24 protein-coding genes (3 of these 24 running past the window's edge) are annotated in these 57,671 nt (G+C 52.5%); 13 read left to right on the forward strand and 11 right to left on the reverse strand.

The features are described 5' to 3' along the window. Positions 1 to 6, forward strand: the 3' portion of a protein-coding gene (locus ACAW87_RS20790; protein WP_370725568.1) for a DUF2326 domain-containing protein. 1,755 nt of this gene lie to the left of the window's left edge; only the last 6 of its 1,761 coding nucleotides appear in the window; the start codon falls outside the window, past its left edge; its stop codon occupies positions 4 to 6. On the opposite strand, the gene ACAW87_RS20795 is transcribed toward ACAW87_RS20790, so the two are convergent. The 4 genes from ACAW87_RS20795 to ACAW87_RS20810 all read right to left on the reverse strand — a co-directional run. After that, positions 1 to 2,394 carry the 5' portion of a hypothetical protein gene (locus ACAW87_RS20795; protein WP_370725569.1) on the reverse strand. It extends 15 nt beyond the left edge of the window, so only the first 2,394 of its 2,409 coding nucleotides appear in the window; the start codon lies at positions 2,392 to 2,394; its stop codon lies off the left edge, out of view. The two genes, ACAW87_RS20790 and ACAW87_RS20795, sit on opposite strands and share 21 nt — an antisense overlap. Beyond that, positions 2,387 to 3,583 (reverse strand): hypothetical protein, encoded by a 1,197-nt coding sequence (locus ACAW87_RS20800; RefSeq protein WP_370725570.1) that lies wholly within the window; start codon positions 3,581 to 3,583, stop codon positions 2,387 to 2,389. The genes ACAW87_RS20795 and ACAW87_RS20800 overlap by 8 nt, the downstream gene beginning before the upstream one ends. 451 nt (positions 3,584 to 4,034) lie before the next feature. Continuing rightward, positions 4,035 to 8,012 (reverse strand): cellulose binding domain-containing protein, encoded by a 3,978-nt coding sequence (locus tag ACAW87_RS20805; RefSeq protein WP_370725571.1) that lies wholly within the window; start codon positions 8,010 to 8,012, stop codon positions 4,035 to 4,037. 597 nt (positions 8,013 to 8,609) lie between these two features. Next, entirely contained in the window at positions 8,610 to 9,779 is a 1,170-nt protein-coding gene (locus tag ACAW87_RS20810; RefSeq protein ID WP_370725572.1) for a glycoside hydrolase family 43 protein, read from the reverse strand. A 158-nt stretch (positions 9,780 to 9,937) separates the two neighbouring features. Here ACAW87_RS20810 and ACAW87_RS20815 point away from each other — a divergent pair, with 158 nt between their 5' ends. Beyond that, complete coding sequence (locus ACAW87_RS20815; RefSeq protein WP_370725573.1) at positions 9,938 to 10,924, forward strand: FAD:protein FMN transferase; 987 nt, start codon at positions 9,938 to 9,940, stop codon at positions 10,922 to 10,924. A 240-nt stretch (positions 10,925 to 11,164) separates the two neighbouring features. Beyond that, positions 11,165 to 14,008 carry a M14 family metallopeptidase gene (locus tag ACAW87_RS20820; RefSeq protein ID WP_370725574.1) on the forward strand — a complete coding sequence of 948 codons (2,844 nt, stop codon included), beginning with the start codon at positions 11,165 to 11,167 and terminating at the stop codon, positions 14,006 to 14,008. A gap of 100 nt (positions 14,009 to 14,108) precedes the next feature. Here ACAW87_RS20820 and ACAW87_RS20825 read toward each other — a convergent pair whose 3' ends face one another. Then, entirely contained in the window at positions 14,109 to 14,642 is a 534-nt protein-coding gene (locus tag ACAW87_RS20825; RefSeq protein WP_370725575.1) for a DinB family protein, read from the reverse strand. 43 nt (positions 14,643 to 14,685) lie between these two features. On the opposite strand from ACAW87_RS20825, the gene ACAW87_RS20830 reads away from it, so the two are divergent. Next, a complete protein-coding gene (locus ACAW87_RS20830; protein ID WP_370725576.1) occupies positions 14,686 to 15,894 on the forward strand; it encodes an FAD-dependent monooxygenase in 1,209 nt (402 codons plus the stop codon). Between the two features lie 81 nt (positions 15,895 to 15,975). On the opposite strand, the gene rpiB is transcribed toward ACAW87_RS20830, so the two are convergent. From rpiB to ACAW87_RS20845, 3 genes are all read right to left on the reverse strand, one after another. After that, on the reverse strand, positions 15,976 to 16,404 hold the full coding sequence (gene rpiB, locus ACAW87_RS20835; RefSeq protein WP_370725577.1) for a ribose 5-phosphate isomerase B: 429 nt from the start codon (positions 16,402 to 16,404) through the stop codon (positions 15,976 to 15,978). A gap of 145 nt (positions 16,405 to 16,549) precedes the next feature. After that, complete coding sequence (locus ACAW87_RS20840) at positions 16,550 to 17,860, reverse strand: RagB/SusD family nutrient uptake outer membrane protein (RefSeq protein ID WP_370725578.1); 1,311 nt, start codon at positions 17,858 to 17,860, stop codon at positions 16,550 to 16,552. A gap of 135 nt (positions 17,861 to 17,995) precedes the next feature. After that, on the reverse strand, positions 17,996 to 21,190 hold the full coding sequence (locus ACAW87_RS20845; protein ID WP_370725579.1) for a SusC/RagA family TonB-linked outer membrane protein: 3,195 nt from the start codon (positions 21,188 to 21,190) through the stop codon (positions 17,996 to 17,998). Between the two features lie 444 nt (positions 21,191 to 21,634). Between ACAW87_RS20845 and ACAW87_RS20850 the strand changes: the two genes are divergently transcribed. Continuing rightward, positions 21,635 to 33,181: a hypothetical protein gene (locus tag ACAW87_RS20850; RefSeq protein ID WP_370725580.1), complete on the forward strand. Its 11,547-nt coding sequence runs from the start codon at positions 21,635 to 21,637 to the stop codon at positions 33,179 to 33,181. Between the two features lie 50 nt (positions 33,182 to 33,231). Continuing rightward, positions 33,232 to 33,708, forward strand: a complete 477-nt coding sequence (locus tag ACAW87_RS20855) for a Uma2 family endonuclease (RefSeq protein ID WP_370725581.1) — start codon at positions 33,232 to 33,234, stop codon at positions 33,706 to 33,708. 28 nt (positions 33,709 to 33,736) lie between these two features. Here the strand turns inward: ACAW87_RS20855 and ACAW87_RS20860 are convergent, their stop codons facing one another. Beyond that, positions 33,737 to 36,574 carry a M16 family metallopeptidase gene (locus tag ACAW87_RS20860; RefSeq protein ID WP_370725582.1) on the reverse strand — a complete coding sequence of 946 codons (2,838 nt, stop codon included), beginning with the start codon at positions 36,572 to 36,574 and terminating at the stop codon, positions 33,737 to 33,739. 253 nt (positions 36,575 to 36,827) lie between these two features. Between ACAW87_RS20860 and ACAW87_RS20865 the strand changes: the two genes are divergently transcribed. Beyond that, positions 36,828 to 38,018: a mechanosensitive ion channel gene (locus tag ACAW87_RS20865; RefSeq protein WP_370725583.1), complete on the forward strand. Its 1,191-nt coding sequence runs from the start codon at positions 36,828 to 36,830 to the stop codon at positions 38,016 to 38,018. A 102-nt stretch (positions 38,019 to 38,120) separates the two neighbouring features. Here ACAW87_RS20865 and ACAW87_RS20870 read toward each other — a convergent pair whose 3' ends face one another. Continuing rightward, the gene (locus ACAW87_RS20870) at positions 38,121 to 44,948 is read right to left on the reverse strand and encodes an amino acid adenylation domain-containing protein (RefSeq protein ID WP_370725584.1); all 6,828 of its coding nucleotides are present in this window, start codon (positions 44,946 to 44,948) and stop codon (positions 38,121 to 38,123) included. Positions 44,949 to 45,793: 845 nt separating this feature from the next. On the opposite strand from ACAW87_RS20870, the gene ACAW87_RS20875 reads away from it, so the two are divergent. From ACAW87_RS20875 to ACAW87_RS20895, 5 genes are all read left to right on the forward strand, one after another. Next, positions 45,794 to 46,264 (forward strand): response regulator, encoded by a 471-nt coding sequence (locus ACAW87_RS20875; protein WP_370725585.1) that lies wholly within the window; start codon positions 45,794 to 45,796, stop codon positions 46,262 to 46,264. A gap of 116 nt (positions 46,265 to 46,380) precedes the next feature. After that, positions 46,381 to 47,580 carry a sugar transferase gene (locus ACAW87_RS20880; RefSeq protein WP_370725586.1) on the forward strand — a complete coding sequence of 400 codons (1,200 nt, stop codon included), beginning with the start codon at positions 46,381 to 46,383 and terminating at the stop codon, positions 47,578 to 47,580. A 4-nt stretch (positions 47,581 to 47,584) separates the two neighbouring features. Continuing rightward, a complete protein-coding gene (locus ACAW87_RS20885) occupies positions 47,585 to 48,844 on the forward strand; it encodes a glycosyltransferase family 2 protein (RefSeq protein WP_370725587.1) in 1,260 nt (419 codons plus the stop codon). Positions 48,845 to 49,106: 262 nt separating this feature from the next. Continuing rightward, positions 49,107 to 49,868, forward strand: a complete 762-nt coding sequence (locus ACAW87_RS20890) for a TolC family protein (RefSeq protein ID WP_370725588.1) — start codon at positions 49,107 to 49,109, stop codon at positions 49,866 to 49,868. A 12-nt stretch (positions 49,869 to 49,880) separates the two neighbouring features. Beyond that, entirely contained in the window at positions 49,881 to 52,070 is a 2,190-nt protein-coding gene (locus tag ACAW87_RS20895) for a GumC family protein (RefSeq protein ID WP_370725589.1), read from the forward strand. A 5-nt stretch (positions 52,071 to 52,075) separates the two neighbouring features. On the opposite strand, the gene ACAW87_RS20900 is transcribed toward ACAW87_RS20895, so the two are convergent. Further along, a complete protein-coding gene (locus ACAW87_RS20900; RefSeq protein ID WP_370725590.1) occupies positions 52,076 to 53,110 on the reverse strand; it encodes a glycosyltransferase family 61 protein in 1,035 nt (344 codons plus the stop codon). Between the two features lie 424 nt (positions 53,111 to 53,534). On the opposite strand from ACAW87_RS20900, the gene ACAW87_RS20905 reads away from it, so the two are divergent. After that, positions 53,535 to 57,671, forward strand: the 5' portion of a protein-coding gene (locus tag ACAW87_RS20905; protein WP_370725591.1) for a non-ribosomal peptide synthetase. 27 nt of this gene lie beyond the right edge of the window; the window shows 4,137 of its 4,164 coding nt (coding positions 1-4,137); it begins with the start codon at positions 53,535 to 53,537; the stop codon falls past the right edge of the window.

Here is a 57,671-nt window from a genome sequence, read left to right on the forward strand (position 1 = left end):
TTTTAATGAATTTAATTCATTTCTTAAAGCCAAATTTTCACCTTTCAATGTGTCTATTTGCTCTAATAAGGTGGGGGTAGTATTGATAATATTTGTACGGATATATAAAGTGAAAATCTTGACATATATATTTTCTAAAAGGTCTAGTTTTGACAATAATTCAAGCAGATGATCTCTTCGTAATGTAAGTTTATTTGTTGCAAGAGCAAACAGAAACTCTATTAACCCTTCTCCTTGTGGCGAGTCATGTTCATCAATTATCTTTTCAAGTATTGACTTCATTTCCATACTCATATCATGATCAATATGATATGACAGCTCACTTGGGTTAGCTGCTCTTAAAATACAAGCTTGAATAATTCCATCATTGAATCTATTAAAATTTCCGGGTTCAATCACATTTCTAACATATTCAGATTGAGTAAGGCATTGCCTGAGTTCTTTACTTTCCCTTAAATTATTGACTACCGCTGAAATTGTGAAGTAAACATCTGCTTGGCTTACATCTTGATGATATCCTAAAAAATCGAAAAAAGCGAATCCTTTTCTCAGCGATAGTTCATTTCCATTTGTATCAGGGTAAAACAAGTGGTTAGACAAACCCTTCTCCTGAACACTCATGCTATTATCAATAACCTCTATACGAGCATTTATAGCAGCGATCTCTTGTCTTAAGTCTCCTTGTTCCAGGTTTTCAATTAACTGCTTGCAGAAATCTTTTTCTTGGAGCCAAGAAGTGTTTTTAGAATCTTTTGTACAGAAGAAGTTTTCAACTTCAACGAATGAATTTGAATCTCGACCGTAGGTGCCATATTTAAGGTTGCTTTTTAAAAATTTTAGATAATCCTCATTATTGGTTCGAGAAAGCCCGATAAAATATACTAACCTCATCTTGTCGAATTTTCTAAACGTTCTACTTAAGAATAGAAGGTTTTTCCCATTCGAAATGCATGAGCCAACTATTACGATAGCCCCCTCTTCATGTTCGTTTATAATTTCTGACGTAACATCATCAAACTTAATGGTCTTAGGTAAGTGATTAGTCTTATAGCTTGACCTAATACGCTCTACAATAATTTGGGCTAACTTCTCAGATCCTGTATCAGGAAGTGTAATCAAATATTTCGTATTACTAGGTACATACTGATTAATATATGCAAAAAGCTTATCTCTGAATTTGGGATATAGGTTTTGTGAACCCTCTATATTAGATAAGACATGATGCATATCGAAATAAACTTCATATTTCTGAGATGTAGATACATTTTCTTTATAATTTACTTTTAACACATTATTTATATTATGATTCTTGGCCTTGAATTGCTCAATAAAAGATGAGAGTTTTTTGGGAGCATCAGGAACACCAATTGATACCCTATTTATCTTAGGTTTATCAAGGAGAAATACGTCACCTTTGACCTCAACTGCATAAGACCCTTTTTTGCAAAATACACAGTTTATATCAGTAAAAGTTTCATAATTATCGAAGCCATCATTATGCTCTGTTTTAGACAGATTGCATATTATACTTGCTTCATTTTTTAAATAATCTGTCTGAGTACCAAGAAAAAATAGAATTATAATGTTATTTGTTGAAATAGCATCATGTCGTTTCTTTATTCTATCAATAATATTCCCAGAAGTTGACGAAGAAATTAGAATTAAAGAATTTCTAAATACACCAACTGACTTAGAATATAAACCTTCGTATGAAGAAAAACTTTCTATTGGTATATACCCAAGACTTCCTTGATCAGGAAATTTTCTTTTTAATTCTAACAGTGCAAACGCAAGTGTATTTATTGAAGAAGTATCACAAATAATTTTCTTATGTTCACTTTCTTTAAAAAATTTCAATAAATTAAATGCTATAAAGAAAATTTCTGAACTGTAAAGAAGAATATTTCCAGTCCTTAAAAATTTATTACAATGTTTTCCTGATGGGAATACATAGTGATGAGCATTCCCTTTAGTTTCTATTAAACCGCCTCTCTTTCTAAATATGTTGATTAAGCCATTCTGAATCAGAACATTAACTGTTTCCTTTGTGATTTCTGTACTTCGATGGCATCGGAGAACACCATCACTATTGAAAGTGTAAATATAGATATTCTTCAGAAGGTGTTCAATTTGAAGTTTAGGTACTGTTTTAAATGTTTCTGCAATTTTTGCTATAAATAAATCATTAAGTTGATCGGAATTATAAGAACCACCAATTACAAAAATCTCATCGGTTTGGTAATTTTTTTGATAGAAGTCTTTTATCTCCGTTTGTAAATTGGCCTCATCAATATGATCACTATCGCAAAAGATAACTGTTGCTGTAACCGAAGCCTTTTCTCTTGATCGAGTGACTTTCTCGTATTGTGTTGTATAGATATAAAAGCTATGCATTTCGTGTAGTAGAAATAGGATAAACAATCGTAATCACACTCCCCTTTACAGCTGTTAGGGTACTAAAATTGGTAGTTGAATTAGTAAACCAATCGTACAGTTGAGTATTTTCAACTTTTTGATCTTGCATAAGATTATTCTTTTGTAAATTTCTAAATAGAGAAACACTTGCTGTCCTAATCCATAAAAACCCTTTTTTATTAAGAATATTCATTATTCTATCTAAACCTTTACCTTTAAAAGTTTTTGGAATACCAGTTGCAGAAGTACTATTTAAAAGCATACATTTTTTTATTATTTCAACCTGCTCATTCACAGGAGTAGATTCGCTACTTTCTGAATTAAACCTTTGAACAAACCCTATCCCTGAATCATAAACTGAAATCTCTAAGAAATATAATTCGTTTATTGTATTTTCCACGAAATTATCACCTGTAAAGTAATCGTATAAACCTAAATGCTGCCTGTATGCGCTTGCGAAATTATCTGTTTTGCCTCGATGAAATTTAAGATACAGACCTCGCGTACTTGGATTCAATGGCTTATTGTAGGAATCTGTTGTAGCCCAATCGTGAGTATTTTTAATTAACTCGTATATTATTTCGACAATATCGCCATAAATCGGGCCAATGTTTGCTACTGAAAGCTGTCTATTAAACTGAAGGACACCTTTTAACGCTTTTTGAATTGCATACTCAAAAAGCATTTCATTTTCAATAAATTCATTATCCGTATAAAAAGAATTAATCAATCCTTTACTTGTGGATAAGTGGTCAAAACAAGACAATAATATTTTGAATCCTTTATTGTCTTGATTTTTCATTTTTGTGTTTTGCTCATTATTATATTTTCTTAAAACACTTTTTAAATCGCTTCCACCTTTATTTTTTATTTGCCTTGACCAGCAATGAACAATTATTGGAAAAACATAATCTAATTCATACAATTTCTCAATTTCTGACTCATCATTAATATCAATCGTTATGATTCCTTCTGTAGATTGTTTATTCCAAAATATCGCCAGTTGAATAATTGCAGGTACAGTCCCAAATATATTTGTGTTAGTCCTTATCGATATGTGTAAATCTACATTCGATCTACTTTGTAATTTTTCATATTCACCTTCTATAGTTGACAGTTCTAAGCTGTTATCTATCCTTATAACGTTAGGATTATATTGTGTCGACATTGCTTATATAGTTTACGTACAACAACTCTCTTATAAACAGTTGAAGCTCTTTTCTCATTCAATATACCTGATTCAAGTGTATTGAATGAGTCTAATCTACTATATAATTAAGAAATTATCTATGGTTTATACTTCTAAGTATAAGTTACTTAAGTGTCAATTGTGTTTATAAGGGTACTCATAGTGTCCATAATCCTATTCAGAGCACACAAGGCACTCAGTCTTTATGATAGTGCAAATCATAACGCTATAAAAAGAATGACACTTGCAGGCTTTTTTATGGCTTTTGTAAAACGATTAGGTACGTTAGCAGTGTGGCAACAGCTAGGCCGAGCGTGCCATGTGTTGCTAACTGACCGTTTAGTTGTGTCTCTCAAAAACACGAACGCCTGCTAACGATGTGTCAGCAGGCGTTCGTGTTAACTGGGTTAAGTAAGGCCACAAACCAGGCTTACTCGGCTTTCAACACCTTAATCGTCTGGCGTTCGGTAGGTGTGCTTACCTGTAACAGCAGCATACCGGCGGGCTGGCCTTGTACGGAGAACTGATGGCGCTCTGTGGGTTGCGGGTTTGGTACCTGCTTCTGTGACAATATAGTCCCCTGAGCCGTGATCAGCTGTAGTTGAAGGGGTTGCCCTCCGGCACCTGTGATCTCTACCGACACGGCATCATCCCGCACCGGGTTGCCCAGCACCGTTACCTGTAGCCCTGTATTGGGCTCGGCTACCGCCATACGGAACGCAGCGCCCGGCTCACGACCCCATACCCGATCGGCACCCACATAGACGACCACCCGGCTGTTTGAGCTCGACTCGGCGGGTTGCTCCTGATACGAGTAATCGTTGGTCTGGTCGAAGCGGCCACCGCTGGGCTTGCTGATGCGGTAACGTACCCGGCCCGTGCTGGCTCCCGGAGCTAGTTGCCCACTCTGGTTGAAGCGGATCTCCAGGTAATAATTAGCCCCGCCTACAGCCGGATTCAGCGCCACCAACTGGGTTTGCACGTTGCCTTCATCTACTTCCACCTGTAGCCGCTCGTTGCCGTCAGATGTGAAGTAGTAGCGCGCTGTCAGATCGCTGTAATTCACCGGTACGTTGCCCTCGTTGCGAATATCCAGGTACGTATGGATCTGGGTGGCTGAGGGGCCATTCTTGCTCTCCGTCAAGGCGCGCAACGCCCGAATCTGGGTGGTCGTGCCCGGCTCTACACCCGCAATAAGCACTCCATTGTAGTAGGCGGTGATGCGCAGATTACCCACCAACTGATTCCGTACGATCGCGTATGAATAATCATCCCGCTCATTCAAGCCCGAGTAATCACCTTTGGCAAAGTAGGCCTGAATAGGCCCTGAACTGCCCCCCGGAGCCAGGCTGCCTGCCCCGGCCGTAAAGCTGTATTCTATATAACCCGCTGCTCCCTGTAGGACGGGCGTAAGCGGCACGTAACGTAGCTGCACATTCTGATTACCCAATTGAGCGTAGTTAATCGAGAGGTTGCTCAGTGCCGAAGCACCTTCTACCGTCAGGTAGTAGCGCAGGGTCACGTTCGCCAGTGGCAACGTACCCAGGCCCTGGTTCTGCAAGACAAGTAAAGGCTGAATGGCATTGTTATCGGCGTAATTGTCTACGTCGCGGTGCAGCACCGTCAGGCGACCACCCACCGTTACAACGGCCGTGGCCGGCAGGCTGGCACAACCGTCTACCAGACAGCTTGTCTGATACGTGAACGCGCCTGGCTGATCGGTAGCCACCGTAATGGTAGAAACTGTCCCAGAGCTATTGTTAGGTCCACTCCAGTTAATGGTGCCCGCACAGCCGCCCACCAGCAGAGTGACATTACCTGAATTGACATCCACCGTCACGGCAGACTGGCTGGCCGGATAGGCCCCTCCGCTTTGTGTGAGTAGGGTAGGCGTAGGCGGCGTGGCTTTCACCCGTACGATCTGGGTTGCCGTGTTGGCGCATCCGTTGCTATCGGTATATCGATAATCGACGGTCCGGTTGCCCACGGCCAGCGTAGCCGGATTAAACTGAGTAGCTGAATTACCATCGATGGTAAAGCTACCGCCCTCCGGCGTAGCCGTTAGCGTAACAGTACCTGCATCCTGACAGTAGGCGTTGGCCAGTCCGGTAATAGACAGGAAAGGCAATGGGTTCACCGTCACGTTCTGTGTAGTAGCGTTTGTACAACCGTTGTTGTCGGTGTATACATAGCGCACCGTATGGGCGCCAAGGGCGATGGTCCCCGGTGCGAACTGGGTAGCCGATGTGCCATCCACCGTGAAGCTACCACCCGCCGGTGTGCCCGTCAGCGTAACGGTGGCCGCGTCCCGGCAGTAAGCGCTGGCCAGGCCCGTGATGGACACCACCGGCAGTGGATTAACCGTTACCGATTGAGTCGTAGTATTGGTGCATCCGTTGCTATTCGTGTAGCTATAAAGCACCGAATGAGCACCCGCTGTCAGGTTTGCCGGGTTAAATTGTGTCGCGGAGTTTCCATCAACAGTAAAGCTACCGCCAGTGGGTGAGCCCGTCAGCGTAACGGCTGCGGCGTCTTTACAATACGCACTGGACAGGCCTGTGATAGAAACCGCAGGCAGCGGATTCACCGTTACGTTCTGGGTCGCTGTATTGACGCATCCACTGCCGTTGGTATAGCGATAAACGACTGTATGGCTACCTGTTGCGAGTGCGGCCGGATTAAAACTAGTAGCCGAATTACCATCGACGGTGAAGTTGCCGCCTGTTGGCGATCCCGTCAGCGTAACGGCCACTGCATCTTTACAGTATGCGCTGGCCAAACCTGTGATTGATGGAGTTGGCAGGGCGTTCACCGTCAATAAGGCCCCGGTTGAATTGGTTGAGCCTGTGCTATTGGTGGCTACCGCCCGGAAATATTGACCGTTTGCCGAGGTGTTGGTGGCAATACTCAACGTGCTGGTGGTACCAGAAGTTGACACTGTGTAGATGCCCCCGGTAGTGACCGTAGCGGGTGAGCTAAACGCCGAGTTGTCGTCCTGCTGCCATTGGAAACTGGTTGCGCCGGTAGCCGTAGCGGTAAACGTGGCCGTGTTGCCCGTACAAACGGCCGTTGACGTTGGCGCTTGCGTGAAGCTTGGCGCGGGCGTTGTCGGCGCCTGTACCGTAGCGGTGGCGTACCACAGCTTACGTGTATTTTGAGCACTGCAATCACCATTGCCCGTGGTCAAATTATCAAACAGAATAATGACCCGACCGCTGGGAGCCAGAATGGCAGATGGATAGTTGAATGCCCTGGCCTCGGCTGGCGGTGTATAGGCCAACGCCGTTGTCCAGGCACCTGCACCTGCGGGTTGATAGGCAAACCGTAAACCGTTGGATCTATAGCCAAAGGATTTGTCTCCGTTGCTGTTTATGTGGAAAGAGCCCTCAACCAGACTACCCGATAAATTACCGTTGATCTGTTGGGGTGCCGAGAAGCTACCCGAAGTATTGGTGATGTAATTAATACGGTCTGGATATCCCGAGTAAACAATGTGCACTTTATTAGCCGCGTCGGTGTCAATGCCCAGCGTGTTACCCTGAGTTTGATCCTGCGCTCCTTCTGCCAATACGGTAGGCGTTACCCAACTGCCAGAACTGTTGGTGGTGTAAACCAGCCCCCCATTGCGCCCCATATTGTTCGTCTCCCGCTGAATAGCCATGTGCGCTTTACCTGCCCCATCAATGGCCATATCAAAGTTGTTGACCTCGTTGGCCGGGACGCCACCTGTTATGCTAATGGCTGTCTCACCAACCCAAGCCGTACCCGTGAAGCGATAGTAACGGATTCCGTATGTTCGAGGACTATTTACGTCAGAAACACGAAAGCCAATATGAGGCTGATTGGCAGCATCTATCTCGATAACTGGATCGTCAGTGCCTTTAAAACCACTGGGATCGGAGAAGGTCTGAATCTCGGTAAAAGCCCAGCTTGTGCCGTTTGTGCTCAAACCATACCAAACACCCCGAACGCTGTCGAACCCTCCGCCACGTGAACCTCTGAAGGTGACGTGAAACCTGCCCAGCGCATCAATAGCGATATCGACGTCATCCGTGGCCGAGTCAAAGTTGGGTATGTTGATCGGCGAACCGCTATTGCCCGTTGGGGCAAACGTGCTCACGGTTGTCCAGCTACTGCCATCAAACCGGATCAGTTTGTAGATGGCCTCTAGTCCAGACCCTTTGCGCCAGAATCCATACACCTTTCCGTCGACGGGATTAACGGCTAACGAACTGAAAGGCCAGTCGCAGCCTGTGCCCGTCTCGATCTGAGCCGCAGTAAAGGCCGATATCTGCGCCTTTGCGGGCGAAAGAGGCAGTAGTAAGACCATCACGGCCAATAAGAGGCCGGTGACCAGTGTGTTGTGTACGCATCGGTGCCTTCTTGCAGCACACAGGGTACGGTACATGAAAAGAGAAGTAGAAAGAGTCATGCGCGAGCGTGATTTGATAAATGAAAATTGAGAGAACAGGGCATGCTAAGCCTGAGCAAAAGGCGTAGCCACATTTTAAATAATACATAAATCATTATATGATGATATATTATTTTGTTGATCGAAAGTACTCTGATCCATTAAACTATTGCTATAAATAATTATATGTTTACTAGACGGTAGGCGACATATAGTGTGTATTCTTTGCGCTTACCCTCAACGCACTACGGTCTGACTGTACCTTACGCTGCGCTGAGCTACATGCTATGGCCCGGTCTGGCTGACCATTGCAGCATTAGGTACGTTGGCATGACTATGAAGTAGATACAGTAAGATAGCCTCGCAAGTCAGACTGCTTGCCTAATTCATTTTGTTAGGCTTCTATAAACCAAGAAGCACTTTTAGCATACCTTCTGAGCGCACCAGCGGACTGAACGTATGCCAAAAGCGCTGCAGGGCACTTTGTAGCAAGTAATGTGGAAAAAATTATCAGCATAAGCCTGTCTGATGGTTAGGCTCGCACGTGATGCCTACAGCCTACGAACTATAGGCGTCATTGTCGATGGGGAAGAACTACCTGTTGCCAACTTCCGCACGTGTCGCGCTCGATGGGCGTTTTTGGGGTGTTGTGGTAGGGCCGTTGATGGTTATCTGACCATTTTTTACCTGCATGCGATCGATGAAAACAACCCGTTCATCGCCGGTTTTGGCGGTTCGTCCGTGATAGACACAGAACATCTCTTTGCCGTCGGGCGAGTACGTGACACTGTTATGACCTGTTCCTGTTACGGTGCCGCCCCGCTCCGTGTTACGCTGTAGCACCGGATTGTTGGCGGCTTTTTTGAAGGGCCCCAACGGCGAACTGGACGTAGCATAACCAACAGCGTAGAACTGCCCGCCGAAATGGTTCGCCGAATACATGATGTAGTACGTATCGTCTTTTTTAAACATGACAGAACCCTCGGTCCAGCGGCGGTTTACTTCGCGGGCCGTGACCGATTGACTTTCCCAGGCCGCCTGCTTGTCGCTGAGGCTGACGGGTGGCCGTAGTACCAAGACGGGTTCGCCAACGACGCCGGAAAAGTCGGGTTTGAGTTCTACACCGTACACCCAACTTTCTTCGATCTCGTTGAACCACCCTTTTTGCTTCGCCAGATCGGCCACTTCGCTCTTAACCGGGTGTTTGTAACAGCAGCGCGAATAATACAGATACAGTTTGCCGTTGGTGTCGGTAAACACATTGGCATCGATGATCGGATAGCCCGGATCGAAAATGGGCTTGTTGGCGAGGTCAATGAATGGGCCGGTGGGTTTATCGGCCACGGCTACGCCAATCCGGAAGTTCTCGGCTTCATTCGTCGGGTTTACCTTCCACTGGGCGCTGTAGAACAGGTAAAATTTCCCTTTCACTTCATACACTTCCGGTGCCCAGTAAGCGCCACCCCAATTGGCTTTCGGGTCGCTCCAGCCGTTTTTGTTGTCGTGGAAATAAACCTGCCCTTCCGCTTTCCAGTTGACCATATCGGTTGACGAATAGGCCGAAAACCCTTTGTCGGCCCCGCCGCCGGTACCATACATGTAGTACATACCCTGGGTACGTAGTATGTACGGATCACCAAATTGTACAGGCAACGGGTTCGAAAACGTGGCTTTGGGCGTAGCAACGCGTTGCGTCACTTGCGCCATCGATTCAGGAAAAACCTGCGTAACGAGAAGAAGGAAAAAGAAGAGTGATTTAGCCATAACTGGGGTTTTGCCGGACATTGAACGTTAGACATTGGACTTTAGACTATCCTTTTTATCCAACGTCCAGAATCCGGTATTCAGCATCTGTTAAACGTACAATTGATCATGTTTTACTAATTGTATTGCTCCATCTGGCTGAAGCTTATTTTTGCGATATGAAACAGCTTGTTGTTTTGGTGCTCCTTTTGGCCGGATTGCGTGCCAATGCTCAGGTGCTGCGGCACAGAACCGTGAAGCTGATGGGTAGCCGGTTCGATATCACGATCGTAGCAAAGGATTCCCTACAAGCCGAGCAGAACATTGATCTGGTGATTGCCGAAGTAGATCGAATCGAGAATTTGATCTCTGACTGGCGACCAAACACACAAATTTCGCAAGTAAATAAAAACGCGGGCATTGCTCCCGTTCGCGTTGATCCTGAAGTATTTGCATTGACGGAACGGGCGTTGCAACTCTCTACGCTCACCAACGGAGCGTTCGACATCAGCTTTGCTGCCATGGACCGAATCTGGAAATTCGACGGCTCGATGACGGAAATGCCCACGCCCGAAGCCATTAAGAAATCGGTGGAAAAGGTTGGTTACCAGCACATCGTGCTCGACAAGAAACGGTCGACAATCTTCCTGAAACGGAAAGGCATGAAGATCGGCTTCGGGGCACTAGGCGAAGGCTATGCCACCGACCGCTGCCGCGCCATGATGATGGCCAAAGGCATTAACGCCGGCATTGTCAACGGGTCGGGCGATATGAGCGCGTGGGGCAAACAACCCGACGGAGGCGACTGGACAATCGGTATCACAAACCCATTGCACAACGACACAATTTTTGCCATTCTACCACTGCGTCAACCCGCCGTGGTGACGTCGGGCAGCTACGAAAAATTCGTGATGTTCAATGGCAAGCGGTACGCGCATATCATTAACCCTAAAACGGGCTATCCCGCCACCGGCGTTAGCAGTGTAACGGTATTCGGCCCCAGTACCGAACGGGCCAATGGATTCAGTACGTCGATCATGGTATTGGGCAAAGAGGCCGGGCTGAAACTGATCCGGCGATTTCCAGCGTACCACTATATTCTGATTACCGACAAGGGGGAAATTACAGCTTCGCCGAGGTTGAAGCTAAAGCAGCGCAGGTTGTAAAGGGCGGCAATTAGATGCAGGTTGCTTGGCACTGTCGAAGGGACTCGCGTCAGCAATCTACAGTGCCAAGCAATTTCCCAGTTTGAAAAGGCAAGTAACGTACCCAGCCAAACGGCGTGAATACGGTGGCTATACCACCGGCAAAGCCAAATTTTCTATTACGCTTCTTCATATAAGCCGTAGAAAATGGCGTACTTGGCCGTTTATTCATCAACGGCCCCGACGGCCCTGACTCACTCTATGTTCCGTACAACTTTACTTGCATTAAGTACAGCCCTGCTGCTATTTACATCGGTGCAGGCGCAAACCGTACCGACGCCGAAAGACCATTTCGGCTTCAACATCGGCGACGATTATCAGCTCGCTACCTTCACCCAAACGGAGGCGTATTTTAAGAAACTGGCCGCTTCGCCACGGACTAAGCTGACTACTATTGGCAAGACGGAAGAAGGCCGCGATCAGTTTATGATGATCGTCACCTCGCCCGAAAACCACAAAAAACTGGCCCGTTTTCAGGAGATTTCGACCAAAATGGCGCGGGCTGAAGGGTTGACCGAACAGCAGGCGCAGGCTATGGCCCAGGAAGGTAAAGCCGTGGTCTGGATCGATGGTGGCCTACACGCGACCGAAACCGTGGGTACGCACCAACTGATCGAAACGGCCTACCAGCTGGTGAGCCGCAATGACCCCGAAACGATGCGGATTCTGGATAACGTGGTTATTCTCTTGACCCACGCCAACCCCGACGGACAGGAACTGGTCTCGAACTGGTACATGCGGAACCCGGCTCCCGAAAAGCGGTCGCTCGATAACCTACCCCGCCTGTATGAAAAATACGCCGGTCACGACAACAACCGCGATTTCTACATCATGAATCTGAAAGAGTCGCAGAACATCGGCCGTCAACTGTTCGTCGACTGGATTCCGCAGATCATGTACAATCACCATCAGCGTGGTCCGGCTGGGTCGGTGCTGGCGGGCCCACCCTACCGCGATCCGTTCAACTATGTGTTCGACCCGCTGATGGTAACGGGCATCGACGCGGTTGGAGCAGCCATGATTAACCGCCTGAATACGGAGAACAAGCCCGGCTTTACCCGGTTGGGTGGCTCGGTTTTCTCGACCTGGTACAACGGTGGTCTGCGCACAACCACGCACTTCCACAACATGATTGGTCTGCTGACGGAAATTATCGGAGGACCAACACCCGAGAACGTACCCCTGATTCCGTCGCGGCTGATCCCGAACGGCAACACGCCAAACCCGGTTACGCCGCAACGGTGGCGGTTTCGCCAGTCGATCGATTATTCGGTGTCGCTCAACTATGCCGTGCTCGATTACGCCGCCCGCCACTACGACCAACTGCTGTACAACATTTACCGGATGGGCAAAAACTCGATCGAGCGCGGCAGCGACAGTTATTGGACACTCTCGCCAAAGCGGGTCGATGCCATTAACGAACTGTATCAGGCCGATCTGAAAAAGACGCCGCCAGCTAGTGCTGCGACCGCCCGCGCCGCTGCTCCCGGTAGCGGCACAGCCGCCGCCCCTGCCAGCGTCACGGCGCCGGGCAGTGCAACGGCTGTATCTGATCAGGCTCCGGCTCCGCGTGGTGAGGGTGTGCCCGTGAAGTACTTCACCACCGTGTTGAAAGACTCGCTTCTTCGCGACCCGCGCGGGTACATTATCCCATCGAGCCAGGCCGACTGGCCAACGGCGGTGAAATTTGTGAACGCGCTCATCAAAACGGGCATTCAGGTGCAGCAGGCTACGGCCGAGTTCAGCGTGGCGGGTAAGACGTACCCGGCGGGTTCTTACGTCGTGAAACTCGATCAGGCGTTCCGGCCGCATATTCTGGATATGTTCGAGCCGCAGGATCACCCCAACGATTTTCAGTACCCCGGTGGACCGCCTGTTCGCCCCTACGATGCCGCCGGCTGGACACTTGCTTACCAAATGAACGTGCAATTTGACCGTCTACTCACGGGCTTCGACGGTGCGTTCAAGAAATTGCCTTACGGAGAACTGCAATCGCCAACCGCTAAAGTTGTTGGGTCGGGTGCCGGGTACGTCCTGAACAGTCAGATCACCAACGCTTTTATGGCCGTCAATGATCTGATTAAAGCGGGCGTAGAGGTTTATCGGATACCTACGGGCACGAGCACCGTTCCAGCCGGGTCTTTCTACGTACCTGCGTCGGCCAAGTCCAAATCGATCATCGACGCTGCGGGTATGACGGTAACGAGCATGGCCAAGCGGCCAACGAACGTGAAAAAAGTAACGCCCCTGCGCATTGGCCTGTGGGATACCTACGGCGGATCGATGCCCTCGGGCTGGGTACGTTGGCTGATGGAACAATACCACTACCCGATGCAGCTCGTTTACGCGCAGGACATCGACGCGGGCAATCTGAAGAATAAATATGACGTGATCGTCTTCGTGACCCGCGCTATTCCGGCCGTAAGCAGTGGTACACCGGCACGCGGCGAAGGTGAATATGGCGGTGGACGGGAGCCTAAAGTAGAGGAAATACCCGAAGAATACCGTCCGTCGATGGGTCGCATTACGGCGGCAAAGTCGATTCCACAGTTGAAAGCGTTTATGGAAGCAGGCGGGCAGGTCGTTACTATTGGCAGCAGCACCAATTTGGCCTATCACCTTGGCTTGCCCGTGCGTAATGCGCTGGTAGAACTGGGACCAACCGGACAGGAACGGCCATTGAGTAACGAGAAATACTTTATTCCCGGCAGCATTTTGCGCGCCTCCCTCGACTCAACGCAGCAGGCCACCTGGGGAATGCCCGCGCAGGCCGACGTCTATTTCGATTCAAGTCCGGTTTTCAAACTGGCACCAGAAGCCATTGCCAACGGGACCGTGAAACCGCTGATGTGGTTTCCGAACGACAAGCCGCTCCGCAGTGGCTGGGCCTGGGGACAAGCCTACCTCCGCGATGGCGTAACGGCCTTCATGGCACCTGTCGGAGCAGGAAAACTTTACGCCTTCGGCCCCGAAATCACGTTCCGCGCCCAGGCACAGGGTACGTTCAAGCTACTCTTCAACCAGTTGTATGGATTGGGTGATTAGGCAATAGATTGCCGAGCAAAAAAAGGCTGACGCTGGACCTGTCGAAGGGCCATGCGTCAGCCTTTTTTATTAAAGGTTAATTCAATATTTAACCACCCAATTAAAACAACTTCTCCTGCGGTGGTTTGGCCCCGGCCAGGCGGATGTAGACGGTGGTTTGGCCGCGGTGGTGCGTCTGGTGCTCGAAAGCTTTGGCCAGTGCCGTGGCCCGGCTCATATCGAAGCGGCCGAACAGTTTTACCTGCTCGCTCATCTGAGCGGGCGTTAGCTTTTTCACTCCGGCAATCACGAAATCATAGCTTGCCAATACGAGTTTAGTGATGTTGGCTTTCGATTTGTCCGTTGTCGACTTCTCCAGATCTGCTACGCCGTCTGGCTTTTTCTCACCTGTGGCCGCTGAGCCAAAGCCGTAACCGGCGTCGGTCAAGTGAAGCATTTGCTCGGCAAACGAACGCATTTCCGGCGTGGGTTTCAACGCGTAGCCCGACTCTGGCATCGCATCCAGATATTCCTTCGTATAGGCTTTAGCCCGTTCCCATTCCTTCACCGTTTCGTCGATAGAGGCTTGCGCCCGTACAACCTGGCTGATGCCCAATACAAGGCACAGCGTTACTAGTAGATTATATAGTTTCATATGGTAAAAGTAGCCTCTTTCTGTTGATAACAGTTTACTGAGTATGACAACATCTGCGTCGAAAAAAGTACTTATATCCGGTGCCAGTATTGCGGGCCCCACGCTGGCTTTCTGGCTGACCAGATACGGCTACGAGGTCACCCTTATTGAACGCTCAGCCTCACTGCGTCTTGGTGGCCAGAATGTTGACATCAATGGCCCGGCCGAGGAAATTGTCCGTAAAATGGGCATTGAACCCGCCATACGGGTTGCCAATACGAGCGAGGTTGGTCTGCAATTCATTGATCAGGATGGCCAGGTAGTGGCCGCCTTTCCGAAAGACGGTGCAGTCAGTGGTACCCGCGAACTGGAGATTTTGTGGGGCGACCTGGTCAGTATTCTGTATAACTGTACGAAGCAGGATGTAGACTACCGGTTTGGCGATTCGATTGTGGGTCTGGATCAACAGCCCGATGGCGTAACCGTGGCCTTTTCGAGTGGCAAAACAGAAATCTTCCAGCTGGTTATCGCTGCTGATGGTGTTCGATCAAGCACCCGCCGACTGGTGTTTGGCGACGAGCCCAAATTCAAATACCTGGGGCTATACACGGCGTACCTGACTATTCCCCGGCAGGAGACAGACAACAACTGGTGGCGCTGGTACACTGCCGTTAACCAGCGTGTGGTTATGCTGCGCCCTGACAATCAGGGCACCATACGGGCATCTGTCGCCTTCATGGAACCTGATAAGGCCTACGAAAAGTTGTCGCCTGCGGCCCAAAAAGACGTATTGAAAGCCAAGCTGGCTGGTGCCGGTTGGGAAGCAGACCGGATCATCGACGCGATCGATAAAACGCAGGATGTGTACTTCGACAAAATAGGCCAGATAAAAGCCCCCAGATGGTCGGATGGGCGGGTGGTGATGATTGGCGATGCCGCCTATTGCCCCACGCCGTTGACCGGTAAGGGAGTCACCCTGGCTATGGTTGGTGCCTACGTGCTGGCTGGTGAGTTAGCTACGCATGAACGCCATCAGGATGCGTTCGCCGCTTACGAAAAACGCATGCGTCCCTATGTAGATGAGGTCCAGAAATTGCCTCCTGGTGTGCCCTGGCTCGTGTATCCGAAAACGAAGTGGGGGGTATCGACACTAAACAGGCTTGCGGGCCTATTCGCCAGCAAGCCTGTTCAAAAGCTAGTGAGCCTGTTCAGCTCATCCAACGCTGAAAAAAAGACCGAAAAGGAGGGCATCGAACTGCCTGACTACATGTAAAAAAAGTGTGTCGTTTACAGTTGCGCTGCTACATCGTATTACTTCATGAGTGGCAGCGAAACTGTAAACGACACACTTTTTTTACAAATCCAGCTTCTCGATCCTTGCCTGATGGCGGCCACCTTCGAATGGCGTTTCGATGAAGATGTCGACGATGCGGAGGGCTAGTTCTTCTGAAATCTGGCGCGCACCCATCGAGAGCACGTTAGCGTCGTTGTGTTCGCGGGTGAGGCGGGCGGTGTCTTCGCTCCAGCACAGACCGCAGCGAATACCTTTCAGGCGGTTGGCAGTCATGGCCTCGCCGTTGCCCGAGCCACCGAACACGATAGCACGCTCAGCCTCACCGTCGAGAACGGCCTGAGCAGCAGGGCGAATAAAATCAGGGTAATCGACGGGATCAGGCGAATAAGTGCCTTTGTCGATAACGGTGTGGCCGGCCTGTGTCAGGTGGGCTTTTACCAATTCTTTGTAGGTGAAACCGGCGTGGTCGGTGCCGAGCGCAATGATCATAACAAACTGCTTTTTACGACCCGAAAGGTACGAGGAAAACAGTTTGTAGTTTGTCGTTTGAGGTTTGTGGTTGCGCTGTTACATCACAATACTTGATGAGAAGCAGCGCAACCACAAACCTCAAACGACAGACTACAAACTGTTTTTACAACCCCGGATCGGCGGGCGTGTTGGTGTTGTTATCGCGTTCGGTGCGGGGGTAGGGGAAGAAGTTTCGGTTGCGTTCGGCACCCGTTGTACCCGCCGCAGGACGTCCAAAGCGGCGGCTGTCTTCGAGCCGAAAACCCTGGAAGGCTAATTCGATGAGGCGGTTTTTGTAGATATCCAGCAGAATATCAGTAGCCGTATTGGCACCCGCGTAGGCTGGCAACCCTGCACCTAACCCGAAGACATCAGCCGTAGCGGCTTTAGTACGTACCCGGTTCAACTGCGTCACGGCGTTGGTCAGGTCGTTTTTACGGGCGTAAGCTTCGGCCTGAATCAGCGGTATTTCACCGGGGAGATACACCGGAACGGCCGCGTTGTTGGCTGTGTAATAGGCTGAGGCTACTACGGGCGTAACGGCGGTGTTGCTGCTCACTTTGGTCAGAAACGCCAGTCGCTTGTCGGTCGGGTCAGGGGCCAACGTACCTATCAGGCCGAGATTGGCGTTGGTAGGCTGGTAGTTGTTCAGGTTACCAAACGTGGCCTCGAACAGTGGATTCCGGGTGTTATCGTCGAAATTGAACGCCGACCGCTTGGTCAGATCAACTTTGGCGGCGGCGGCAATGGCTTTATCGTTATCACCCACAAAGAGCGCATACCGAGCAATCAACGCCTGAATTGTGTTCGGAATATCGATGCCCGGAACCACTTTGCTGGTAAAATTGGCCGAAACGGGGGCAGCAGCGACCTGCGTAGCGGCGGCTTCCAGCGTCCTGATCGCTTCCTGCAACACCTGAGTCCGCGACACAAACGGTGCGTTGGTGGCCGTGGTGATTGGTGCCTGCTCGAAGAACTGCGCTAACGTACCCAACGCCAGCGCCCGAAAAATAGATGCATAGCCCACGATGCCGCTTTTTGTGCCGGGATCATTGTCGACCACGGCCGTGTTGGCCAGAATTAGCTCGGCGTTGGCCCGCACCAGTTGCGATTGCGTCCAGAGGTTACGTACTACCCCGTTGCCGTTATTGACGTTGCCACCGCCCGTAGCCAGATTGGCTTCTTCGATGTTACCGACGTTCAGCACACTCAGTTCGCGGGTGGTCAGACCGGCTCCGGCTGTGGCGTTATAAAGCACACTCAACGCGCCGCCTGTTGTGTACCGGAATTGCAACCCGTTGCAGAGCGTCATCAACCCATCGGGCGAGCTTACCGCCTGGGATTGACTGATCGAACTGGGGTTCAAGTATTCGGGCGTCTGGCAACCTGCCAGCGTCACCGCGAGTATGGCCGAAAGAATGATGAATTTTTTCATTTTGAAAGAGTTTCTCCTCACCCCAGCCCCTCTCCCAGAGTGAGAGAGGGGAGCCGCTTTGGCGGAGCTACGCCAAAGAATGGGCCGAGCACCCCCCTCTCCTTGTGAAGGAGAGGGGCCGGGGGTGAGGTGTTTTTAGAATGATGCCGTTAGTTTGAGTTGGTAGGTACGTGGAATAGGTACGTTGCCGAAGTCGACGCCGCGGATCAGGTCGTTGTTACCGCCCGCATTGGTTTCGGGGTCGAAGCCGGTGTAGTTGTCCCACGAATACAGGTTCCGGCCAATCAGGGCCACGTTCAGGCCACGAATGGCCTTGGTAAAGGTGGGTAGCGCGTAGCTAAGCGACAGTTCGCGAAGCTTGGTGTACGAACCGGGATCGACGCGAAACTCCTGGGTGTTGTAGATACCGAAGATGTAGCCGCGTGGTAACGTACCCCGCAGTTCCTGCTCGGCAAAGTCGCCCAGACCTACGCCCTGCCGGGTACGTTTGTCGGCGTTGAATACATTGGCACCCTGCACGGCGTCGAGTAACACATGCAGATTGAGCTTTTTGTAGGTGAAATTGGTGCTGAACGAGCCGGTCCATTTCGGGTTTGGGTTACCAATAATCACGTTGGCCAGGGGCTTGCTCACGTCTACGTTGCCGTCTGACAGGCGAGCAGGCGTAAAGTCGGTCGTGCCTGTATTGGCCACCAGTGCCCGTTCAGACTGTGGGAAGCCCGATGATGTCAGGATCAGTGAACCGTCGGGACGGCGGGCGTAGCCGGTGCCGAAGAACACACCAACGGGTTGATTCAGCAGCAGCCGTACGGGCGCACCCGATACGCCTTCCGCGCCAACATCGACCACCGTTAGCCCACCCAGGTCGGTGACTTTGTTGCGGTTCTGATTGTAGATCACCATGAAATCCCAGCTAAAATCTTTGGTTTTTATGGGTTGAACGTCCAGCGAGATCTCGAAGCCTGTGTTCTGCATGGCTCCCACGTTGTTCAGAATAGTGGTACCACCCGTTGATGGGGCGAGCGTGCGGTTCACAATCAGGTTGCTGATTTTTTGCTGGTAAGCGGTGAAGCCCAGATTGACTTTTCCGTTGAGCAAGCCCACATCAACACCTCCTTCCAGTTCGGCCATGCGTTCAGGTTGTACATCCGGGTTGGCCAGTTGCGTACCGGGTACAATCGTGTTCCGACCCAGGAAACCAACCGGGTTGAACTGGTAGAAACGGGCATATGACCCAATTCCCGACAGGTTACCGGCCTCACCGTAGCTGGCCCGTAGTTTCACGCCATTGATGGTTTGGCCAATTCCCGCGCTCTTCCAGAAATCCAGATCAGACAGAATAAACGAACCGCTCACTTTGGGGTAATACTGGTTGGTCTGCGAGGGCGAGAACTTGCTTGACTGGTCGCGGCGGACGGCTCCGGTCAGGAACGCCAGGTTTTTGTAGCCAACCGTTGCCTGCGCAAACAGGCCGTTCAGCGCGTAGCGGTCAAGTCCATAACCCAGGCCGTAGGTTGTATTGCTAGTGCCGCTTACCGTTTCAATAAAGGGCGAGAGGTTCTGTCCGCTCAGCGTGGTATAGTCAGACTGGAAGTACTGGTAGCTGTAGCCAGCAATGGCGTTCAGCTTAATATTTTCACCGAACATGGTCTGGTAGGATACGTTCAGGTCATTGTTGAACTGCATAACCATATTGGTGGCGTTGGCTGCGTAGCCCTGCGGGTAGCGGGCGGCAGGCAAACCAGCCACCGCCTGATAGGGGTAAGGCCGAATGTAGTTCTTGCCCAGTTGTGAATATGAATCGACACCGGCAATGTAGTCAACCGCGAAGCCTTTAAACGGCGTCAGATTCAGTTGCACACTACCAATGGTGCGGCTAACCTGCTGCGAAAACTCCATGTCTTCAATCGTAGATAGCGGGTTTACGCGAGTGGGTTCAACGGCGAGCAGATTACCGGCAGCATCGCGACGGGTGATGTCGTAGATGTTGTTGGTGATATTGACCGCGTTAATGGGGCTGTAAAACACGTTTCCGTTGGCTTTCTCGTTCGAGAGGCTGTTGGCGTAGCTCAGGCCAACGGTCATTTTGGCCCAGTTTGTCAAGCGCTGATCTACGCGGGCGCGGAGGCTGTAGCGCGTGAAGTCGGTGCCCTTGATAATGCCCTGGTTCTGCAAATAACCCAGCGACACGTAGTACTGCGTGTTGTCGTTCCCGCCGCCTACCGAGAGATTATTGTCGGAACCTGTACCCGTGCGGAAAATCTGATCGAAGTAATTGTAGCGTGTTACATCAACGAGGTTAGTAGCCAGTTGAGTGGTTGTTCCGTCGCGAAAAACCCCCGCAGTAGTAGTGCCGGGGTTGGCTGCAATTTGCGCCGCCGAAATGCCACCAATCGGATATAGCCGTAGGGCCGTAAAACCAAATTGTTTTCCATATGTATTCACAGGCACCATCTTGCGTAATTCGTTGACGTTGAACGAGGTGGAGAACGATACCTGTGGCTTGCCGGTCTTACCTCGTTTGGTGGTGATGATCACTACACCGTTGGCCGCACGCGATCCGTATTGAGCCGCTGCTGCCGCCCCGTTGATCACGTTTAAGGTGGCAATATCGTCGGGGTTGATGTCGGAAAGGCGATTTTGGCCCACATTCGAGTTACCCACGTCATTGGCCAGGGCCAGTTGCGATACGTTGGTGCTGGCGTTGCTGACAATGACTCCATCCACGATATAGAGCGGATCAGATGAACCGGCCAGCGACTTGATGCCCCGCAACCGAATGGTGATACCACCCGCCGGGTCGCCGGAGTTTTGGGTAATCTGTGCGCCGGGTACTTTACCCTGTAGTGAATTGATCAGATTTCCCGAGCCAGATTGCACCAGGTCCTGCGCTTTAACCGTACTGATGGCATTGCCTAGCTCACGCTTGGGGGCCGATAATGTTGAACCGGTTACGACCACTTCGTCGAGGTTGGTCGAGGATGCTTTGACAGTGACATTCAGCGTAATCTGCTCGGTTGTTCCGAAAGTGATCGGCTGCTGATTTGTTTCGTAGCCAATGGCCGAAATCACCAGCGTGGCCGGTCCGGGTTTCACGGTCGCTGCCAGCGTGAAATTGCCGTCAGCATCAGATGAGGTGCCGATCGTGGTGCCGGCAATAAGCAGGGTAGCACCCGGCAGTGGCTGACCATTGTCTTCGGTGATGCGACCTTTAATGGTGTAGCGGGTAGTAGACTGAGCTACCACGCTCAGGCTGGCTAAAGAGAGGCACAGCAGCCAGACCAGACGCTGGTGAAGCAGCGACCTGGAAATTCGATAAAGTGTATCCATTGCTAAAGTGAAATAGGTAAGTACTGATACTAAAATACAGCTAAATGAGTAATTGAAGGCCGAAATTGGTCAAAAATGGGTTGAAAGGCATTTATGGCTTACGTATAGATACTTAAATGCTCCTAACGAGCACTTGTTAGTGCTTCATGTATTTATACGCTTACAAAATTGTGTATGGCATAAAAGTTGGTGCCTTTGTCGACACTACATGTGTGTCGATGTACTATGGGTACTAAAATTTACCAAATTTATTCCATTCGTATAGTTATTTTATTGATAGCCAGTTGTTTACTGGTAATGTGGCCGTATGTTTCATTGGCACAGGCTACCGAGATATGTAACAATGGCATAGATGATGATGGCGATAAACTCATTGATTGTCAAGACCCTGACTGTCCGGAGTGTGATCGGTTCCAGAGTTGCGTTCAGCCCAATACCTGCTATATGCCGCCCATTTGGGGGGTGCCCAACGGCGGCGGGGCCAGTGTGTACGGTTCGCAGGATCTGGTACTGTCAACATCGGCTCCGTATACTACCGTTACCATCCGCAGTGCCGACGGCTCTTTTACCAAAACGGTAGCCGTAACGTCCACAGGATCAACCATTGTATCGCTCCCGACATCGGTGGTGATGTCTGACAAGCCGAACACGAAAGAGCGAGATAAAGGCCTGATCATTACCTCCGGTGAGCCCGTTCAGGTAACGTACCGACTCACGCCAACGCTCAATCAGGATATTGTTCCCCTGAAATGCCGCGCCGCGCTGGGCTATGCGTTTTATGCCGGTAGTCAAACGCGGTTGGGAGGGAATAACAATGCGTTTGAACGGCATTTTGTGTCGGTCATGGCCACGATGGATGGCACAACCGTTACGTTTTGCAGCCCGATCGATCTGGAAGGTCACCCCGCTAATGTACCGTTTACGGTTACGCTGGATGCAGGACAGACGTATATGGTCAGTTCAAAAGTGATCAACAACGGCGTCAATACCGAAAATAAATCGGTGGCCGGTACGCTCGTCACCTCCGACCCCGACCATCCGATTGTGGTCAATTCGGGGTCGCAACATACGGTACAGCCCTATAGCGGTAACCGCGACGCCGGTATCGATCAGCTCGTGCCTGCCCGCACGGCCGGTACTGACTATGTGGCTGTACACAGTCTGAATACGGCCGCTAATTCCGATTACGTGTTTATAGTGGCTATTGAAAATAATACCACAGTTACCATCAGCGGCCCTACCACGGTTGCAGGTACGTCGTCGGTGCTGGCAACCGCTACGCTTCAGGCGGGGGAGGTGTATACGTATAATTTGCCCAATCAGGCCCAAAATCGCGCTTTTTACATCAAAACGAGTAAGAAAGCGTATGCGTATCACGTATCGTCGTATGGTCAGAATGAGTTTGGAATGGGCCTACTCCCGGCCATTAACCCCTGTAACGGCAGTAAACGCATCGATTTTTACCGAACTACCGCCGCATCCAACGATCAGGCGCTGGTCACGATACCGTCGTCAGGTACGTCGAGCCTCACGTTTCGCGGACAGCCATTTTCAGTCTACGGCACGGTGATCGACCTAGTCACGGTAAATGGAGTGCCGCAGAGTATTATCAGTTTTCCGAACAGCTCCATCGCCGCCGTTGATAATGTAAACACGCTGACATCGAATGAGCGTTTTCACGTGGGTGTTGTCTCGAACACGGGCGGTGGCTCAACGGGTAACTACGGGTATTATTCGAACTACGAAGCCCGGGTCGATGTGATCAACGCCAAATCTGGTCAGCCCGACGATTTCATCACCGTGGCTCAGGTCACCGTGGGCAGCCCCGTCGATTACTGCCTCACGCTCACCAGTTGCGGTACCACCAATACAATCAAAAGTATTTTACCGGGTAAATACACTAAATCGGCGACGTTCAATAATCAGCAGTGTGTTACATACACCATGAGTACCACCGCGCCCATTTGTGCCCGCGACACCATTCGGGTCATTGTGCAAAACGAATTGGGGCGCGAAGGGCAGGTATGTCTGGAATACGTGAACAATAACAGCGACCTGATCGTCAATGTGTTGTCGAGTTCGCCCATCATTTGCCAGCCAACGGGAACGGTATCGCTGACTGTGATTCCGATCAGTACCGGCGGTAATTTCCAATACGAATGGATCACGCCCGACAAGCAGGTGCTGACCACACAGGTTATTCAGGGGGCTAAGTCGGGGCGTTATTTTGTCAGCGTGCGCGATGGAAATACCTGCGTCGATACCACCTCGTTCGTGATTCAGGCCGATACGCCCGCGCTGAAATTTGCCGGTTCGTCGACCAGTAGTACCTCTTTCTGCGTGGGGGCCACTGTACCGTATACGCTCTCGGCCACGGCAGGTACGTATGCGTGGAGTGTAACCAACGGCACCATTCTGTCGGGAGGAACACCAATCAGTCAGTCGGCCACCGTGCGTTGGGGGGCGGCGGGTACCGGTACATTACGGGCGGTGATGACCAGCATAAACGGCTGTACGGCCTCCGTAACTCAGACTGTGACCATTAAAGCCGCGCCAACGCTGGCGTTTTCAACACAAAACGAGGCCTGTTTCGGGCAGTCAACGGGTCAGGTGAATCTTACGCCAAGTGGTGGCACCACGCCCTATTCGTACCGCTGGACGGGCCCAACAGGGACAAGCGCCACCACCGAAGACCTGACCAACGTACCCACGGGTGTTTATTTGGTTACGGTCACCGACCGGGGCGGCTGCGTCACGTCGGGCAGTGCTGCGGTTGGGCAGTTTACCACCATTGCCGTTTCGTCGACGGTAATAAATGTCTCGTGTAATGGACGTAATACGGGCGCTATCAGCCTCTCAGTAACGGGTGGGGCACCGGCTTACCGATATTCGTGGAGCAGCGGCGGTACTACCCTGACCGCTACTACACCCAGCCTTACCGGTCTTTTGGCAGGTACGTATGTGGCTACGGTTACCGACGCCAATAACTGTATCGGAAGCCTGACGGTAGTGGTAACCCAACCCCCGGCTATTGTGCTCACACTGACGCCGCAACAGGTAGGTTGCTATGGAACCGCTATGGGTAGCATTGCTCTTTCTGCCACCGGAGGAACCGGCGCTCTTTCGTACCGCTGGAATACGGGGGCAACCTCATCAACGGTGGCTGGTCTGGTGGCGGGTGTTTACTCGGTAACCGTCACGGATGCCAGTGGCTGTACCGCTACCGCAGCAACGACTCTTCTGCAACCGCCCGCCCTTTCGCTGACCACTAGCCGCATAAACCCCACCTGTAACGGAGCCAATACCGGCCGAATTGACCTGACGGTTTCGGGCGGAACGGGCGCGTACTCATACACCTGGTCAACGGGGCAGGCAACGCAGAATCTGGCTGGTTTGGTAGCGGGTACGTATTCAGTAACTGTGTCGGATGCCAATGATTGTTGGGCCACGACCTCCGTAACGTTGACCCAACCCGCTCCGCTTTTGCTGAATGCCACGCAGCAACCTGTTGCCTGTTTTGGCGGTACAACCGGGAGTGTAGCCTTATCGCCTACGGGTGGAACGGGGGCTTATGCGTACCGCTGGAATACGGGTGCTGCAAATCCGGTGCTTACGGCGCTATCGGCCGGTACGTATTCGGTGACGGTTACGGATGCAAACCAATGTTCGGTTGTGCAGCCGTTTTCGGTTACGCAACCTGCCGCCCTTTCGCTTACCGCCACCCAGCAGCATATTGCCTGCAACGGAGCCAGTACCGGCCAGATTGCCGTAACTGTTTCGGGCGGAAAAAGTCCATTCGCCTACGCCTGGGCTGGTTTGCCGGGTACCGGAGCAACTACGTCGACCGTTGCCTCGCTGGCCGTTGGTAGCTATTCGGTGGTTGTTACCGATGCCAACAATTGCGTAGTAAGCCAGACTGTCAGCCTGACGCAGCCCGCCGCTATTACGCCTAATCTGACTAAACAAAATGTAGCCTGTAACGGCGCGGCCACTGGCAGTATCAGCCTGGCCCCAACGGGAGGCACGAGCCCTTATACGTACCTGTGGACCGGTACCGCGGGCGTAAACGCAACGGCTCAAAACCAGACGGGTCTGGCAGCCGGTAGTTATTCGGTGACCATTACCGATGGAAACGGCTGTACGGCGGCTACGTCAACCATTATCACGCAAGCCCCGGCCCTGACACTCTCGGCCGCCCCGCAATCACCCGCTTGTTTCGGGAGTACGAATGGCCGCATTGACCTGACGGTTTCGGGCGGAACGGGCGCGTACTCATACACCTGGTCAACGGGGCAGATAACGCAGGACTTGTCTGGTTTAGGGGCAGGTACGTATTCGGTGACCGTCACGGATGCCAACGGCTGTAGTAAAATCCTGACCGTAACGCTGACTAATCCACCGGGCCTGAACGCGACAACAACCGCGCAAAATCCGGCTTGTATTGGGTCGGCTACCGGAAGCATTAACCTCTCGGCTACGGGCGGAACGGGCGCGTATGGCTTTCGCTGGAATACGGGGGGCACCACCGCAAGCATATCGGCTCTGGTAGCCGGGGTGTATTCGGTGACCCTAACCGATGCCAATGCCTGTTTACTGATTCGTAGCGTTACCCTGACCAACCCACCGGCCCTGACTTTGACGGCCACTACACAAAACCCTACCTGCTTCGGCGCGCCTTCGGGAGCCATCAACTTGACCGCAACGGGAGGCACCGGCGCGTATACGTACCTGTGGACGGGGCAATCGGTGAATGGCCTCAAGACCCGGAATATAACCGGCGTTTTTGCCGGTACGTATCAGGTAACCGTCACAGATGCCAACGGCTGTAGTCAGACCCTGGCTGTTAGTTTGACCAATCCACCAGCGCTGAATGTGGCCTTGTCGTCGGTGCCCGTTTCTTGCAATGGTGCGTCTACCGGCCTCGTCAGCTTGACCACTACTGGCGGCACCGGTGGGTATTCGTACCGATGGGCGGGCCCAACGGGCAGTGGTGCTACTGGTCAGTCGCTGACGGGCATCCCCGCGGGCGCTTACTCGGTTACGGTTACCGACGGAAACGGTTGCGTAGCCAAAGCGCAGGCTACGATTCAGCAACCGTCGGCACTCAGCCTTACCCTGGCGCCACAACCTGTTTCCTGCTTTGGCGGCTCAGACGGGAAAGTAGGCCTAATGGTCCAAGGCGGTTCGGGTGCGTATACCTATGCCTGGAACGGTCCGGCGAGCAACGGCGTGTCATTGTCGGCATTGTCGGGCTTGGGCGCGGGCATTTATTCGGTGACCGTCACGGACGGTAACGGCTGCACTGGCTTTGGCACCACCACCGTCACGCAACCCGCGGCGCTGTCGCTCACGGCCAACACGGTATCGATCGTCTGCTTTGGCGGGGCCACTGGTTCCATTGATATACTGCCTTCTGGAGGTACTGCACCCTATACGTACCTGTGGTCGGATGCGGGTACCACCGAAGATCGAACCGGTCTTTTGGCCGGTACGTATTCGCTGACGATGACCGACGCCAACGCCTGTTTCATCACGATGAGCCGCTCGCTGACGCAATCACCCGGTCTGACCGCTACCGAAAGCCACACCAATGTTGGCTGCACAAACAGCAGCAACGGAGCCATTAGCCTGACGCCCGGCGGCGGCGTAGCACCCTATACTTATCTGTGGAGCAACGGAGCCACTACGCAGGCTATTTCAGGGTTGACTTCCAACACATATACGGTGACCATTACCGATGCAAACGGCTGTCAGTTACTGGTTTCGGTGCCCATCATTCAGCCCATTCCGCTAACCATTCAGCCTGACCCTTCGCTGGTGTTGTGCAATGCGCAGCCCGCCAGCATTGTTACCGATACCCGGGGTGGCACATCGCCGTATTCATACGTCTGGAGTAACGGAGCCACTACGGCATCGGTCTATGGTTTGCCATCTGGTTTTTATTCCGTAGTGGTTACGGATATAAACGGTTGTACGGCTACTACGTCGGCCACTATTGTGGAGCCACCTCCGTTTGGCGTTGCAGCCAGTGTAACGGCTGTGGCCTGTAACAGCGAGGCTACCGGCGTTATTTCGCTGAAAATTGAAGGGGCTACGCCGCCCTACGCGCTGACAATGGCCAACGCCGCCAATACGGTGATCAGCAACAGTACGCTGACAACCGGATTGCCCGCTGGTTGGTACGTGATCAAAGTAGTAGACAGTAACAGTTGCGTACAAAGCACCACGATCTCTATTTCTGAATCGCCAGCCCTAACGTTGGAAACGGCGGCAACCAACGTGCCCTGCTACGGCGATCAGTCGGGGGTGGTTAGCCTGACCGCTTCGGGTGGACGAACGCCGTTTGCCTATGACTGGTCTGGCCCGATGGCCAACGGAGCTTCCATCCCCACGCTGACAAACATCGTGGCGGGTACGTATAGCGTAGTAGTCACCGATGCCAACGGCTGTACCGCCACCGCCATCCGAAGCGTAACCCAACCACCCGGCCTGACCCTTGGCGGCAGTTTCGACCATGTAACCTGCTTTGGCGGAAACGACGGGCAAATCACCGTGTTCCCCGCGGGGGGCACGGTGCCGTATTCGTATTCGTGGACCGGCCCACTGGGTAACGGCCCCACCACGGCAACTAACGCAAACCTGATAGCTGGGGTGTACTCGGTGACCGTTACGGATGGCAATGGCTGCTCCGACGAGTTACGCTTCACCATCGATCAGCCAACAGCCCTATCCGTAGCGGCTTTCCCCGAAAACTTAACCTGTTTTGAAAACGCTTCCGGTAAGATAACCCTGGCCGTGACCGGTGGAAATTTGCCCTATACGTACCTGTGGAACGGACCAACCGGGAGCGGATCAACAGACCATAACCGGACTGGACTAGCCGCGGGTGTATACTCGGTGACGGTGACGGATGGTCATGGGTGTTCAGAGGTTCGGTCAATCACGCTTACCCAACCCGATGCGCTGACGTTGGCTGGCATTACGCGGCCCGTTGCTTGTTTTGGTGCCGAAACGGGAAGTATCAGCCTGACGGTTTCGGGCGGAACCGGTCAGCGGTCGTTTGTCTGGAACGATGGCAGCACGAATCAGGATCGAGCGGGGCTGATGGCGGGTATCTACTCCGTCAGCCTTGCCGATGCCAATCAGTGCGCGATCAGTCAGTCGTTTACGATTACGCAGCCCCCAGCTCTGATGTCGACGGTGAGTAGCGTTAGCGTGGCCTGTTTTGGTGGTACCACGGGAAGCATCAGCCTCACCGCTTCTGGTGGTACAGGGCCTTATTCCTACAGTTGGAACGATGGACTAACCTCACAAAACCGGACGGCTTTAGTGGCGGGCAATTACCTCGTTGTGGTGACCGATGCCAACGGTTGTCAGACCAGTAACGGGGTGCGAATCGATCAGCCTACGCCGCTTGTGCTGGCCCTTACGCCCACAGCAGCCCGGTGTTTTGGTAGTGCCGACGGCGGCATAACGGCGAACGTTCAGGGCGGAACCATGCCTTATTCGTATAGCTGGAACGACGGCTCGACCGGCCAACAGCTTACCGCCTTGCCGGCCGGTACGTATTTTCTGACTATCACCGATGCCAATGCCTGTTCGTCTACCGCCCAAACTACCGTTACCCAGCCAGCCGCCTTGACAATCTCCGGAACCCAGACAAACATTCTTTGTAACGGCGGTACCAACGGACAGGCCAATATAACCGTTTCGGGCGGAACGCTACCATATGCTTATTCGTGGAATACGGGCGCAGTTACCTCATCCATCAACAACGTTCCGGCGGGTGTTTACTCGGTAACCGTCACGGATGCCAATGCCTGCTTTCTGACCCATTCGTTCACGCTAACCCAGCCCACGGCTGTTTCGGTAGCTGTATCGGGCACGAATGTCAGCTGTTTCGGGGAGGCTAACGGGACTGCCAGTTTAACAGCGACCGGGGGAGTTGGCTCGTATACGTACCTGTGGAATACAGGTTCTGTCAATCCCACCCTTATCGGGTTAACCGCTGGTATTTATTCCGTAATGGCCACCGATGCCAATCAATGTTCGAGCCAAAACAGCTTGACTATCAGTCAGCCAACGGCATTGACCGGACGTATCACGAGTACAGCAATCGGGTGTTATGGCGGGGCCGATGGAACAATCGGTACCGTCATTGGTGGAGGTACCGCACCTTACAACTACAGCTGGATGGACGTTGTACTGAACGCACCTGATCGGACCGGTTTGCCGGTGGGTACGTACCTGCTCAACGTCTTGGATGCGCAGGAATGTCATATCACGCTGAGTCGGTCGTTGACGCAGCCTGTGGGTGTTGTCTTAACCATGTTTGTGGTGCCGCCCTACTGCTACGGCGCTGCCGATGGCGTATTGTCGGCCACGGCACTTGGCGGCACGCCGGCGGCAGGTGCCATGCCATATACCTATGTCTGGAACACAGGTACGTCTGCACAGTCGCTATCGGGGGTGAGCACCGGTACGTATTCGGTCACGGCCACCGATGCCAATAGCTGCACCGCTACCTCAACCGCCCTGGTGAATGAACCGACCAGCTTGAGCCTGACCCACATAGCCGTAGCTATTCTATGTTCGGGTGGAAACACCGGCCAACTCGCTGTTGATGTGTCGGGAGGAACACCCGGCGTATTGGGCTATACCTACGTCTGGAATACCGGAGCCACCACCCCGTTGATCGCTAATCTGGTGGCGGGCGTTTATTCGGTCACCGTAACCGATGCCAATAGCTGTGCGCTTGTGCGGTCATTCACACTCACCGAACCACCGGCTCTTTCGCTGATTACCGACCAAACAGCCATTGCCTGTTTTGGCGGGGCTACCGGAACGGCGAGTCTGACCGTCATGGGTGGCACGCCAACAGCCGGTTCTGCCCCTTACGAAATCAGCTGGAATACGGGCTCACAACGAGCTGATTTGTCCGGCCTTACGGCGGGTGTTTACGCTGTCACGGTGACAGATGCCAACCGTTGTGCTACGTCGACCAGCCTTACCCTTACGCAACCTACAGCCTTATCCATCGACGCTTCAACGACGGGCATTGTGTGTTTTGGCGAATCCGCAGGTACTATCAGCCTGACCGTAGCGGGTGGTACTGCGCCCTACAATTACCTCTGGACCGACGGAGCCACCGTTTCTGACCGTACCAGCCTGACTGTAGGTACGTATCAGGTAACCGTTACCGACCAAAACGGATGCCAGACAGCCTTAACGCGAACCTTCACGCAACCAGATCTGCTTCGGTTGCAGATAAGTCCGGCGGCGGTTAGCTGCTTTGGCGGGGCCGACGGGTCGTTGTCGGTGGTTGTTACCGGTGGTAACCTTGCTGGAGTGGGGCAATCGTATACGTACCTGTGGGCTGGCCCTGGGGTAAACGGCGTGTCGACTTCGGTCATTGCCGGTTTATCAGCGGGCGTCTATTCTGTCACTGTCACCGATGCCAATCTGTGCAGCCAAACAATGAGCGAAACCATCACGCAACCCGCCGCCTTGTCGGTATCAGGTTTGGCCATACCGGCCTCTTGCGCAGGAGGAACAGACGGAGCGGTTAGTATAACGGCTTCCGGTGGTATGCTCCTGTATCGATACGAGTGGAACAATGGCGCAACGCAGCCTGATCAGGCCAGTATCGCGGCTGGGTTGTATTCGGTAACCGTGACAGATGGTAATGGCTGTTCGGCACTGCTGTCGCTGTCGGTTACCGAGCCACCGCAACTAACGGTCACGATGGCGTTGCAGAATAACCGTTGCGAAGGGAACAAAACAGGTGGCGCGGTGGCTTCGGTGACGGGCGGCACCGGTCCCTATAGCTACACCTGGACTGATGCGCAGGCTACAACGGTACTGAGCAACACCGATCGGATCGATAATGTATCGGCCGGGGTATACACAGTCTTTGTGGCCGATGCCAATGCCTGCCGCGATACGGTGACCATTACCCTGATGGAACCCCTCAGGCTAGCCGCTCAAACAAGTGTTAAGAACGCCAACTGCTTTGGTCACACCAGTGGAGCCATCAGCACCACGCTGACGGGCGGCACCGGACCATACAGCTACACCTGGGCCGACGGGTATCAAAATCCGCTGCCAAATACACCCGACCTGACCGGGTTGACCGCCGGGGCCTACATCCTCAAAATCGGGGATGCCAATAACTGCCAGGTCGATCTGCTCATTCACGTGGGTGAACCCGAACCGTTAAGTTTGACGCACCAAATAGTGCCGGTCAGTTGCTTTGGCGGGACTGATGGAATCGTCAGTTTGACCGCCTCCGGGGGAATTAGTCCTTACAGCTACACCTGGACAACCGGTGCGGCTACATCCAGCGTGAATGGCTTGTTAGAAGGAACGTATAACGTGATTTTGACGGATGATAACGGCTGTACCATCATTCGGTCGTATTCGGTAAGTCAGCCCGCAACCGTCATGAGCCTGACCGGAACCGCTACGTCTATTGCCTGTTTCAGCGGTACCGACGGGGCGGTGAGCGTTACCGTCACGGGCGGCACGCCCATCACGCAGGAACAACCGTATACGTACCTGTGGGCTGGACCTGGGGCAGGCGGCGCGTCGACCTCGGCGCTTACGGGCTTATCGGCGGGCGTTTATTCCGTCACTGTCACCGATGCCAGTTTGTGTGCGCTAACCGATTCGTTCACCGTTGGGCAGTCGGCTTCGCTAACCGTGGCGGGCACGGTATCGGCGGTGAGTTGCCTGGGTGGCATCGATGGAGCCGTGAGTGTAACGGCTAGTGGCGGCACCCTGCCCTATGCATACGCGTGGAGTAACGGCCCGGACAATTCTCTCAACACGGGCCTTTCGGCAGGCTTGTATAGCGTGACCATTACCGACGGGAACGGTTGCCAATACACCGATTCATTCACCATAACCCAGCCCAATGCCCTGAGCCTCGTTGGTATAGCAATGCCCGTGAGTTGTCTGTCGGGCACCAATGGTACGGTTGGTGTGACCGTGGCGGGTGGTTCCCCTGCATCGCTGGATGGTTCGTATACGTACCTGTGGGCGAATCTGTCAGGTACGTTCAGTGCATCGGCGGCGGCGCTGAGCGGGCTCATGGCTGATGTGTATACCGTGATTGCGACCGACGGAAATGGTTGTACGGCTACCGATTCGTTCACCGTGAGTGAACCAACCGCGATAAGTTTGACAACTGCCGTGTCTGCCGTTCGATGCTTCTCCGGAACAGACGGACTCATTAGTGTAACGGCCACTGGGGGTACTCTACCTTACTCGTATTCGTGGAGCAATGGGCAGGCTACTTCATCGGTATCGGGATTGTCGGCGGGCCTGTACTCCATAACGGTAGCGGACGCCAGCGGATGCACCGCCACCACACCCGTTTCGGTTTCGCAGCCCCCGCCCTACGCCCTCAATGCCGTTGTGAGTCCAGTTGTGTGTAACGGCTCGGCTACCGGCAGTATTGACGTAACCGTTGAAGGAGCTACGCCTGGAATGCCGGAACAGCCGTATCGCTTCACGTGGAGCACCGGAGCCGAAACGGAAGATATTGCCAATTTGACCGCGGGTACGTATTCGCTGACGGTCACTGACGCTAACGGATGCCGCGAAGAAATTCAGTTCCAACTCACACAGGCCGATAATCTGACGCTGACGGGAGAGGCCATTGCGCCAACTTGCGCAGGTCCGTTACCCCGGCCGGATGGCCAATTGCGGCTTATTACGTTCGACCTGGCTTGGCGCTACGCTATTTCGGAGGGTACTAGTTTTACTACCACTGTTGCCGATCTGGGTACGTTACCAAGTATACCGGCCAATGGCGTGTTGCGTAACGACCTACCCAACCCGGATAGCGGCGAGGGGCTGCCCTACACCATCCGGATTTTCACGGCCGATGGGTGTAGTAAAGACCTGACATTGATCCTGCCCCCCGCCGTTTGTACCTGTAAACCCGACATCTGCGTACCTGTACGCATCCGAAAAACGAAGGGATAGTAGTATTCGCAACCGCGCTATTTTGGTTATATTTGGGAAACACAAACGCTATGGAGGCCGTCATTGACCAATTATCGGACTACGAACTCGAACGAGGGAAACCCATGCCAACAACCGTGCATGCCGCTATTCAAACAAATATTGCGGCTGAACTCAAGGTGCGTTATCGTAAACAATATCGGGTTCTAACAGAAATTACGTTAGCTACTCAACCAAAAGACTCTGTTCCTGATGTTGCGCTCTATCCTTATTTTCAACTAGATTATCAGCATGACACCGCTAGTAGAACTGATGCTCCGCTAGTAGCCGTCGAAATAATTTCGCCCAGTCAGTCATTGTCGCAGATGATCGAAAAAGCCGGTCGATATTTTGCGTTTGGCGTAACTTCCTGCTGGATCGTTATACCGGATATGAAAGCCATTGCTGTTTATTCGTCCCCCACGAGTTATCAGTTTTTCATGGGGAACGATGTGGTGAAGGATTCAAACGTACCTGTTGAACTGCCGTTGGACGTAGTATTTGACTAACAGGCCACACTTCGTCAGCGACAGACAGCTACTCCGTTGGCAGGAGTATGAACTTGATCAGGTTATTGCCGAGGTAGCGGTTGGCGGCGGCTTTGGTGCTTTCTACCGTTACCTGCTTCAGCAATTCCGGTTCGCGGAGAAGTTCGAGCGGGTCGTCGCCATTGTAATACTGATTCGAGAGATAGCTGAGCCAGAAATTATTGTCCTTTCGCTGTATCTCCTGCTCGCGCTGCGTTTCGGCCTTGAATTTGGCTATGTCGGCTGCCTCTGCTCCGGTGGTTTTTAGCTTCTCGATCTCTTTATTCACAAGCGCCGTCAACTTATCCACATTCTCGGGTGCACAGCCGAAATTAATGCGGAAGGTGTAGCGCGGAACCGGATAACGGCCATACACGCCACTTGCCGATACACCATATACACCACTAGCGGCCTCGCGTAGCTGCTCAACAAGCTTAATTTCCAGCACTTCGCCCAGCGCATCTACCTGCGTGGCATTCTCGGCTGTCCAGTCGAAGTTGCCGGTGTATACCAGTTGCACGCTCGCTTTTGGGTCAACACCCCGGCGAACGGTTTTGGTCACTTGCCCTTCGGGTGCCCGAATGCCCAGGTCGCGAAACGTTTCCTTGCTATTGGTGGTGGGCAGGCTACCCAGGTACGTCTCCAACAACGGCTTGATAGTGGCTACCTCGAAATTGCCGACAAAAACGAACGTAAAGCCACTGGCGTCGGCAAAACGCTCTTTGTAGATCTGAATGGCCCGGTCGAGATTCACGCGGTCGAGGTCGGCGGGCGTTAGCGGCAGACGGCGGGGATTGTTGTTGCCCAACGTGATGCTTACGGTATCTTGAAACACCTTTTGCGGCGTGGGCGTAGCCAGTTGGTTAGCCAGTGCACTTTTCTGATTCGACAGGAAACCGGCCACCACATCGGGGTCGCGGCGGGGCTGGGTGAAATAGCTGTTCAACAGTTGCAGCGCTGTTTCCAGGTCTTTAGGGGCTGTGCCGCCGCTGATGCCTTCGCCCAGTTCCGACACGTAGGACGATACGTTCAGGGCTTTTCCGGCCAGAAATTTGCCAAGTTGCACCTGACTGTAATCACCGGTACCGCCCAGATTCACCAGCGTAGACGCGAAACGAGCTGTCTGGTAATCGGGCAATTCGTAGAGCGATGTACCACCGAGGCTATTTCCCGTAAACAGAATTTGGTCATTTTTGAACGTGGTTGGCTTCAACACCACGCGAACCCCGTTTTTCAGCCGCAATTCGGTCACGCCGATCTTATCGATTTTGGATTCGCTCACCACGGGGCCGGGTGTTGGCGGGGTAGCCAGCAACGGTTTGTCAAGTACCTTATCGTCGTAGGCAGTCAGGTCTTTCCCGGCGGCATCGATGTAGCTGATGACCTGCTCAACACTGGGCAGTTTGGCTTTGTCCGATTCCGGGGCCATAATGACGACCGCCCGGTTTTCGGTACGGATAAACTGATCGACCAGCCCGTTTACTTCGGGCAGCGTGATACCGCCTAGGTTCTGCTTTACAAAGTCGTAGTAAAAATCAATGCTGATAACGGGTTCCTGATCGGTGAAATGACCTACGTATTGCCCCACGTAGTTGGCTGAGCGGGTTTTTGTCCGTTCGAGGTAGGCCTGTTCAGCGCCACGAAGCAACTCCGTTTTGGCGCGGGCTATTTCGGTAGGGGTAAACCCAAACTTTTTCACGCGCGACGTTTCATCCAGCAATGCCTGAATGGACCGTTGAATGTTACCTTCTTTAGCAACCGCATAGGCCGTAAACGCATCGAGGTTCCCCAGGAATGACCCGTAGTTGCTGGCTCCGTACAGAAAAGGCGGATCGGCCTGTTGAGTCAGTTCCTGAATCCGGTTACCCAGCATGGCGTTGAATAACTCGCGGGTGATATCGGCCCGCAGGTCGCCGAGGGTGCGGTCTGTTAGTTCGGGTCGCTTATAGATGATCTGAATCACCGTATTGGGCTGTTCGTTGTCGGTCACAATCACCACTTTGGTGTCTTTGTGGGCATCGATCAGGTACGTTGGCCGCGGGGTAGGTTTGGTTGCTTTCGGAATACGCCCAAACTTTTGCCGGATCATGGCTTCCACCTTCGCCACGTCGAAATCGCCCACGGCCACCACGGCCATCAGGTCGGGGCGGTACCAGGTTTTGTAGAAAGCCTGCAGCACCTCGGGCTTGAAGTTTCGGATAATGCTGTCTTTTCCGATGGGTAGTCGGTTAGCGTAGCGCGAGTTGTTAAGCAGGTACGGAAAATACTTGTCGCGCATCCGTTGCTGCGCCCCGCGACCAAGCCGCCATTCTTCCAGCACAACACCGCGCTCTTTATTGATCTCGGTGGTGTCGAGGCTTACATTATGCGCCCAGTCTTCCAGAATCTGCATGGCCCGCTCAAACACCCGCGCCGAATCGGTTGGAACGGGTAGCTCGTATACCGTTTCGTCGAAACTCGTATACGCGTTCAGATCAGCTCCAAACCGGATGCCCGACGATTGCAGGAAGTTGACCAGCTCATTTTTGGGAAAGTTTTTGGTGCCATTGAAGGCCATGTGCTCCATAAAATGCGCCAGACCTTGTTGGGCATCGTTCTCCAGCACCGAACCGGCCCGAACCACCAGCCTCAGCTCGGCCCGGTTGGCGGGTTCGCTGTTTTTACGGATGTAGTACGTCAACCCGTTAGGCAGTTTGCCCACCTTTACCGATTTGTCGAACGGAATGGGAGCGGCAGGGTTGAAGCGGGCAACAGTTGGTTTAAGGGCTTTCTTCGATTGGCCCAATGAAGGCATCGATAAGCCAAGCGTGACCGTCAGGAGCAACGGCCAGTTACGCAAAGAAATCATAGGGTGAGGGCAGAACAGTATATATAAAGGTGTAACAAATTGTCTGGGAAAACAGATTCGTTTACCTGAAAATTGTCTTGACCTGTTTATTTGTTGTAGTTGATATGTGCATTTGCGGATAGATAACTGTTTGATAGACACATTAATTGACTCTTTAATGTGTTTTGCGGGATAGGTAAGTGATACCTGGGTTACATGAACTCCTAGTCAACGTCATAAACGGAGTACTAACTCATTACCCACTACATTTTCTATGGAAACCGTTACCCAAAACATTCAGGTCTTTACCAACTCTATAAGCCAGCACTTATCCGGTGTGATCGGTGCGTTGCTCATTTTGTTGATTGGCTATTTCATTGCCAAGGCACTCCGGTCATTCGTTAACAAGCAACTTACCCGCCTAAAACTCAATGAACGGTTTGGCCTACAGGAAGAGTCACGGTTCGGACTTAACCTGGCTGACATTATCTCGTCGCTGATTTACTATGTGCTGTTAATTTATGCCATTGTGGTTGCCCTCGACATGCTGGGCGTTGGTAGCGTGCTGACGCCTTTGCAGAATATGCTGAACAGCTTTGTTTCGTTCCTGCCCAATTTGCTGGCGGCTGCCATCATCGGCTTTGCCGGGTACGTACTGGCTTCTATGGCGGCAAGTGCGGTTGCGGGTGCTGTTGGCTACCTCGACAAAGTAGTGACGCAGGTTGATTTACAGGGAAGTGTCAACGTGGTTAAACTGGTGCGGCAGTTGGTATTTCTGGCCGTGTTTGTTCCCATTCTGATCGTTGCTCTGAATGCGTTGAAAATCGAGGTCATCTCGGCACCAGCCACACAGATGCTCAGCGACCTGATGTCGTTTATCCCCCGAATCCTGTCGTTCACGATGATTTTGGCCGTTTTCTACGTGGGTGGTAAACTGCTGACCGACTGGGTTGGTGACCTGCTGCAAAGCCTGGGCTTCGACGAATTTGCCAGCCGTATCGGATTGGCTTCGGTGTTGGGTCAGCAATCGCTGGCAAAATTGCTGAAGAACATAGCCTTCTTCTTTTTGCTGTTCACGGGTATCATCACGGCCGTTGAGAAACTGGAGTTGCCCCAATTGGTTGATATTCTCCGTCGCATTTTCGATATGACAGGTCAGATTTCGTTCGGGCTGCTGATTTTGGCGGTAGGTAACTTCATCGCCAGTTTGGTGCGTACCAACATTGATGTGCCCAACACCAATAACCGCGCCCTGGCCAGCATCGCCTACTACACCATTCTGGTTTTGTTCCTGGCCATGGCGTTCAAGGCGATGGGTATTGCCGACTCAATCGTTGATCTGGCTTTCGGTGCGCTGGTAGGTGCCATTGCGTTGGCTATTGCGCTCTCGTTTGGTCTTGGTGGACGGGAAGCAGCCGGCAAACAGATGGATCACTGGCTGAAGAAACTCAGGGGTGAAAAATAACCCGCGCTCCTGATCATTCAGGACCGTAATGGACTGAAAAAGGCCGAACCCGCTCACCAATGTGCAGCGGGTTCGGCCTTTTTCAATGAAGCGAGTAGGTGCCTACACGCCGATCTCGAGTTGCCGGTACGAACCGGGCTGATCGGGGTTGGCGATGAACCAGGCAGGGTTGCCCGCCTGGTCGCGGCCGAGGCGTGCACCGGGTACGGGCGGCTGATCGGCCGACCAAACGCCGGGTACGTTGTCTGCTTCGCTAACGCCGGGTGTCAGAAAACCCGCCGCAATCATGGCGTCGATACTACTCAGGCACGCTTCGCGAATGGTCGTTATATCAGCGTCGGTATGGGCTTCGGTAATAAAACAGGGGAAACCGTCCCAGATGTGAATTCCTTTTTCGCGCATCATCGTGAATAGCAGTTCACCATACGGCACATCTTCGGTCCATTTTAAGCGCCACAGTGACCCAAACTGCGTGGCTACGATGGGTAATTTCTGCCGGTCGAAGCGGGCGTTGAAAGCGGTGGCCAGTTGCTCGGCATAGCGGGTCAACCGTTTTTGAAGCGATGGGCTCTCGGCTTGCAGGTGCAGCAGCGATGCCTTGGCCGATGCCAGTGCCAACGGGTGGCGCACAAACGTACCGGCAAAATAAGTGACGCCCACTTCGGGGAATGATTCGTCGCCATATTGCCAGAAACCACCGTCGAGTGCATCCATGAAGGCTTTTTTGCCCGCAATAACACCGATAGGCAGTCCGCCGCCAATTACTTTTCCGTACGAAGCCAGATCAGCCTGAATGCCAAAAAGGGCTTGTGCGCCGCCAAGGTGCATGCGGAAACCGGTGATCACTTCATCAAAAATCAGGGCGGTGCCCGACGCTTCGGTGATGGCCCGTACTTCTTTCAAAAACTCGATAGGCCTGAACTCGGGCCGGCGGCTTTGCACGGGCTCAACCAGTACGGCGGCCAATTCGTGCGCCCGCTCGCGAATGATGCGCAGGCTTTCGTCGGTGCCGTAGTCCAGAATAAGCATATTCTGCACCGCTTCGGGCATGATACCCGCCGCCGCCGGGAAGGTCTTTAGCTTTTTGGTGCCGCGAACCAGTACTTCGTCGACAATGCCGTGGTACGAACCCGTAAAGGCCACGATCAACGACCGGCCCGTTACGGTTCGGGCTACGCGCATGGTGCCCAGAACGGCCTCGGAACCCGTGCTGCACAGCGCCGCCCGGTCAAATTTGGTACACTCACAAACCAGTTGGCAAACCTCACCGGCCAATTCATGCTGTGGACCAACCTCGTAGCCGTTCTCGACCTGTTCGTGAAGCGCTTCCTTGATAAAGTCGGGTTGATGACCAAACATCGTGGCGCCAAACCCATTCAGGGCGTCGATGTATTCGTTCCCGTCCAGATCCCAGAGGCGGCTTCCTTTCGATTTATTAATGACCAGCGGATACACGATTTCTTTCGTCAACGGACGGAAGCCCGATACCACGCGTGGATCGGCCATTTGCTCGCGGTGTTGCTGGGTATAGGCCTTGCTCTTGGCTGTTTTCTGATTGTAGCTAGCCGTTAATTTCGTCAGAAACTGCTCTTGCTTCGCGCTCAGGCCGGTCACCTGCCTGTCGATACGGGCTGTTGCACCAAACGGTTTCTTCAGTTCGGCGGCTTCTTCCGGGGTTACATCGGGAGATGGTAACGAGACCGAAACGGCTGGTGTAGCCTTTGGTGCAGGTACGTTTGATGGAACCGTGGCAATAGCCGGAGCGGCAATTGGTTGCGGCACTGGCTGCGCTGACGGAGGCATCACCGCACCGCCCTGCATGAGGGCCACCTGTTTGGCCAGAATCTGCAATTGCTGGGCAATAAGACCCAACGCCGAATCGCCATTGGACTGACTGGCTACCGACTGTGTATAAACGGGTTGCTCTGTGTAAATCGGCTGGGTTGGTACAGCCATTGGGGGAGCAACGGCCGCTATTGGCGTCGGCTGATGCGCGTCGGCTGGTAGCTGAGCATCCAGGAAAGTAGCTAGTTTTTGCGGGGTATCAAATTCACCGCTGAGCTGCCGGAACGTGATCGGAACGCCAAACGTACGACGTAGGCTGATCGATACCTGCGTGAGTAACAGCGAGTCAAGGCCAATTTCAAGAAACGAGGTCGTGGGTGATGTCCCTGCCACGTCAATTCCCGACGCCTCTTCGAGCAGCGTATTGATTTGAGTTAGTAGATGTTCACTTCGCATAGGTGGTCGTATCGTGGATTGTATAGTCTGTACTGGTGATGAATGAAGTTGATGATCAGAGGCAGTTGTCAGCGAATCGGGCAACGACAACGTTTGACTGCCCTGTGTAGGAATCAGGGGAACAGCTCCCGCAGGTGGGTCGACCCAGCAACGCTTCCGGTCAAAGGCGTAGGTTGGTAACGGAACCCGTTCAATAGGCTGATTAGCGTAAAAAGCGGCCCAGTTAGGCTCTAAACCCCGTAACCAAATTGTTCCGAGTGCGGTGAGCAGGGCCTGATAGTCGGTTTGTTCGTCGGGTCGGTGAAGGCTCGCAACGGCAACCATCGGTCGTTTTTCTACGCCGCCCGACCGCGCCCCGGCTTGTTGACGGGCCAGCGTTGTGCTGCTGTTTCCGGGGCCAACTTCGAGCAGAAGGGGGTTCCGAAGGGCAAAAATCGTGTCTAGGGCATCGGCAAATCGAACGGTGTTTCGTAGATGCGCGGCCCAGTACTGCGGGTCCGTGGCCTGTTGATCAGTCAGCCAGGTGCCGCTGACCGTGGAGACGATCGGCTTCTTGGGGCGCGAAAGCTGTACCTGCTGCACGGTTTCGGCAAAGGTTGCCACCACGGGGTCCATCATGGCCGAATGAAAGGCGTGGCTGGTTTCCAACACCCGGTTCGGAATGCTTTTCTGATCCAGATACTGGGCAAAGGCCGCAATCTCTTCGTCTGAACCGGCCACCACGCACAGGCTGTGGCTGTTCACCGCCGCCACCGACAACGTACCCGGCAGCATGGATTCAACCTCCGCCACCGGCCTACGAACTGACAGCATACTACCTCGCGGGCAGGAGCCAACCAGTTGGCCACGGCGGGCAATGAGCTGAATAGCGTCGGCTAGTGAAAAGACACCCGCCAGATGAGCCGCCACAAATTCGCCGAGACTATGGCCGCATAATATGGTGGGTTCAATGCCCCAGCTTTGCCAGAGTTGCGCCAGTGCGTAGTTGGTCACAAAGAGCGCTGGCTGCGTATAGCGCGTATTTTTAAGCAATTCCTTCGCCGCCAGATCCGCCTTCTCCGGGTACATCACCGACCGGATATCAACGTCGAGGTACGGACTCAGCAACTCGGCACAGGTGTCAACGGCGGCGCGGTAAACGGGTTCGTGCTGGTAAAAATCATGCCCCATACCGAGATATTGCGCACCTTGTCCGGGAAAAACAAATACCACTTCGCCGGGTCTACCATTTAGCACATGAGCGTTGGAATCAGTGTCTTTCAGAAGATCGACAGCTTGTACCGCAGAAGCGGCCACCACAAAACGACGCTGTCCCATAGCCGGGCGGGTTGTTGGCAATGTGTAGGCCACATTGGCCAGCGAGGCCGCATTGGGTTGCTGCAGGTACGTACCCAGCTTTTCGCCGTAGGCTTCCCGGCTGGTAGCCGAGCGGGCCGACCAGGGAAGCAACTGATACGGGCGTGCCGATAACGGCCGATCGATGGTTGGCTTGGTGGGGGCTGGTGCTTCTTCCAACACCACGTGTACATTGGTACCGCCCACGCCAAATGAGCTGACCCCCGCTCGCCGTGGCAGGTCAGAAGCCTGCCAGTCGGTGAGGGTGGTATTGACAAAAAACGGGCTGTTGGTAAAATCAATAGCGGGGTTTGGCCGCTCAAAATTCAGGGAAGCAGGCAACTGTTTGTGGTGCAGCGCCAGTACGGTTTTGATCAGAGCTGCCACACCTGCCGCCTGAGTCAGGTGACCCATGTTGCTTTTGATGGAGCCAAGAGCGCAAAACTGTTTATTGGTTTGTGGCCCAAACGCCATCGTCAGCCCGTCGAATTCGATGGGGTCGCCGAGGGGCGTAGCGGTGCCGTGGGCTTCTACATAGCTGATCGTGGCCGGGTCAACCTGCGCATCGGCTTGTGCCTGTTGAATAGCGGCGGCCTGTCCTTCGGCGTTGGGTGCTGTGAAACTGCCTTTCCCGCCGCCATCGTTGCTAACGCCAACGCCTTTGATGACCGCGAAAATGGGGTCGCCATCGCGTTGAGCATCATCCAGCAATTTCAGGAGTACAACGCCCGCACCGTCGCTGAACACGGTACCACTGGCATCGGCATCGAATGAACGACATTGGCCCGTACGGCTCAGCATGGCCCCTTCTTCGTAGAAATGACCGCTGTTGATTGGGGCCGTAATGGCTGCGCCCCCTGCCAGCGCCACCGTACACTGACCATTACGGAGGCTTTCAACGGCTTGCGTTATGGCCAGTAATGACGTAGAACAGGCCGAATACACGCTGACTGCGGGGCCTTTCAGGTTTAGCTGGTAGGCCGTACGTGAAGCAATGTAATCTTTTTCGTTAACCGTCATGGCCTGGAAAGCGCCCACCCGCTCAACGGCAGCCGGGTTAGGCAATACGTTGTTCAGGAAATACGTATTGTTGCCGCAACCAGCCCAAACGCCTACTGTTTCGGTATGGCTTTCCCCCTTAGGGCGAGGTGCCTGCGGCAGGTAGCCGGTTTGCTCCAGCACCTCGTAGGCAATCTCCAGAAACACGCGTTGCTGCGGGTCCATCAGGTCGGCCAGGGCGGGGGTGAGACCAAAAAATGCCGGATCAAATTGGTCAGCTCCCTGCAATACGCCCCGCGCCCGCACATAGGTTGGGCTGTTACGTACCTGTGCCGAAATAGACGGATCAAGCTCGTCGGGTGTGAAAAAGCGGGTTGTTTCGCGGCCTTCGGTAAGCACCTGCCACAGCTCATCGATGGTATCGGCTCCCGGAAAACGCCCGGCCATACCAATCACGGCGATAGCACCCGATTGCTCGCGATGGCGCGTTGATGAAGCAGGCTGGCTGGCTACAGCAGGTGTTGCTGTTGGTTGAAGAAAGTTGGCCAGACCAGCCACCGTTGGGTATTGGTAGAGTTTGGTAATCGGTAGGGTGTGCCCCATCGATGCCAGGCCGGCCACCGTTTTTTGGGCCAGCAGCGAATTGCCGCCCAAGTCGAAGAAGTTATCGTCGGCCCCAATCGGAGCTATTTCCAGCATTTCGGCCCATAAATTCGCGATTTGCTGCTCCAGCAATGTGTCTGGCTCCCGGAAAAGGGTCGGCAAACTGGGGCGGGTTGGCTCGGGCCGCGGTAACGCTAGTTTATCAACCTTGCCACTGGTTGTGCGCGGAAACGTGTCGACAAGAATTACCTGTGCGGGAAGCATGAAATCGGGTAACGTACCTGACAACGCCTGCCGAAGCGTCGGCCCATCCACTGATGTACCGGGCGTAACAATAGCGTAAGCCAGCAGCGTTTTTTGGCCCGATGCGCTTTCCTGCACTACGGCAACGGCCTGTTGCACACCCGGCAAATGAGCCAGCGCCACTTCAATCTCGCCCAGTTCAACCCGATTGCCCCGAATCTTTACCTGATCGTCGGCTCGTCCCATGAAATCGAGAAAACCAACGGCCTTGTCTTCACTGGCCGACGAATCAGTAACGTACCTGGCCAGGTCACCGGTACGGTAAATAATCATCTCCCCTTTCACGGGATGTGTCCACTGAATAAAACGTTCGGCGGTCAGGTCGGGGCGGTTCAGGTAGCCTAATGCCACGCAGGGGCCACCAATATACAGTTCGCCCACCTGCCCGTTTTCGAGCATCGTGAGCTGATCCGATAACAAGAGAATTTCAGCGCGGGCAATGGGCGTACCAATCGGCGGCAGGGCGGGCCAGTTATCGGCGTCGCCTTTCAGCTTATGCTCGGTTACCCATACACTGGCTTCGGTGGGGCCATACACGTTCATGAGTGTGCAGTCGGGTAACTCGGTAAAGAACCGCCGAATCTGAGGTGTGATCCGCAGTCGTTCACCACCCGTAATCACTTCCTGAAGCGTGGCCGGGAACAGACCGATTGTTTCGGCCGCTTCGGTCATATACTGAAGTACCACGTAAGGCAGAAAAACCCGATTAATGGCATTGTCGCTGATAAACCGCAGCAGACGAGCTGCATCGAGCCGGTACGAATCGTCGATCAGGTAAACGGTGCCGCCGGTGGTCAAGGGAAGGAAAATCTCCTGGAACGACGCGTCGAAGCTTAGGTGACAGAATTGAAGAGATCGCGTACCGGGCTGAGCAGTACCATATTTAGCCTGATATTGCAACAGGTCAATTAATCCTTTGTGCCCTAAACAAACCCCTTTGGGCGTGCCCGTTGATCCTGACGTATATAATACACAGGTAACGTCGGTTTGCCCGGTTACGGGTAGGGTGGGTAAACCCGTTCTATTTGTACCTGCCTCACTGTTAGGTACCACAAGGCCAACGGCTTCAAAGAACGATGCCTCGCCCTGATCGGCCAGGCAGTGCGTTAACCGGGCGCTGTCGATAATTTGCCGGAGACGGGCCGCCGGGTAGGTGGGGTCAAGGGGCAAATACGCTTTTCCGGCTTTCAGAATACCCAATAACTGACTAATCAACCCTAACCGACGGGTAGTGCTTACGCCAATAATCGCCGCATCCGGTGCTGTGTCCAATAAACGTTGCGCCACCTTTTCCGACTCGTCATGGAGTTGCGCATAAGTCTGTGAATGCCCGTCGAAGACAACTGCCGGAGATGGGCCAAAACGGTTGGTCGCATCGTTGACAAACTGCTGCACGGTGGCTGCTAAATCATTGGGTGAATAGGTGCGTAACAACAATTCAGTAGCCATACTTGAAATTTATAGGTAACCGGCTTGACTAAAGGCGTTCTATGATTAATGCAAATTTAATAATCGGTCAATCTGGCTTTGTACCGAAGTCAACCAATTGTCTTTTGTTTAGACGAAAAGTAGGGCATCACGCCACTGACCGTCTACGAAATATATGCGTAGCTGATAGATAGAGTTGATAGAAATAGTAAAAAAAAGAGTATACCAGGAGAGGCAATCTTGTCCGGATTGTAGGCTGAGCGTTTACAGTCTATAAACGTGAGTCTGGTAATGGCGAAAATACGGAGAGCGAGCGAACCGTTCCAGGAGTAACTATACCGACAATTTATGTGTTTGAGCGCGACCAGAAACATACAAGTGATACCTGATAAATGAGCGGCGGGGTCGACCGATAACCGCCTCGTTGATGGGTCAAAGCTGCAGACGGGTGAGTGAGTATCGCCACGGGTCAATTAATCTGTAGTTGACAGGGCAGTAGGCAGACAGAACTGGGAGTAGAAGGGAAAGTAGAACCGAACCGTCAATTTTCGGGTTGGATATCGCCTTACTTCTTACTTGCATCCGGGTGTAAAACAGCCGGAAAGAAAAGCGATAAACACGGAATAATTAAAACGTGGTCATTTGTGTGACTATGCGTGCAGTTACATAGTCTAAAGCATGAAATCGAGTATTGCCATACACAACCAACGGATAAGCTACCTAAAACAGGGAACTTACTCAGGCTTCATGTACGGCAAAAAAGTAATGGAGCAACAGACTATATAAAACGTGGCTGTTTTCCTGATAAGAATTGAACAACAATCGTGCCATCACTAAACTAAAGAATATCCATTCCATAGTTAATCATGAAAAAAGCGAATCGTCAGCTACTGATCGTCGAAGAGAATCCTCACATTGTCACCGTGCTGACGCAAACACTGCGTGCTGATTACAGCATTACCGTTGCAACCAACAGTCGTGATGCCGTTCGTTTTTTGGTACAGGGACGTCAGTTCGACTGCATTATTACAGAGCTAAATCTGCCCTTTTTTGATGGTCTCGAGCTAGTTAAGCTTGTCAGAATGAATAAGTTGTCTCAAAAAACATTCGTCCTGGTTTTGTCAGATGCCGCTGATAGTGATACGCGTATTGCCTGTCTGGAAGCAGGCGCCGATGCGCACATTGCCAAGCCCTTTAATCCGGTTGAAGTGAAGGTAACTCTGCAGGCATTGGCAAGCCGTTATGCATGGGTGGAAGAGCAGGAAGAAACGCCTGTGATTCCCATGCACTCGTCGCTGCTAAAACGGTTTTGGTCACCTAGTTCGCTAAATCTCTAGCACGCCGAAGAGGTTTCGGGCTTAACAAACTTCGTGCCATACTTTATTTCTAGCTTACCCTTCTCCTTCTGGAGAAACCCATCTATTCAACGTCACTGCTACTTTTATTCATTGATATGATACGCGCGGAAATAAACCGACAAACGACTACTTGTCTGGTGTTGGTTGAAAAAGAGGAAGCCGTATTCAGCCAGATATCTGCGCTGATCGATGAAACATATTTGATTCGGTGGTATCAGCGGATCGATGATGCAATTGCCTGGATGCGCGACCGTCAATCGGCTTCGCTCATTATTGTCAACGAGAAGCAGAGCACGCTCGATTCACTCGCTGAACTGAGGCGGTCAACTCTCAATCAAAGTGTGCCTATCCTGCTCTTATGTAACAAGACGACCGAGGAGTCAACGAAACTAGCTTTGCGGGCCGGGGTTACCGATTTGATCTCGCTCTCTGATTCGGCTCAACTCGAACGAAGAATCCAATTCTTTCTAACACTCATGCGCCGGGTAGCTGCTCAACCCGATGTAGAAGCACCACGCCATAAATTTCGGTTCGAGTTGCCCACCTGGAAGCGAGCCATTGATATTGCCGCTTCGCTACAGGCACTCATTGTGTTTAGTCCCTTGATGCTGCTGGTCGCTATTCTGATTAAGTTGGATTCAAAAGGGCCCGTCTTCTACAAGTCGAAACGCGTTGGTGCCAACTACCGGGTCTTCGGCATGATCAAGTTCCGCACTATGCGCGTTGAAGCCGATCAGCTATTGAAGCAGATGGCGGCAGAAAATAATATGTATAGTCAGGATGTGGCTCTTTCGGAGGAGTCGGCTACTGAGCATGACGTATGCGAAGGCTGTGCACTAATTGCTTCGTCGTGTCAGCGAAAACTGTTTGATCAGGATCGGTTTGTCTGCGAACGCCATTACTTGCAACGGGGCGATAAAGGCGCGGCATTCGTTAAGTTTCGCAACGACCCGCGGATCACCCGTCTAGGCAACTTTCTAAGAAACAGCAGTATCGATGAGTTACCACAGCTGGTAAACATCCTGCTAGGCGATATGTCGATTGTTGGAAACCGACCATTGCCAGTCTACGAAGCGGAAAAACTCACCACTGATCAGGCTGTGAAACGGTTCGCCGGCCCGTCGGGATTAACCGGGTTGTGGCAGGTGCAAAAGCGCGCCCGCGGCGAAAATCGGATGAATGAGCAGGAACGGATTGATCTGGACATTGAATATGTGGAGACCTTCTCATTTCTGAACGATATGAAGATTATTTACAAAACGTTTTTCAGCCTTTGGCAACAGGAAAACGTCTGATAATATGGTACTTACTATTCTTTTCTGGATTCTGATGTCCCTGGTTTTGTATACGTACCTGGGTTATGGTCTGGTATTATACGCCCTGGTAAAACTGCGCCGTTTGTTTGGCATCGGGCAGCGTTTTTTGCCCGCTGCCGGTGAAGCCCCCCACGTAACCGTTGTTATCCCTGCTTATAACGAGATAGATTGCCTACCGGCTAAGCTGCAAAACTGCCTGGCGCAACAGTATCCCGCCGATCGCCTTCACCTGCTTTTTGTGGTAGAGGGATCAACCGATGGGTCGGCTGAGTGGTTGGAAACACAAAAAAGGAACGTACCTAATCTCTCGATACTATCGGGCTCGCAACGCCTGGGTAAAATCGAGGCGATGAACAATGCCATGCGTCAGGTACATACCCCGCTGGTAATTTTCACCGATGCCAACACCACGCTGAATCCCGAAGCCGTGCAGCGCCTGGTGCGCAAATTCGATGCGCCCGAAGTAGGTGCCGTTACGGGCGAAAAACGGATTGAGATGCTTTCTGCAGAAGCGGCAACGGGGAGCGGCGAAGGGCTGTACTGGCGCTACGAGTCATTGTTGAAACGGCTCGACGCTGAATTATACACCATCGTCGGGGCTGCGGGTGAACTCTTTGCTATCCGCACCAATCTATACGAACCCGTAGAAGCCGATACGCTCCTCGACGATTTTATGATCTCGCTCCGCATTGCTGCCCGTGGATTTCGGGTCGAATATGAACCCGAGGCCTACGCACTGGAGCGCCCTTCACCCTCAATCCGGGAAGAACAGAAACGGAAAGTGCGCATTGCAACGGGTGGTTTTCAGTCCATTCAGCGATTAAAAAGCCTGCTGAATATCTTCCGCTATGGCTGGCTCAGTTTTCAGTATGTATCGCACCGCGTGTTGCGTTGGGCCGTTACGCCGTTTTGCCTGCCTCTCCTGTTTTTGCTCAACCTGGCCATTGCGGTTCAGGTATTGCTAACGGACGCTTCGGCCTGGGCAATCACTTTTTGGGTCGCTATGCTGATCGGTCAACTATTCTTTTATGGCCTTGCTTACATTGGCTATCAAAACGAAGACCGGCAAACCCGTTGGAAACCGGCCTTTGTGCCCTTTTATTTTGTATTCATGAATGTATGCGTACTATTAGGTTTGGTACGCTATTGGCAGGGAGGAATTTCGGGCATCTGGGAAAAAGCCGCCCGAACCGTTCAGCCAACAGATTCTGCAACTCATAGTCCAATAAAGTCTATAGGTTAGTATATTTGTTTGCGCCGCCCTATGCGGGAATGTCCGACGTGAGGATACCCCGACAACGAGCCTCACAGGGCATCACGTGACATACACCGCCATTTCCAGTCAAAAGGAAAAAGGCTAAGCGAAGCAACTGCCTCAATAGCTGCGTAACTTAGTCGTTTGTTCGCGTAGCTCACTGTTCAATCGCTTACCTAGATTCGTGGTTCTTTCTCGTTTTTCAACTTTATTCGTTGTCCTGGCAAGTCTTTCTTTCGGATGGTCGGCTATGGCACAAAATACCGGCGCACGGGGCATGGTCTCGTTTGGCCGTTCAGCTGGTTTACCAGGCGACACTCTTTACCTGGATATAAATCAGGACCTCGCCGTTCAGCTTCTTCCGTTCGATCAACTCCTGAAAGTAGCCATAGCCTATTCGCCATTGCTTAAATACCAGGATGAAGTGGTGAACGGTCTCGGAGCATCTGTTGATCAGACCAAAGCATTGATTTATCAGAACCTCTCGGGAAATGCCAACTACTCGACGGGCGACCAAACAATTCTGGCTACTAGTACTCTACCCGCAGTTACTGTACCCACAGTTCCTGCTGTTGACCCGCAAAGAAGTACGCTGGGGCAAATTGCCAATGGCTATCGCGTAGGTATTGATTTTCGGATCTCGCTTTATGAGCTTTTCGGACGGAAACACCAGATTCGGCAGGCAAAATCAAATCAGCGGGCGGCCGAACTACAACGCGATGTGCTGGAGTTACAGATCAAACAACAGCTTATTCAACTGTACCAGGATATGATTACGGCGCAGCAGATGCTTAAAATCCGTTTGCTCGACGAACAAGCCTCTCTCACTGCCTACCGACTCGCCGAACTTGATCTTCAGAAAGGGCGTATCAATGCCTCAACAATGGCAACTCTCACAACGCAGTATGTGCAGGCGAAGGCGGTTTCGGAGCAGGTGAAAGGCGATTTTTTGAAAAATGTTCACTTTTTTGAAGCCGTAATGGGCGTACCCATTCAACGGCTGAAACGATGATAACCACTCTGTATGAAGCTTGACGTTTTTCTGCGCCTTCTGAAACAGCATACCCTGTGGTTTGTGCTGATTCCGCTTATTACAGCCTCGACGGCTTTCTACCTCACGCGCAATGAGGTGAAAACCTATAAGTCAGAAGCTACGCTATATACCGGGCTGGCCTCTGGTTACACCTTATTGAGCGATAAGAAAGCGCCGTCGATGGATATGTCAACCAGTGCTTTCGATAACCTGCTGTCTACCCTGAACTCAAAAGAGACTATGCTTCAGGTGGGCATAAGCTTGCTGGCCGACGACCTGCAACTCCAGCAGCCTGATAGTCTGGTGCTGGGTGCCGCTGGCTTTCAGAAATTACAAGCAGCCTTCCCAGACGAATTCAGAGCTGAGCTGCCCACGTTTGCCGGTACAGATTACCTGCGCATGACCTTAGATAGTCTGGCCAAAACGCCTGCTGCCAATCCGGTTAAAAGTCTGTTGCTCAATTCAGATACGTACTATTCGGTGTCGCATATCAGTGAAAAGCTGAAGGCTTCGGCGCGTAAAAATACCAACGATGTGCTGTTGATGGAATACGAAGCCAATGACCCGGCCGTAGCCCAGCGTACGTTGAAATATGCTATTGAGGCATTGAACAAGCGAAACTCGTACTTCAAAACATCAGAGACCAAGTCGGTAGTTGGTTTTTATGAAGAGAAACTGAAAGAATCTAAAGCCCGGCTCGACGCGGCTGATGCCGCTTTACGCGCTTTTGGCACGAACCATCAGGTGCTGGATTATGACGAAGAAGCCCGCACGGTTGCTTCATCGCGCGAGGCGTTGATCAGCGAATACAACCAGGAGAAGATGCGGCGTAATGGCGCAAAAGCCGCATTAGATGCGTTGAGCAAACGATCTGGTCAGCAGAGCGGTATGCAGATGGCCAGTGCCGACCTGAATGCCAAACAGCGCAGACTAAGCGAAGCCGAAAACCAACTGGCCAATGCCCGCGCCTACAACCAGCCCAAAAGCGCCATTGCCCGGTTGCAGGCCGTGGTGAATCAAGCGGCCGACGAACTGAAAATCAGCGCCCAGAAATATGATGCGGTCTCTAATAATTCAGAGGCCATTCCGCAGCAAACGCTGGCTACCGACCGGCTGGCGAAATCGCTGGAATACGAAGAATCGTCGGCTAAGCTGGAGGTGTACGAAAAACGAATTCGTGAGTTCGAAGCCAAAACCAACGAATACGGCCCGTTAGGCTCTCAGATTCGGCAGTTGAACCGCAACCTGGCGCTGGCCGAACGGGAGTATACCGAGCTGCTGAATCAGGTTGATCAGTCACGTACCCGCGAGCAGGATGTATCGGTGGGAGGGAAGCTTGAAATTCTGGATGCGCCCAACTTTCCATTAGCACCGCTGGCCTCAAAACGGAAACAGTTGATTATTGTCAGTTTGGGCGTGGGCCTATTCATCGCCATGCTGATTATGGCTCTGCGGTTCTGGCTCGATAAGCGCATTAAATCGCCCGAACAGGCCGAAGAGCTGATTGGTCGTCCAGTGGCGGCAATGTTCCCTACAGTAAAAAATCCGCTGGCTTATTCAAAAGCGACCCGAGCCTCGCGCAGTATGTTCGAGCAACTGCTGAACACGATCAACATCGAGGTTTCGCAGGTCAGTAACAAGCCGTTTCCGCCCATCATCACGCTCTTCAGTATTCGCCCCGAACAGGGTAAGGCCTGGATTTCCAACGGATTGATTCGTCTGTATTCCGAGGCCGATCTACGGATTGCTTATTGCTATCCGCGTTCAAAAGGGAACGAACGGCGTGAAGAAAAGCTGGGAGTAACGTACCTGCCCTATACCGCCCGCCCCGATTTCATGAATGTAACCAGTCTGGAATACCTGCTGGATCATACGGATGATTTCGACCCAACTCAATTTGACCGGGTACTGCTGGAATTGCCGCCGCTGATCAACCACCAGATTCCGGTGTACATGATGAAACAAAGCGCGTTATCATTGCTGATCATTGATGCCAATGCCGCCTGGGGCCGAACCGAAAAACAACTATTGGCCCTGTTCGAGCGGGTAACTCAACAGCCTATTTTAACCGTGTTGAACCGGGTTGGTGGCGACTACCTTGATGAAACCAGTAAAACCGAAGTTGCCGATTCATTAACCGAGCCTGCCAATAAGCGTAAGTTGCAGAGAATCAATAGATAACTTGATTACAGGAGTTTGTTTAGGTAAATTTCGATCTCGGCTACCGAAACCGTGATGTCTTCTTCAAGCGATTCGACAACGCCCCGGTTCCTGGCTGGTTTACCATTGTAGTAAGCACTGTACTGATGACCCAGTACGTGGCACATATACTGGAAAAAGTTAGGCGTATAATTGGGTGAAAGCAATTCGAGCAGGTGGGTGCCCGGTTCGCACCAAATCAGGTTACTGAACGAAGCACCGTGTGGACCAATAACGAACGAGGCGCTTTTGTAAATCGCCACCTGTTCGGCCACAGAACGGGGTACGTCATCGATCAGGGTGAAATCGAATCGTTTCAACAACGCAATCAGCTCGGGCTCATTGGTAATACGGCGACGCCCCGACCGGCTGATATAAATTCGTCGGCGCGGCACAGGCGGCAAGGCGAGGCTGTTTTCGACATACTTTTTCAGGCTAAAAATATCGGCTGGATTTGGGTAAAACCAATGCCCGCTATTGCCGGTGACAACGCGTTCGGCCGTAAACTCAGTGGTGCGACTGTCAAAAATGCGCTCTGGTTGAAGGCCAAGCAGTTGCAGGTACTCCCGCTCGTAAGGGGTGTTGAAAAGCGGGTAAGCAACGGTAGCCTGAGCAAATTCATCGGGCGTGAGCGCTTCCTTCATCCGGGCAAGTTTAGCGGCTACCAGTAAAACGAAATCGTAATAACCGCCAAACCGAACACCGTCCAGATACTGACTCCAGGGGGCAAGGAGTAAATTGGTCTGCTGAACCGATCGCTTTTTTCGATCATAGAAGTCATCAAAAAAACCATCTGTATCAAAATCAGTACATAAGATGTCTTTTTCCAGTTTAACGGCCCCGTAGGGTAACAGGGTCACTTTTTGCGCCGACTGCGCGAGTGACCACACAAAAGAGGGATTCGTAAACGATTCTGTCTGCTGAAAAATAACCGTATTGGGGTCGGTCAGCTTGACGATTTCGGGCAATTCAACGTGTGTGGCTGGCAAAACCAGTTGTTTGTAGGTACGTAGCGCTGCCACGGTTTGTTCACGCGATAAAAGGCGAATGCCCGATAATGATAACCGCCATGCAACCAGCTTATTGATGGTTCTTTTACAAATGGAGACTAATTTTTTAGCTACACGTTTAATCATAACACCGACGAATAAGAACACATATGTACGAATGAAAAATCGGATCAAGCTAAGGCAGAATTGGTACAGAATAAAGTGACGACTAATAAATTTTAGGAGGAATGGCCTGTTTTAAGTTCACAATTTCAAGCTAATCGTACATAGAGAGTGAAATGGCCCTATTTCATCTCATTGCCAGCCCTTATCTTTACTTTTCACTGGAAAAATACGAGACATGGGGCCTCACGGTCTCGTATTGGTTTAGTGGTCTGATTTTTGCAATTAATTGCAGCTTAGCAATAGGCTACCTGTTTGTCCAAACGGAGAAAAAATGCGTGAAACAACTACCCAGTCTATAGTAACGGCCCCCGATTTTGACCCTTTTGCGGGCCCTCAGTTAGCGCGAGTAGTGCCCACCACTCAACCGCAACTTGAAATATGGACGGCCTGTCAATTAGGAGGTAATGAAGCCAGTCGGGCTTATAATGAATCTATTTCGCTCCGACTAACGGGCCACCTCAACCGGGATGCATTTACTGAAGCATGGGCCGGGCTGGTCAGCAGGCACGAAGCCCTGCGCACCACGTTTAGCCCCAACGGGCAGCAGATGTGCGTATCCGACGAAATTGCCATCGAATTAGCCTTCGTTGATGTCTCTGACAGCGAACCGGTTTCTCAGGCAAACACGGTTACTAAATATACTGAGCAAGACGCACATCATCTGTTCGACCTGCAAACCGGACCATTGGCGAAAGCTACGCTGATTCAGCTATCGGAAACACATTGGCACTTTACCCTAACCGCCCACCATATAATTTGCGATGGCTGGTCGACGGGTATTCTGTTACAGGATCTGGGTAAACTATATACGGCTTATGCTCAGGGCCTGTCGCCCATGATGGCAATAGCGCCTCAGCTTGGTCAGTACGCGGTTGAACAGCAGGCTTTTACTGCGAGTGAGGCCTATCAGCAAAGTGAAGCTTATTGGCTTGGTCAGTTTCGGGGTGACCTGCCGGTGCTGAACGTACCCACCGATTCGCCGCGCCCCGTGCCCCGTACTTATGCCAGTCGCCGGGCCGATTTTGTGGTCGATGCCGCCCTGGCCAAAGCCGTGAAACAGGTTGGCGTTCGGGCTGGAAGCAGTTTTGTGGGTACATTGACCGCCGCTTTTGAAGTGTGGCTGCACCAGCTTACCCGCCAAAATGATCTGGTGCTGGGTCTGCCCGCCGCCGGCCAACTCGTGGCCGATCGGTATAGCCTGGTTGGTCATTGTGTTAGTTTATTGCCTCTCCGTAGCCAATACGCACCCGACCAATCATTCACGGCTTACCTGAAAAAACGCCGTGTTGAGCTGATGGATGCCTATGACAATCAGCAACTTACGTTCGGCAGTTTGCTTCGAAAGCTACCCATTGCTCGCGACCCGTCTCGCATTGCGCTGGTACCCGTGGTTTTCAATGTAGATATGGGGCTCGACGAAGGCGTTGACTTCGTTGGGCTTACCCACGAACTGATCAGCAACCCGCGGGCTTACGAAAATTTTGAACTGTCGCTGAATGCCACTGGCTCAGAACAGTCGCTGGTGTTGGAATGGTCGTATAATCAGCACCTGTTCCGGGCCGATACCATTGCCCAATTCAACCAGACGTTTGTTGCGTTGCTGCAAGCCATTACCAGGCAGCCCGACGTTCCAATGGCTGCATTGAGGGCATCGGAAGCAACCCCGCAACAGCCGGAAACCGACCAGTCTGCGCCCAATGTACTGGATTACCCGCGCAATAAAGCACTGACTACGCTTATTAGCGAAACAGCGGCGAAATTCCCGGATAAGGTCGCCATTCGGTTTAAGCAGGAGTCGCTGACGTACCTGGAATTAGATAGTCAGGCCAACCAGGTGGCGCATGCGCTTCGTACACAGGGCGTTCGGCCGGGCGACCGCGTTGGACTTGCCGTTGACCGATCGCTGCCGATGGTGGTGGGCATGTTGGGAATTCTGAAAGCCGGAGCGGCCTACGTACCTGTTGACCCGCAACACCCCGCCGACCGGCTAACCTATATTCTTACCGATGCCGGTTGTTCCGTACTGCTCACCTCGCAGGTACATCAGGGACGGCTTGGTTTGGTTAACGTACCTGAGATTCTGGTAGAAACGCTCTGGCCAACGCTGGATCAGTACCCCAAAACCGCCCCCGATCAGGCGCCAACGGGGCAGGATATTGCTTATATACTCTATACGTCGGGCACTACGGGTCGGCCGAAGGGGGCGCTAATTCGGCATCATAGCGTGGCCAACGTGCTGTTTAGCGTAGCGCGCGAGCCGGGCCTGACCGAGGCCGACAAAACCATTGCGTTGGCGACGATCGCCTTCGATTTGGCGGTAGTTGAAATTTATACGCCGCTGATCGTAGGGGCCGAGCTGTTACTGATTGATCCGGCGACAACCCGAAATGGCGAAGCGCTGGCTCAGGTGCTGGGCGACAAAACGATCACATTCATCCAGACTACGCCGGCCACTTTCCGCTTATTGCTGGAATCGGGCTGGCGTGGACACCCGAACCTTCGGGTTATATCGTGTGCCGAGGCGTTACCGATGGACCTGGCTAAAACGCTACTCAGTTCCTGCCGCGAACTCTGGAACTACTACGGCCCCACCGAAACCACCATTTACGCCACCGGAAAGCAGATTCTGGCTACAGATGAACGTATTACGATTGGCCACCCCATTGCCAATACCCGCATTTATATTGTCGACGAAACAGGGCAGCGAGCCGCCGACGGGCAACCGGGCGAGATCTGCATTGCGGGCGAAGGCGTGTCGGGCGTTTATCTAAACCAGCCCGAGCTGACCGCCGAAAAATTCATCGATAATCCGTTTTCTGCACAGCCCGAAAAACTGTATCGCACCGGCGATCTGGGTCGCTACCTGAATGGCGGAACTGAATCAACGGCCGACATTCTATACATGGGCCGGATTGATCAGCAGGTCAAAATTCGGGGATTTCGGATCGAACTGGGCGAAATAGAGCATACGTTGGTTAAGGTGACGGGTATTCGCGAAGCCATTGTGGCCGCTCGTGAAGACCAGCCCGGTGATCAGCGATTGGTGGCCTACATCGTGCCCGACGAAACACCAACGGAGAAGAACGGAAAAAACGGCGTGTCTGTAGCCAGTAGCGATCAGCTACGGGCGTGGCGTAAACAGGCGTCGCAATCGCTGCCCGATTACATGGTACCCACTGATTTTGTGGTGCTGCCCCGTTTCCCAGTTACGGCCAATGGTAAAATTGATCGGAAAGCCCTACCGGCTCCATCGGTAGCGCGCGCCGAACCGCTACAGGAAACGCCTCCTGCCGCTGCGCCCGTTATCGCCAACCGGCCCCCAACGCCCGAAGAGCAAATGCTGATGAAGCTGTGGGGCGAGGTATTGAAAATAGACGATATTGGGCTGGACGAGAATTTCTTTGAACTGGGTGGCCACTCCCTGATTGCGGTGCAGGTGATGACTCGGCTGGAAAAACAAACCGGTCGCCGTTTACCGCTGGCAACGCTATTCGAGTACCCAACCGTTCGGGCCTTAGCCGAGTTGATTCGCGAAAATGACAAGCCCGTTTCCTGGGAATCGCTGGTACCTATCAAGCCAACCGGAACGCGTCAGCCACTTTATATCGTACACGGAGCCGGACTGAACGTATTGCTGTTCAATGCCGTAGCGCAGAATTTGCACGCCGATCAGCCCGTTTACGGATTGCAGGCGCGCGGCCTAAACGGAATCGATGAGCCGTTCCGAAGCATTGAAGCCATGGCGGCCTATTACGTAGAGGAGATTGTGAAGCACAACCCCAGCGGACCGTATTCACTAAGCGGCTTCTCGTTCGGTGGCATTGTGGCCTACGAAATGGCTCGCCAACTGGTTGAGAAAGGCCGTGTTGTGAATCTGGTGGCCTTGTTCGATGCCTACGCCTACGATGCAGGCCACAACAATCCATGGTGGCAACGCAAAGCCCAGCAATTGCAACAGCTGACTAACAAGATCATTCATACGTTTGGACTGCTGGAAAAGCACCGCTGGCAGGGCGTGAACTACAAGATGCAGTCGATCGATCGGCGGCTCATCAAAAAATACTGGTGGCTGAAATCAAGCACCCGGCCCGACCATGTGTTGCTTAGAATGGCCATTCGCTCTTACTGGCAACTGAAATTCGGACAGGCGCAACAGCAGGAGGCCATTCTCGACACAACGTTCAAGATTGAAGCCATCAACGACGTAGCACTGGACCAGTTCCAGCTAAAACCAGCCGACCTGGAGGTTCACCTGTTTCGGGCCACTACCCAGACGTTCTACATGGATGACTACGACTACTACGGCTGGCGTGACTTCGCCATGAAAGGCGTTCATGTTCACGACGTACCTGGCGAACACAGCTATATTTTTGCCCCGCCCAACGATAAAGAATTCGCCCAAAAACTA

The sequence above is a fragment of the Fibrella aquatica genome (genome assembly GCF_041321135.1).
Classification (GTDB): domain Bacteria; phylum Bacteroidota; class Bacteroidia; order Cytophagales; family Spirosomataceae; genus Fibrella; species Fibrella aquatica.

What these genes read in the sequence shown, in the direction of transcription:
- ACAW87_RS20800 (WP_370725570.1), bottom strand. Translation starts at nt 3,583, where the DNA reads ATGTCGACACAATATAATCCTAACGTTATAAGGATAGATAACAGCTTA.
- ACAW87_RS20805 (WP_370725571.1), bottom strand. Translation starts at nt 8,012, where the DNA reads ATGTACCGTACCCTGTGTGCTGCAAGAAGGCACCGATGCGTACACAAC.
- ACAW87_RS20810 (WP_370725572.1), bottom strand. Translation starts at nt 9,779, where the DNA reads ATGGCTAAATCACTCTTCTTTTTCCTTCTTCTCGTTACGCAGGTTTTT.
- ACAW87_RS20815 (WP_370725573.1), top strand. Translation starts at nt 9,938, where the DNA reads ATGAAACAGCTTGTTGTTTTGGTGCTCCTTTTGGCCGGATTGCGTGCC.
- ACAW87_RS20820 (WP_370725574.1), top strand. Translation starts at nt 11,165, where the DNA reads ATGTTCCGTACAACTTTACTTGCATTAAGTACAGCCCTGCTGCTATTT.
- ACAW87_RS20825 (WP_370725575.1), bottom strand. Translation starts at nt 14,642, where the DNA reads ATGAAACTATATAATCTACTAGTAACGCTGTGCCTTGTATTGGGCATC.
- ACAW87_RS20830 (WP_370725576.1), top strand. Translation starts at nt 14,686, where the DNA reads ATGACAACATCTGCGTCGAAAAAAGTACTTATATCCGGTGCCAGTATT.
- rpiB (WP_370725577.1), bottom strand. Translation starts at nt 16,404, where the DNA reads ATGATCATTGCGCTCGGCACCGACCACGCCGGTTTCACCTACAAAGAA.
- ACAW87_RS20840 (WP_370725578.1), bottom strand. Translation starts at nt 17,860, where the DNA reads ATGAAAAAATTCATCATTCTTTCGGCCATACTCGCGGTGACGCTGGCA.
- ACAW87_RS20845 (WP_370725579.1), bottom strand. Translation starts at nt 21,190, where the DNA reads ATGGATACACTTTATCGAATTTCCAGGTCGCTGCTTCACCAGCGTCTG.
- ACAW87_RS20850 (WP_370725580.1), top strand. Translation starts at nt 21,635, where the DNA reads ATGCCGCCCATTTGGGGGGTGCCCAACGGCGGCGGGGCCAGTGTGTAC.
- ACAW87_RS20855 (WP_370725581.1), top strand. Translation starts at nt 33,232, where the DNA reads ATGGAGGCCGTCATTGACCAATTATCGGACTACGAACTCGAACGAGGG.
- ACAW87_RS20860 (WP_370725582.1), bottom strand. Translation starts at nt 36,574, where the DNA reads ATGATTTCTTTGCGTAACTGGCCGTTGCTCCTGACGGTCACGCTTGGC.
- ACAW87_RS20865 (WP_370725583.1), top strand. Translation starts at nt 36,828, where the DNA reads ATGGAAACCGTTACCCAAAACATTCAGGTCTTTACCAACTCTATAAGC.
- ACAW87_RS20870 (WP_370725584.1), bottom strand. Translation starts at nt 44,948, where the DNA reads ATGGCTACTGAATTGTTGTTACGCACCTATTCACCCAATGATTTAGCA.
- ACAW87_RS20875 (WP_370725585.1), top strand. Translation starts at nt 45,794, where the DNA reads ATGAAAAAAGCGAATCGTCAGCTACTGATCGTCGAAGAGAATCCTCAC.
- ACAW87_RS20880 (WP_370725586.1), top strand. Translation starts at nt 46,381, where the DNA reads ATGATACGCGCGGAAATAAACCGACAAACGACTACTTGTCTGGTGTTG.
- ACAW87_RS20885 (WP_370725587.1), top strand. Translation starts at nt 47,585, where the DNA reads ATGGTACTTACTATTCTTTTCTGGATTCTGATGTCCCTGGTTTTGTAT.
- ACAW87_RS20890 (WP_370725588.1), top strand. Translation starts at nt 49,107, where the DNA reads ATGGCACAAAATACCGGCGCACGGGGCATGGTCTCGTTTGGCCGTTCA.
- ACAW87_RS20895 (WP_370725589.1), top strand. Translation starts at nt 49,881, where the DNA reads ATGAAGCTTGACGTTTTTCTGCGCCTTCTGAAACAGCATACCCTGTGG.